Below are 57,268 nucleotides of genomic sequence, written 5' to 3'. Positions count from 1 at the left end.
TGGCATCAACCAGTATCAGGACAGCCATCCAAAACCTGCGGAGTTTGATCTACTGGGCATTCCCAAACGCCCATTCACCGCCCAGGACACCATCAGCATTACCGGCTACATGGCCTACAGTTTTGCCGCAGCGTTTCGCACCGAACCGTTGCTGACCTACGTGCGCGATCAGTTGGGCGCCAACTACCTGAACGTCTTCGATCTCGACTGGCAGCCCAAGGGCGTGCTGGCGAAAAACCGCAGCGGTGCCATGCCGCCCCTCGCCAGTACCGACTGGAAAGACCTCAACGCCCTCGCCCGCCTCAGCGAACAGGTACTGGCCGACAACGGCTTGCCGCAGTTCGAGGGCAGCAACGCCTGGGCCGTCTCCGGCAGTCGAACCAAAAGCGGCAAACCGCTGTTGGCCGGCGACCCGCATATCCGCTTTTCCGCGCCGTCGGTGTGGTACGAAGCGCACCTCTCGGCGCCGGGCTTTGAGCTCTACGGCCACTATCAGGCATTGATGCCGTTCGCCTCTCTCGGGATGAACCGCGACTTCGGCTGGAGCATCACCATGTTCCAGAACGACGACCTGGACCTGATCGCCGAGAAGGTCAACCCGGACAACCCCAATCAGGTCTGGTATCGCGGCAAGTGGGTGGACATGGTGACCAGCGAACAGCAGATCGCGGTCAAGGACCAGGCACCGGTGACACTGGTGTTGCGCCAGTCGCCCCACGGCCCGATCGTCAACGATGCGCTGGGCAGCGGCGTCGGCACAACGCCGATCGCCATGTGGTGGGGTTTTCTCGAAAGCCAGAATCCGATCCTTGAGGGCTTCTATCAGCTCAACCGCGCCGACACCCTGGCCAAGGCGCGCAGTGCCTGCGCAAAGATTCAGGCGCCGGGCCTGAACATCGTCTGGGCCAACGCCACGGGCGACATCGGCTGGTGGGCAGCGGCGCAGTTGCCAAAACGTCCGGCGGGTGTGCGTCCGGGGTTCATCCTCGATGGCAGCACCGCTGACGCGGACAAGGAAGGTTTTTACCCGTTCAGCGCCAACCCACAGGAAGAGAACCCGGCACGCGGTTACATCGTCTCGGCCAACTTCCAGCCGGTGTCGCCGACCGGCATGGAAATTCCCGGTTACTACAACCTGGCCGATCGAGGTCAGCAGCTCAATCGCCAGCTCAGCGACAAAACCATCAAGTGGGATCTGGACGCCAGCCAAAAGGTGCAACTGGGCACCACCACCGCTTACGGCCCGCGCCTGTTGGCGCCGTTGTTGCCGGTATTGCGTGAAGGGGTGAGCGATCCCGCCGAGCTCAAACTGGTTGAGCAACTGGCCCAATGGAAAGGCGACTACCCGCTCGACTCCACCAGCGCCACGCTGTTCAACCAGTTGCTGTTCAACCTGGCTGACGCGACGATGCACGATGAGCTGGGCAATGATTTCTTCGAGACTTTGCTGTCGACCCGGGTGATTGATTCCGCACTGCCTCGCCTGACCGCGACTGCCGATTCACCGTGGTGGGACAACCGCAACACCCTCGGCAAGGAAACCCGCGCCGATACGGTCAAGGTTGCGTGGCAGGCGAGCATTGCTCACCTCAAGACCACCCTCGGCGCCGATTTCGCGCAATGGCAGTGGGGCAAGGCGCACACGCTGACCCATGGCCATCCGCTGGGGCAGCAAAAGCCGCTGGACCGGATCTTCAATGTCGGCCCGTTCGCGGCACCTGGCACTCACGAAGTACCGAACAACCTCTCGGCCAAAATCGGCCCGGCGCCGTGGCCAGTAACTTATGGTCCCTCGACCCGTCGCTTGATCGACTTGGCCGACCCGACCCACAGCCTGACCGTCAACCCGGTTGGCCAGAGTGGCGTACCGTTCGACAGCCACTATGACGACCAGGCTGAGGCGTTTATCGAAGGGATCTACTACCAGGCGCATCTCAATGAAGAAGAAGTCACGGCCAATACGCGGAGCACGTTGAAGCTGTTGCGGGCGCGGGCGGCGCAGTAGATCGAAATCTCATCGGCTGTTCTGCCGCCATCGCGAGCAAGCTCGCTCCCACATTTTGACCGCGTCCGTCTTAACAACTCGGTCAATTGTGGGAGCGAGCTTGCTCGCGATGAGGCCCTGACAAGCGACAAAAAGTTCAGTCAAACCAGCGCCGCAAAGTTCAGCCTGAACTGCTGCGGCGTCACGCCCAGCCTGCGGTTGAACACACTGCGCATGTGCTGGGCATCGCGAAATCCGCACTGATACGCCACGGTCTTCAGCGGCGAGTGGGTGCTTTCAAGCAGCACCCGCGCCGCATCCACCCTGGCCCGTTCGACGAATTCCGCCGGGGTGATTTTCGCCTCTTTGGTAAACACCCGGGAAAAGTTGCGGGCACTCATGTTGGCGGCGTTGGCCAGGTCGGCAATCGTCAGGTCCCCCGTCAGGTTGGCCAACACGTAGAGCTGCACCAACGCCACTGCCGAAGTGGGCTCGGCGTGTGGTGTGAGGAATGGGCTGAACTGTGACTGCCCGCCCGAGCGTTGAGTGAACACCACCAGTCGCTTGGCCACACTCAGCGCTACTTCCGGCCCGTGATCCCTGGCCAGCAAGTACAGCGACAGATCAATCCCGGCCGTGACACCCGCCGAGGTGTAGAGCTCGCCGTCCTCCACGTAAAGGCGATCAGCTTCGACCTGAGTCGACGGGCACACCTGCGCCAGCGCCGCGGCGTCGCCCCAGTGGGTGGTCACCGTTCGCCCGTCCAGCAATCCGGCCCGGGCGAGCATGAACGCGCCGTTGCAGATCGAACCAAAACGTTGCGCCTGCGCGCAGGCATTGCGCAGCCAGGCATCGAATGCCGCACCGAAATCCATGAACGGTAACTGCGGCCCACCGGCCACCAGCAGCAAGTCATAGGCCTCCAGCGCTTCGCTGAAATGCCGATGGGCATTGAGTGCCAAACCGTTGGAACACGGCATCACCCCGCGCTCGACGCCGATCACCTCCAGTCGATAGTGATCTGGCGGCTCAAGGAAACGATTGGCTTCGCAAAACACATCCATGGGACCGGTGACGTCCAGGGACTGAACGCCTGAGAACACCACGATGGCAACGGTTTTCTGCATGACAGGAAATCACCTTGAATGTGGAAAAGATCGCAGCCTTCGGCAGCTCCTACAGGTGTATGCCGATCCCATGTAGTAGCTGCCGAAGGCTGCGATCTTTTCTGGCTGATCACTATTAACCCTAGCCAATCCGCGCCCAACAAGCGAGGTTGGCGCGATATGCATGCTCATTGGCCGGGATCGCAGCCATGGATCGATTGTCCGGTTTCGGGTGCGCGGACAGACTGACCCCATCAGCGCCGCCACGGCGTTCCCCATGAGGACAGCACCATGAGCAGCACCATCGCCGGTATCAAAATCCCCGACAGCGCGTTGGCCAAGGCCACCACGGAATATATTCGCGACGTCGAATCAGACCTGCTGTATCACCACTCGCGTCGTGTGTTTCTGTTCGGTGCCTTGAGCGGTGAACGCAAGCAACTGGCCTACAACCCCGAACTGTTGTACGTCGGCGCGATGTTCCATGACTTGGGTCTGGTGGAAGGCCATCGCACTGACGACGAGCGCTTCGAAGTCGATAGCGCCAACGCTGCCAAAGCATTCCTCAAGCCTTACGGTTTGTCCGACGACGATATCGAGCAGGTCTGGTTGTCGATTGCTCTGCACACCACACCGGGCGTGCCGCAACACCTGCGGCCTAATGTGGCGCTGGTCACCGCTGGCGTCGAAATGGATGTGCTTGGCATCGATTACGCGGCATTCCCCAGCGCGCAACGCGAAGAAGTGGTGCATGCCCACCCGCGTGGCGAAGGGTTCAAGGAGTGCATCCTGTGTGCGTTTGCCAATGGCTTCAAACACAAGCCGGACACCACTTTTGGCACCGTGAACGCGGATGTGCTGGTCGACAGCGAGCCGGGTTTCAAACCGATGAACTTCGTCGAGATCATCCGCAAGTCCCCTTGGGTTTCCTGACCCATAAAGTCAAAAGATCGCAGCCTTCGGCAGCTCCTACAGAGGAATGCGTATCCTTGTAGGAGCTGCCGCAGGCTGCGATCTTTTGCTGTTAAGCCGCTTCCGGCGCCTGCTGGGCGCGACGCACGTCCGGTTGTTTCCAGGAGTCGGCAGCACCTTCTTCGATCGCCTGCTGAATCGCACGTTTGCGACTTTCTTCGGCACGACGGCTGAAGAACCAGACCAGGAACGTCATCAGCGATACCGCCAGCAAAATCAGACTGGCCACGGCATTGATCTCGGGTTTCACGCCCAGACGCACTGCCGAGAACACTTCCATCGGCAGGGTCGTGGAACCCGGGCCCGATACGAAGCTCGCCAACACTAGGTCATCCAGGGACAGGGCGAAGGACATCATGCCGCCAGCCCCCAACGATGGCGCGATCATCGGGATGGTGATCAGGAAGAAAACCTTCCATGGCCGCGCGCCAAGGTCCATGGCCGCTTCTTCGATGGACAGGTCCAGCTCACGCAAGCGCGCCGAGACCACCACCGCCACATACGCCGCACAGAATGTGGTGTGGGCGATCCAGATGGTGATGATGCCGCGCTCCTGTGGCCAACCGATCATTTGCGCCATCGCCACGAACAGCAGCAACAGCGACAGACCGGTGATCACTTCGGGCATCACCAGCGGCGCGGTGACCAGGCCACCGAACAGCGTACGACCCTTGAAGTGGGTGATACGGGTCAGCACGAATGCCGCCAACGTACCCAGCGCCACCGCCGCCACCGCCGTGTAGCAGGCGATTTCCAGCGAGCGCACCACCGACCCCATCAGCTGAGTGTTGTCCATCAAACCGACGTACCACTTGATTGACCAGCCACCCCACACCGTTACCAGTTTTGAGGCGTTGAACGAGTAGATCACCAGGATCAGCATCGGCGCGTAGATGAACAGCAAACCCGCAACCAGCATGAAACTTGAGAAACGGAAGCGCTTCATTCTTTACCCTCCATTTCTTTGGCCTGACTGCGGTTGAACAGGATGATCGGCACAATCAGGATCAACAGCATCACCACTGCCAGGGCAGATGCCACCGGCCAGTCACGGTTGTTGAAGAACTCTTGCCAGAGCACTTTACCGATCATCAGGGTTTCCGGACCGCCGAGCAGTTCCGGGATCACGAACTCGCCCACGACCGGAATGAACACCAGCATGCAGCCCGCGACGATGCCGTTCTTGGACAGCGGAATGGTGATCTTCCAGAAGCTGTTAAAAGTGCTCGAACCCAGGTCCGATGCGGCTTCCAACAGGCTGTTGTCGTGCTTCACCAGGTTGGCGTAGAGCGGCAGGATCATGAACGGCAGGTACGAATAAACGACGCCGATGTACACCGCGAGGTTGGTGTTGAGGATCTGCAGCGGCTCATTGATCCAGCCCATGCTCATCAGGAAACCATTGAGCAGACCGTTGTTGCTGAGGATGCCCATCCACGCATACACGCGGATCAGGATCGCAGTCCAGGTCGGCATCATGATCAGCAGCACCAGCACCGTTTGCATCTCTTTGCGGGCACTGGCGATGGCGTAGGCCATCGGGTAGCCGATCAGCAAACAGAGGACGGTGCTGATCAGCGCCATCTTCAACGAACCGAGGTAAGCGGCGATGTACAACTCGTCGCCGGCCAGCATCGCGTAGTTGCCGAGGTTGAGCAGCACTTGCAGTTTCTGGTCGATGAAGCTGTAGATCTCGGTGTACGGCGGAATGGCCACGTCGGCTTCGGCGAAGCTGATCTTCAGGACGATGAAGAACGGCAGCATGAAGAACAGGAACAGCCAAATGAACGGAACCCCGATGACCAGCTGACGGCCACCGGGAATTATTCGATTGAGGCGGCGTTTGAATTTGCGCATGTTCATGAGCGAAGTACCACGCCGCTGTCGTCTTCCCAATACACGTAAACCTGGTCACCCCAGGTTGGGCGCTGGCCACGGCGTTCGGCGTTGGCGACGAAAGACTGGACGATCTTGCCGCTCGGCAGCTCGACGTAGAACACCGAGTGGCCACCGAGGTAGGCGATGTCGTGCACCTTGCCGCTGGACCAGTTGTATTCACAGGTCGGCATGGTCGGTGTCACCAGCAGTTTTTCCGGACGGATCGCGTAGGTCACGGACTTGTCCTGCACCGACGTGCTGATGCCGTGGCCCACGTAAATCTGGCGGTCCAGGTCCTTGCAGGTGATGGTCGCGTGACCTTCGGCGTCGTCGATCACTTCACCGTCAAAGATGTTGACGTTGCCGATGAACTCGCAGACCAGACGGCTGGTCGGGGTTTCGTAGATGTCGATCGGGCTGCCGATCTGGGCGATCCAGCCCAGGTGCATGATCGCGATGCGCTCGGCCATGGTCATGGCCTCTTCCTGATCGTGGGTCACCATGACGCAGGTTACGCCGACCCGCTCGATGATCTCGACAAGCTCAAGCTGCATTTGCGAACGCAGCTTCTTGTCCAGAGCACCCATCGGTTCGTCGAGCAGCAACAGTTTCGGCCGCTTGGCCAACGAACGCGCCAGGGCCACACGCTGACGCTGACCACCGGACAACTGATGCGGCTTGCGCTTGGCGTATTGCGTCATCTGAACCAGCTTGAGCATGTCCGCGACACGGGCATCGACTTCAGCGGCGGGGATTTTGTCCTGCTTGAGGCCGAAGGCGATGTTCTGCGCCACGGTCATGTGCGGGAACAAGGCGTAGGACTGGAACATCATGTTGATCGGCCGCTCGTACGGCGGCATGTCGGTGATGTCTACGCCATCGAGGAAAATGCGCCCCTCCGTGGGCCGTTCGAATCCTGCGAGCATGCGCAGCAACGTGGATTTGCCCGATCCCGAACCGCCGAGCAGGGCGAAAATCTCGCCTTTCTTGATTTCCAGGGACACATCGTCCACGGCAATCGTCTCGTCGAACTTCTTCGTGACCCGGTCGATTTTGACCAACACCTGTTTAGGTGATTGGTCGCCCTCGAGGGCTTTCTTATAGGCGCCGGAGGCAACTGCCATTTACGAAACTCCCAGAAAAAAAGAGTGCAGTTCGCTCAAGGTGAGCCAACCTTGGATAATTTGAGCCTTTGTAGCTATTTACCCGACTTGACCTTGGTCCAGCTGCGGGTCATCAAACGTTGAATGTTTGGTGGTAACTCGATAGACACGTAAGTCTTGTCGAGGACGGCTTGCGGTGGATAAACCGACTTGTCGGTGCGAATGGACTGTTCCATCAGTGTGTCCGCCCCTGGGTTAGGGTTGGCGTAACCCACGTAATCACTGACCTGGGCGATCACCTCGGGTTTCAGCAAATAGTTGATGAAGGCATGGGCTTCCTTGACGTTGGCCGCATCCTTGGGGATCGCCAGCATGTCGAACCAGAGCGCGCCGCCCTCTTTCGGAATCGAGTAGGCGATGTTCATGCCTTTGCCGGCTTCAGCCGCACGGGCCTTGGCCTGGAACATGTCGCCGGAAAAGCCGATCGCCACGCAGATATCGCCGTTGGCCAGGTCCGCGATGTATTTGGACGAGTGGAAATAGGTCACGTAAGGCCGCACCGCCAGCAACTTGGCTTCGGCCTTTTTGTAGTCTTCAGGGTTGGTGCTGTTGGCGTTCAGGCCCATGTAGTTGAGGACCGTGGGCATCATTTCATCGGCGGAGTCGAGGAACGCCACGCCGCAGCTGTGCAGTTTCTTGATGTTCTCCGGTTCGAACACCACATCCCAGGAATCGATCTTGTCGAGGCCCAGCACAGCCTTGACCTTGTCGACGTTGTAACCGATGCCGTTGGTGCCCCACAGATACGGTACGGCGTACAGGTTACCCGGATCGTTTTGCTCCAGGCGCTTGAGCAGCACCGGGTCGAGGTTGGCATAGTGGGTGAGCTTGGACTTGTCGAGTTTCTGGAAAGCACCGGCCTTGATCTGCTTGCCAAGGAAGTGGTTGGACGGCACGACCACGTCATAACCGGTACGCCCGGCCAGCAACTTGCCTTCCAGGGTTTCGTTAGAATCGAAAACGTCATACACCGGTTTGATGCCGGTCTCTTTCTGGAAGTCGGCCAGAGTCGTCGAACCGATGTAGTCCGACCAGTTATAAATATGCACAGTGCCGGCCGCCTGGACACTAACGGCAAGCGTCAGTCCGGCGCCGACCAGCAGTGCATTGCGCAACAAAGAAAAAATAGGCACGTGGAGGTCCTCTAAAATTAGTTGGGCCCAAGTTGCCCCGCGTTACATGACAGCCATGGCTGCCTGGCAACAAAACCGGCGCGCAACTTACCCTCGAAAAACCGTTCCAGCAAACTTTATGAAGATCCCTGTAGCAGCTGCCGCAGGCTGCGTTCAACTGCGAAGCCGTTGTGCTGTCGAAAAGCGGAGGTCCTTCGGACCTCAACGCAGCCTGCGGCAGCTGCTACAGGGTTTTACTTACTTACCGGATTTGATCTTGGTCCAGCTGCGGGTCATGAGCCGCTGGGTCGCGGCCGGCAAGTCGGCAATCGCGTACAGCTTGGCCAGCACGTCCGCTGGTGGGTAGATGCCTGGGTCGGCGGTGATGTCTTTATCGACCAATGCGGTGGCGGCCGCGTTTCCGTTCGGGAAGCGTACGGCGTTGGTGATTTCAGCCATGATTTCCGGCTTCTGCAGGAAGGTCATGAACTTGTAGGCGCCTTCGACGTTTTCGGCATCTTTAGGGATGGCGACCATGTCGTAGAAGCTGCCGGCACCTTCTTTCGGAATGTTGTAGCTGACTTTTACCTTGTCACCGGCTTCAGCCGCGCGGGACTTGGCCTGGTAGATGTCACCCGAGTAACCCACGGCCACGCAGATGTTGCCGTTGGCCAGGTCGGAAATGTACTTGGACGAGTGGAAGTAGCCCACCGAAGGACGAATCTTCAGGAACAGTGCTTCGGCTTCGGCCAGTTGTTTTTTGTCCTGGCTGTCGGTTGGATAGCCCAGGTAGTGCAACGCCACCGGAATCATCTCGGTTGGCGAATCGAGGAAGCTGATACCGCACGACTTCAACTTGGCGGCGTTTTCAGGTTTGAAGATCAGGTCCCAGGAATTGGTTGGCGCATCGGCACCCAGTGCAGCCTTGACCTTCTCGGCGTTGAAGCCGACACCGATCGAACCCCACATGTACGGGAAAGCGTGTTCGTTGCCCGGGTCGCTTACCGATACTGCTTTAAGCAGGTCAGGGTTCAGGTTCTTCCAGTTAGGCAGCTTGGACTTGTCGAGCTTCTGGTAAACGCCGGCCTTGATCTGCTTGGCCAGGAAGTTGTTCGACGGTACGACGATGTCGTAGCCGGACTTGCCTGCCAGCAACTTGGCTTCCAGGGTTTCGTTACTGTCGAATACGTCGTAAACAACCTTGATCCCCGACTCGGCTTCGAACTTCTTGACGGTATCCGGTGCGATGTAATCGGACCAGTTGTACACGTGAAGAACCTTGTCGTCCGCCTGAACTGCGCCCGCCATCACGCCCATCAGGGACATGGCGAGGAGGGTCTTGCCAGCTATCTTCATACCTAATGCCTTCATGGGTAATGCTCCAATTTTTCTTTTTAACCACGTTCTTGTTAACCAAGAGCCAGCGGCCTATTCCTGGGCAACTAAAACAACCGGTAGTCTGGCAAGATCCCAGGCAGGCTTTCAAGGAAAGACCCATCCTTTGTTTGCGCTGAGCGAAATGCGAACTTCGCACCCCGCTCAGAGCCTAGCACTTAGCCCTGCAACGCACTCAGGGTCAGGTCCAGACACTTGCGTGCCTTGGTCACCAACTCATCGATTTCTGCCGGTGTAATCACCAGTGGTGGAGCAATGATCATGGTGTCGCCGACGGCGCGCATGATCAGGCCGTTTTCGAAGCAGAACGTGCGGCAAATCATGCCGGCGCCCTTGCCTTCGTAACGCTTGCGAGTGGCCTTGTCCTGCACCAGCTCGATCGCCCCCAGCAGCCCCACGCCGCGGACTTCCCCCACCAATGGGTGATCGTTCAGTTCCCGTAGACGCTTTTGCAAATAGGGTGCCGTTTCTGCATGAACGCGCTCGATAATTTTTTCTTCGCGCAGGATGCGGATGTTTTCCAGCGCCACCGCAGCCGCTACCGGGTGCCCGGAATAGGTGAAACCGTGGTTGAAATCGCCACCTTCATTGAGCACCGCAACCACTTCGTCACGCACGATCAGGCCACCCATAGGGATGTAGCCGGACGTCAGGCCTTTGGCGATGGTCATCATGTCGGGTCTGAGGTCGTAGAAATCGGAACCGAACCACTCACCGGTGCGGCCGAAACCACAGATCACTTCGTCCGCCACGAACAGGATGTCGTACTTGGCGAGGATTTCCTTGATGCGCGGCCAGTAGGTGTCTGGCGGAATGATCACGCCGCCGGCGCCCTGGATCGGCTCGGCAATAAAGGCACCGACGTTGGCCACGCCGACTTCCAGAATCTTCTCTTCCAGCTGATTGGCCGCCCAGATACCGAACTCTTCCGGTGTCATCTCGCCGCCTTCAGCGAACCAGTACGGCTGCGCGATGTGGACGATGCCCGGGATCGGCAAGTCGCCTTGTTCGTGCATGTACGTCATGCCACCCAGGCTCGCGCCGGCCACGGTGGAACCGTGATAGCCGTTCTTGCGGCTGATGATGACTTTCTTCTTCGGCTGACCCTTGATCGCCCAGTAGTGACGAACCATACGCAGCATGGTGTCGTTGCCTTCAGAGCCGGAACCGGTGAAGAACACGTGGTTCATGCCTTGTGGCGCGATGTCGGAGATGGCCTTGGCCAGTTCCAGCACCGGCGGGTGAGCCGTCTGGAAGAACAGGTTGTAGTAAGGCAGTTCGCGCATTTGTTTACTGGCGGCATCGGCCAGTTCATCGCGACCGTAGCCGATCGCCACGCACCACAGGCCGGCCATGCCGTCGAGGATCTTGTTGCCTTCGCTGTCCCAGAGGTAAACGCCCTTGGCGTTGGTGATGATCCGTGGGCCTTTCTCTTTCAGCTGCTTGAAATCGCTGAACGGCGCCAGGTGGTGATCGTTGCTCAGGGTTTGCCATTCACGGGTTTGCGGGTTGTTGCTGGTCATGCGAATTCTCCTAAGATTTCAGTGAAGGCGCCGCCAATATCAGCGGCGCCCGGCGCATCAGACGGCGAAGAGCAGGAATTCCCGCTCCCACGAACTGATCACGCGCTTGAAGTTTTCATGCTCGGCCCGCTTGACCGCGACGTAGCCAGTGATGAATTTTTTGCCCAGGTATTTCTCGATAGTCGCGCTGTGTTCCATGCGTTCCAGCGCGTCTTCGATGGTCAGTGGCAGGCGCAGGTTGCGGCGTTCATAGCCACGCCCCACCACCGGCGCACTCGGGTTCAAACCTTCGACCATGCCGATGTAACCGCAGAGCAGGCTCGCGGCAATCGCCAGGTACGGGTTGGCGTCGGCGCCCGGCAGGCGGTTTTCCACCCGACGGTTTTGCGGCCCGGCATCCGGAACCCGCAGGCCCACGGTGCGGTTCTCTTCGCCCCACTCCACGTTCACCGGTGCCGAAGTGTCCGGCAGGAAGCGGCGGAACGAGTTCACGTTCGGCGCGAACAGCGGCAACAACTCGGGGATCAGTTTCTGCAAACCACCGATGTGGTTCAGGAACAACTGGCTCATGGACCCGTCTTCGTTGGAGAAGACGTTCTTGCCGGTCTCGATGTCGATGATGCTCTGGTGCAAGTGCATCGCGCTGCCCGGCTCGCCAGTCATGGGCTTGGCCATGAACGTCGCCGCCACGTTGTGCTTGAGCGCGGCTTCGCGCATGGTGCGCTTGAACACCAGGATCTGGTCGGCCAGGGACAGGGCATCGCCGTGACGGAAGTTGATTTCCATCTGCGCCGTGCCGTCCTCGTGGATCAGCGTGTCGAGGTCCAGCTCCTGCAATTCGCACCAGTCGTAGACGTCTTCGAACAACGGATCGAATTCGTTTGCCGCTTCAATCGAGAAGGACTGACGACCGGTTTCCGGGCGACCTGAGCGGCCAACCGGCGGTTGCAGCGGGAAGTCCGGGTCTTCGCAGCGCTTGGTCAGGTAGAACTCCATTTCTGGCGCCACGATCGGCTGCCAGCCCCTGTCGGAGTAGAGTTTCAGCACCTTTTTGAGCACGTTGCGCGGCGACAGCTCGATCGGGTTACCTTGCTTGTCGTAGGTGTCGTGGATCACCTGAGCGGTGGGCTCGATGGCCCAGGGCACCAGGAATACCGCGTTCTGGTCGGGGCGGCAGATCATGTCGATGTCGGCCGGGTCGAGCAGTTCGTAATAGATGTCGTCTTCGACATAGTCGCCGGTCACGGTCTGCAACAGAACGCTCTCGGGCAGGCGCATGCCTTTTTCGGCAATGAACTTGTTGGTCGGCGAAATCTTGCCCCGGGTGATCCCGGTCAAGTCGGCGATCATGCATTCGACTTCTGTGATCTTGTGGTCTTTCAACCAATCGGTGAGCTGGTCGAGGTTGTTACTCATAAATGCCTCTAGGCTGAGTTTCCTGACTCTTATAAGTCAGGCGTTGTTTGACGCATCGGCGTCGCGTGATACAGATTGCCACTGCAAGGGCCGCGCACAAAGACCCGCAGCGACCAGAGCAGGGGGCAGGGAGAGCGTAGCCGGGCGTGCAGAATCATGAGCAGGGCCCGACGCAATGGCCGGGCCGTTGAAGTAAAACGGTTCTATATTGGAAACAGAGGCAGTAAAGAGAATGTCGTGCAGACCGTCCAGAATATCGGACGGAGGCACAAAAGCAGCCGGGGAAGGAAGAGTCGACGATACACCGCTGGCAAGGCTGGCCTTGGCGTGGACGTACGGATCGCCACTGATGTGATAAGCATGCAGACCGATCTGCTTAGAGCAGGCGGTGACGCCGATTAACGGCAGGCGAGACATGAAGCACCCCGGTATTATTGCTGTTATGGGTTTGAATCGAGCTTAGCCTTGTTCATTTTTTTACACAACACCCCCGTAAAAAATACAACACGGCCCGCTCAAGCCCGCAGACGCTAAAGCGCTCAAAGGCATAAAAACGCCCCAAAGTGCCTCAAAAAAGCCCCACGGGTGCTTTTTTAGGGCAAAAAAGGCCTCGCTTGACTTCGGCATGCCGTTCGGGTTGACTGAAACCCGAAGAGATCAATGATTGATATTTTTAACAACAAAGGTGTTGCATCATGTCGGTACCCCCGCGTGCCGTTCAGCTTAACGAAGCGAACGCGTTCCTTAAGGAACATCCTGAGGTTCTGTACGTTGACCTTCTGATTGCGGATATGAATGGGGTGGTGCGCGGCAAGCGCATTGAACGCACCAGCCTCCACAAGGTTTACGAGAAAGGCATCAACCTGCCGGCCTCTCTATTTGCTCTGGATATCAATGGCTCGACGGTGGAAAGCACCGGCCTGGGTCTGGACATCGGCGATGCTGACCGAATCTGCTATCCAATCCCTGACACCCTGTGCAACGAGCCTTGGCAGAAGCGCCCTACCGCGCAACTGTTGATGACCATGCACGAACTGGAAGGCCAGCCGTTCTTTGCCGACCCGCGAGAAGTGCTGGCCAATGTCGTGCGCAAGTTCGACGAGATGGGCCTGACCATCTGCGCCGCGTTCGAACTGGAGTTCTACCTGATCGACCAGGAGAACGTGAACGGTCGTCCGCAACCGCCACGCTCGCCAGTGTCCGGCAAACGCCCGCACTCGACACAGGTCTACCTGATCGACGACCTCGACGAATACGTCGACTGCCTCCAGGACATTCTGGAAGGTGCGAAAGAGCAAGGCATCCCTGCCGACGCGATCGTCAAGGAAAGTGCCCCGGCGCAGTTCGAAGTGAACCTGCACCACGTGGCCGACCCGATCAAGGCCTGCGACTACGCAGTTCTGCTCAAGCGTCTGATCAAAAACATCGCCTACGACCATGAGATGGACACCACCTTCATGGCCAAGCCTTACCCGGGCCAGGCGGGTAACGGTCTGCACGTCCACGTCTCGATTCTTGATAGAGACGGCAAAAACATTTTTGCCAGTGAGGATCCCGAGCAGAACGCCGCACTGCGTCACGCGATCGGCGGTGTGCTCGAGACCCTACCGGCGCAGATGGCTTTCCTGTGCCCGAACGTCAACTCCTACCGTCGTTTCGGCGCACAGTTCTACGTGCCGAATGCCCCGTGCTGGGGTCTGGACAACCGCACTGTTGCGGTACGTGTGCCAACCGGTTCCGCCGACGCGGTCCGTCTGGAACACCGCGTTGCCGGCGCGGATGCCAACCCGTACCTGCTGATGGCTTCGGTCCTGGCAGGCGTGCATCACGGCCTGACCAACAAGATCGAGCCGGGCGCACCCGTGGAAGGCAACTCCTACGAGCAGAACGAGCAAAGCCTGCCGAACAACCTGCGCGATGCATTGCGTGAGCTGGACGACAGCGAAGTCATGGCCAAGTACATCGATCCGAAATACATCGATATCTTCGTCGCATGTAAAGAGAGCGAGCTGGAAGAGTTCGAACACTCCATCTCCGACCTCGAGTACAACTGGTACCTGCATACTGTGTAAGCGGTTGCAGTAAAAACAACGCCGCAGGCCTCACAGCTTGCGGCGTTTTTTTATGCGTTCCTTCAGTTAAACCGAGTTGCATTCATCGCGAGCAAGCTCGCTCCCACAGGGATCTTCTTTGACCACAAAATCTGCATTCAACATCGATCAAATGTGGGAGCGAGCTTGCTCGCGATGGCGTCCTGGCAGACAACATAGATACCTGCTCGTACAATGCCCGCTGCCCCGCAGGAGACACCAATGACCCGACTCGCCACCCCACGCAAACCCCGCGCTCGCAGCCAGGCCCGGATCGATTCGATACTCGATGCCGCCCGCACGCTGCTGGCTGCCGAGGGCGTGGCCAGCCTGTCGATCTACAGCGTCGCTGAACGCGCAGAGATCCCGCCCTCCTCCGTCTACCACTTCTTCGCCAGCGTCCCGGCGCTGCTCGAAGCCCTGACGGCCGACGTCCACGCTGCGTTCCGTGCCTGCCTGCAAGCCCCCATCGACCATGACGCCCTCAACGGCTGGCGCGATCTGTCGCGACTGGTGGAACAACGCATGCTCGCGATCTACAGCGAAGACGCCGCCGCCCGCCAGCTCATTCTTGCCCAGCACGGTTTGACCGAGGTCACCCAGGCCGACCGTCAGCACGACATCGAACTCGGCGACTTGATGCACAAACTCTTCGATCATCACTTCGAATTGCCGAAGCTTCCGACCGATGTCGATGTGTTTGCCCTGGCCATGGAGCTCGGCGACCGCGTCTATGCGCGCTCGGTGCAACAACACGGACAGATCACCCCACGCATGGCCGAAGAAGGCATGCGGGTATTCGACGCCTATCTGGGCCTGTATTTGCCGCCCTACCTGTCCAAGCGCGACGCATAACGCAACGAGGTGTTCATGGCACACGTTCCAGACAACTACCTTGGCGTGTGGCAACGACGCCTGATCAAATTCCAGTCGGGGCGCGTCGACAGCGAAACGGCCGTGTACTGGTTGCAAACCCCGCGCTTGTTTGCCGACCTGCGCATCCCGCCTGCCCCGCTTCCGGCCTTGCCGCTGGAACAACTGAATCACGCTGATTTGCTGACCCTGAGCGAGCAAAAAGGCTTCGCCGGCGTAACCCAGGTCGACGGCGACATTTGCCAGTGGCATCGCAAACTCGACTACCAGCCCATCAGCGCCGAAGAAGACATCGGGCGCATGCATTTTGAAACCAGCGAACGCCTGATCGAAACCGCCCTGGACGACAGCTACTACGAGATCTGGGAGCGGCTGCCGGACTCTCGCGGCACCTGTCGCGGTCAGTGGTTGCAGGCGGTCGATGATCCAACGCGCGTTGCCTGCCTGGTGCTGGCCGGTGACTACTTTCTGTTCGCCGCCAGCCGGGTTGTCGCGCTGGAACCCGGTGGTCATTTGCGCGAACACATCGACTCGGCCACCGCTCAGCCGCAGCTTGCCTGCGAACTCTCTTTCGGCCGTCACCACGCCGGACAATCGCCGTGGCACATCGACTACTCCACACTGCCCATGCTGACCGGCCAGCCACTGTTGCCGGCAGACATTGATCCCAACGCCAGCGAGCTATTCAGCGACCCACGCCTGCTGTCTTCACTCGGCACCTACGCGCCTGCCGACGGTTGGCGCTGCGCACCCGAGCCCTGAACACCCGCGCATAAAAAACCCCGAAGGGTTCACACCCTTCAGGGTTGAGCGCAATGCACGCGCTTACAACTTGGCGATCGACACCTCGGTGGATTTCACAAACGCGATCACTTCGCTGCCGACCACCAGTTCCAGCTCTTTCACCGAGCGAGTGGTGATCACCGAGGTGACGATGCCGGAAGCGGTCTGTACGTCGATTTCGGACAGTACGTCGCCGAGTACGATTTCCTTGATGGAGCCTTTGAACTGGTTACGAACGTTGATGGCTTTGATCGTCATGATGGTGATTCCTGTCGTTGGATAAGGCTTGAGTTATTGAGCCCAGCGCAATTGCGTGGGCAATGGTGAAACAGGTTCCGGTGCCGGCGGCTCGCCGGGCAACGCCAGCACGCGATTGAGGACTTCGGTTTCCAGCGCCGCCAGCCGATGAGAGCCGCGAACCCGAGGGCGCGGCAACTCAACGTGCAGGTCGAGGCCGACTTCGCCCTCTTCAATCAGGATCACCCGATCGGCAATCGCCACCGCTTCACTGACGTCGTGGGTGACCAGCAACACGGTGAAACCGTGCTTCTGCCAGAGCCGTTCGATCAGCTGCTGCATTTCAATTCGGGTCAGGGCATCCAGTGCGCCCAGCGGTTCGTCCAGCAACAGCAACCGCGGTTGATGGATCAATGCGCGGGCCAGGGCCACTCGTTGCTTCTGGCCGCCGGACAAGGCGGCGGGCCATTCATTGGCGCGGTCGGCCAGACCGACCGACTCCAACGCTTCCAGCGCTTGTGGCCGCCAGTTGCCCTTGAGCCCGAGGCCGACGTTGTCGATGACCTTTTTCCAGGGCAACAAACGCGCTTCCTGGAACATCAATCGGGTGTCTTCCCGCGCCTCACTGAGCGGCGCAGAACCCGCGAGCGATTCACCGCCCGTGGGTTTGTCGAGACCGGCGAGCAAGCGCAGCAAGGTACTTTTGCCGCAACCGCTACGACCGACCACGGCGACAAACTGACCGGCCGGGATGTGCAGATCGATCTCGCGCAGCACTTGCCGCGAGCCAAAGGTTTTTTGCAGTTTGCGCACCGCCAGCGGAATCCCGCGCAGCAGGCGTGGAGGTTGTTGAGCCGTCATGCCGCACCTCCTTTCACAACCTGATAGGCCGGGTGCCAGCGCAACCACACGCGTTCAAGCCCGCGGGCCGCGAGGTCGGCGAGTTTGCCGAGCACGGCGTACAAAAGAATCGCCAGTACCACCACGTCGGTCTGCAAGAACTCCCGGGCATTCATCGCCAGATAGCCAATGCCGGAGCTGGCGGAAATGGTTTCCGCGACGATCAACGTCAGCCACATGAAGCCCAGCGCAAACCGCACGCCGACCAGAATCGAAGGCAGCGCGCCCGGCAGAATCACCTGACGGAACAGGCTGAAACCGGACAAGCCATAACTGCGGGACATTTCCACCAGCGCCGGATCGACGTTGCGGATGCCGTGATACGTGTTGAGGTAGATCGGGAACAATGTGCCCAACGCCACCAGGAAAATCTTCGCCGACTCATCAATGCCAAACCACAGGATCACCAGCGGAATCAGCGCCAGGTGCGGCACGTTGCGGATCATCTGCACCGAACTGTCGAGCAGGCGCTCGCCCCATTTCGACAGGCCAGTGATGAAACCCAGGGTCAGACCGATGCTGCCGCCGATGGCAAAGCCCAGCGCCGCACGCCAGCCGCTGATCGCCAGGTGCGTCCAGATTTCACCGCTGCGCACCAGGCTGACGCCGGCTTCGATGACGGCGATTGGCGCCGGCAGAATCCGTGTCGACAACCAGCCCGCCGACACCGACAACTGCCACACCGCCAGCAGCAACACCGGCAACGCCCAGGGCGCAAGGTTATGGATAAGTTTCTTCATGGCGCGCCTCAGCTCTGCGACGCGGCTTTGGGGCGGATGTCGTTGGCGACCATCTCACCAAACGGGCTGACGTAACCGGCACTTTTCGGCAATTCCGGGCGCTCGATATCGAGGTGCGGGAACAGCAATTCGGCGACGCGGTACGACTCTTCCAGGTGTGGATAACCGGAGAAGATGAACGTATCGATGCCCAGGTCCGCGTATTCCTTCACGCGAGCGGCCACGGTCGGACCGTCGCCCACCAACGCTGTGCCGGCCCCGCCACGCACCAGACCGACACCGGCCCACAGGTTGGGGCTGACTTCCAGGTTGTCACGGCTGCCGCCATGCAGCGCGGCCATGCGTTGCTGACCGACCGAGTCGAAGCGCGCCAGAGAAGCTTGAGCGCGAGCGATGGTGTCGTCGTCCAGGTGAGAGATGAGCCGATCCGCCGCTTGCGCAACTTGTTGCAGATAACCGTGGTCGACGGCGCGAGCGCCTTCGGCGGTGCCGAGGTAATGGCCGTCGCCGTGGGTAGGCAGGAACCAGAAGATATTGAGGCTCATGGAGTGGTCTCCTTAGGGATTCGAATTACTGAGCTTTGGCAACGGCCGCCGGAGGCGTCCAGATCACGTCTTTGATGCTCAGCGGCTTTGGAATCAGCTTGAGCTGGTAGAAGCTGTCGGCGATTTTCTGTTGCGCGGCGACCACTTCAGGCGTGAGGAACAACGCGCCATAGCCTTGGCGTTTTACCGAAGTCAGGGTGATATCTGCCGGCAGGCCGAGCAGTGGCGAGACTTGTTTAGTCACGTCTTCGGGATTGGCCTTGGACCATTCGCCGACCGCACGCACTTCTTCCACGAGGGTCTTGATCACCTCAGGATTTTTCTGCGCATAAGGCTTGGTCGCGAGGTAGAACTGATGGTTGTCGACGATGCCTTGGCCATCACGCAACGTGCGTGCTTGCAGTTGCTGTTCGGCGGCAGCCTGGTACGGGTCCCAGATCACCCAGGCATCGACGCTGCCACGCTCGAACGCGGCGCGGGCATCGGCCGGCGGGAGGAATACGGTCTGGATGTCGGTGTATTTGAGGCCGGCGTCTTCCAGTGCGCGGACCAGCAAGTAGTGAACGTTGGAGCCTTTGTTCAGGACGACTTTCTTGCCCTTGAGGTCCTGCACCGATTTGATCGGCGAGTCCTTCGGCACCAGGATCGCTTCGCTGTGAGGCGCTGGTGGTTCGTAGGCGACGTAGAGCAGATCGGCGCCGGCGGCTTGAGCGAATACGGGTGGCGTTTCACCCGTAACGCCGAAGTCGATGGAGCCGACGTTCAGGCCTTCGAGCAGTTGCGGGCCGCCGGGGAATTCAGTCCATTGCACGTCCACGCCTTGGGCGGCGAGGTGTTTTTCCAAAGTGCCTTTGGCTTTGAGCAGCACCAGGGTGCCGTATTTTTGATAGCCGATTCGCAACGTCTCGGCTTGTGCTTGAGAAATAACGCCGAAGGACACAGCCGCAGCAAACAGAGCGACCAGACCACGACGCAAAATGACAGTGCGCATGGCGCTCTCCTTTTTGCAGTTGGGTTTTGGCTGCACCTGCTTGCCCGTTAGCGGGCCAGTAAGGTGGAGTACATCAAATTCGATTGAGGCTTAAATGCTCCAGCGAGCACTCAGCAAACGTTCATTCAACAGGTTCGGATCGATCGGCTTGGGCCGTCGGGCCATGGCGCTGAAAAACAGCTCCAGTGATTCATTCAGTCTTTCTTCCAGCTCCGGTGCCAACTGCGCCTGGACGCTGCCTTCGCCGTAAGCGATCTGGCTGTCTACGGCGAAAATCCCGTGAAGCATTTCCTGGGCTTTCAACGCCGACAGCACCGGCTTGAGCGCGTAATCCACCGCCAACATGTGAGCGATGCTGCCGCCGGTGGCCATTGGCAACACCACCTTGTGGGCCAGGGCACGCTCGGGTAGCAGGTCCAATACAGTTTTCAATGCGCCGGAGAACGACGCTTTGTAGACCGGCGTGGCGATCAGCAGGCCATCGGCGTTTTCAATCTGTTGCAGCAGGTCGATCACCTTCGGGCTGTCGAAGCGTGCATGCAGCAAGTCTTCGGCCGGGAAGTCCCGCACCTGGTAACTCACCACTTCCACACCTTGCTCCTGCAACCAGCGTTGGGAGCGCTCCAGCAGCACCCCGGAACGGGAGCGTTGGCTGGGACTGCCACCGAGTGAGACGACCAGCATTCAGACGATTCCTTGAGCGGTGTTGGCGATTCGCGGTTTGCGATCTCGCTTTGATGGAAGTGACCTTAACAGGTGATTGTTATATCCATAAATCATATTTATTCATTTGGTTATGCTTTGTAGATCTATGCGAGATGCCTTTTTCCGGGAAAAAAAAATAGGCCGTAAAAACGGCCTGAAATCCCCTGCTTTGTGGATACGGTTCAATCTGGATTCTGCGGCGCCTGGCCGGCCGTCATCGCGAGCAAGCTCGCTCCCACATTAGAGCGCGCTGTACCTGTGGGAGCGAGCTTGCTCGCGATAGCGATTTCAGCCTCACCGCAGGTGCTGGAGGTTTATCTGTTCGGCTGTGGCGTCAGGCGCAGGTACGGCTTCACCGCGCGATAGCCCTTGGGAAAGCGTTTCTTGATTTCGTCTTCGTCCTTGAGCGACGGCACGATCACTACTTCATCACCGTCCTGCCAGTTGGCCGGGGTGGCCACCTTGTAGTTGTCGGTGAGCTGCAGCGAGTCGATCACTCGCAGAATTTCATGGAAGTTACGCCCGGTGCTCGCCGGGTAGGTGATGGTCAGCCGAACCTTTTTGTTCGGGTCGATCACGAACAGCGAACGCACGGTCAGGGTGTCGTTGGCGTTGGGATGGATCAGGTCGTAGAGGTCCGAGACCTTGCGGTCGGCATCGGCAAGGATGGGGAAGTTGACGAGGGTGTTCTGGGTTTCGTTGATGTCTTCGATCCATTTGTGGTGCGAGTCCACCGGGTCCACGGACAGGGCAATGGCTTTCACACCACGCTGCGCAAACTCGTCCTTTAGCTTGGCAGTGAAGCCCAACTCGGTGGTGCACACCGGGGTGAAGTCCGCCGGGTGGGAAAACAGCACGCCCCAGCTATCGCCCAGCCATTCGTGGAAACGGAGGGTACCGGCGCTGGAATCCTGTTCAAAGTCGGGGGCGATATCGCCCAGTCTGAGGCTCATGGTGCTGCTCCTGGTGAGTGCTTGTTGAGGTCAACTGTGCCTGCATTTCTTATTCATTAAAAAGAATAAATATCGATTTGTTTAGATCGTAAATGAATATTAAAAATGTGTTCACTGGACCTCGCCCGCGGTCGGGACGACTATCACCCACAAGGTTCGAGAAGGCCTTGAGTTGCTGCACAAAGAGGGAAATTTCGAGGAAGGTTTACGGGGGTGAGCCTGACTTGAAAACGCAAAAGCCCCGCCCGGCGAGATGCCGGGCGGGGCTTTTTTTTACTTCAGTTGCGCGAGTGCTATTACAACAGCGGGAGCGAGTAGCTGACGATCAGGCGGTTTTCGTCCTGGTCGCGCACGCCCACCATGTCGGTGCGCCACATAGCGTTTCTCCAAGCAATGCCAAGGTTTTTCAGCGGGCCTTCCTGAATGACGTAAGCAACAGAGATGTCACGTTCCCACTCGGATTGACCGGTAGTCTTGGCGCGAGCAGCAGTGTTGGCCACGGTATCGATGTCGCTACCCTTCAGGTAGACAACTCCGGCGGTCAAACCAGGAACGCCCACCTTGGCGAAGTCGTAAGCGTAACGAGCTTGCCAGGTACGCTCGCCGGCACGGGCGAATTTCTGGATCTGCATGTCGGTAGTCAGATAAGCCGACGAACCGTCACCCTGATTCAGCCAAGGGAAGTCGCTGCTGCCGTTGCTGACCTGATAGCCGCCTCCGAAGGTGTGACCGGCAACCGAGTACAGGAACAAGCCGCTATACAGGTTGTTGTCGACCTTGCCACGACCGGCGCGGAAACCGTCGTAATTACCCGATGTGTAGTAAGCGGTATCGTGACCGTTGGCACCGTCATCGGAGCTGTTGAAGTAACGCAGGTCAGACTTCAAAACGCCCGGACCGATCGACCAGTTATGGGTCAGACCGAGGAAGTGTTGTTTGTAGAAATCTTCCAGGTTGCCGTAGTAGTACTGGGCAGTCAGGTCCTTGGTGATCTTGTAGTCACCACCGGCGTAGTAGAATTTGTTGCTGTCGCGAAAGTTCACACCGCGGGTGTTCGCACCAGCCAGCGACAGGCTTTCGTTATCGGTGGAGTTACGGCCCTTGGCCTTCTCAATCTGACCGGCAACCAACGTCAGGTCTTTGATGTCGTTGGTAGTGATTTGACCGCCCTGGAAAGTTTGCGGCAGCAAACGACCGTCGTTAGTCACGATAACCGGCAATTTTGGTTGCAGAGTACCCAACTTCAACTCTGTCTGAGAGACCTTAACCTTACCGGTCACGCCCAAACTGGCGTAATCATGGACAGCCTTGTTGCCGTCACTTGGGAACACAGTACCGCCTGAAGCCGTACCGGTATAGTTGCCATGGTCTTCGCGGCTGGAATCCAGTCGCACGCCATACAGGCCAATGGCGTCAACACCGAATTGGACAGTACCTTGGGTGTAACCCGAGATAAAGCGCAGATCGAAGCCTTGACCCCATTCCGCGTTCTTGCTCCTGGTGTTAGACGTTGCCGATGGATGGCCATTACGGTTATCGGTGTTGATGTAGAAGTTACGCAGCCCCAAAGTAGCCTTGCTGTCTTCGATGAAACCGGCGGCGCCTGCCTGCTGCGCCATAACCCCTACGGCCACAGCCAGGGCCAAGGTGGACTTGTTCATTTGTTTCGCTCCTATCGTTTCTAATTCTTGAGGTCCTGGGTCGAATGCCCTGGATCCTGAAATGCTCGGTTAGTGCCAGACCGTGTGACTACGGCGATGGCCTGACCCCTGTGATTTTGGCCCGCATAATAAACACAAAAAGAATTATTTCATCATTTTTCATGCCATTCAGGAATATAGCTTCGCGCTATTCCCCTGAGTCGGGACACAAGGTATCGGCTCATAAGCCACCCACTTTAGGCGTTTGGCCTAAAAGCTAAAAAGAATAAAAAATTACTAAGTAAGCTCTACTTGGAATAATGAAACACACAAAAAAAGCCTCGCTAGCAGGCGAGGCTTTTTCTAATGGTTTTTACAGGAAGCTGTAGGTGTAGTTGAAGATCAGACGGGTCTGGTCCTTGTCGGCAAGGCCGGCTGCGTCGCCACGGTAGACGCCATGACGCACCGTTGCGCCTAAGCCTTTGAGCGCGCCCTGCTGAATGGTGTAGTCCACCCGCATGTCGCGCTCCCACTCGGACGCATCGCTGCCACCTGTTGCGGATTTGATGTTTTCGCCCTTCAAGTAAGCCACGGACGCTTTCAGACCCGGCACACCCGCAGCGGCGAAATCGTAGGTGTATTGACCGAACGTGGTGTTTTCACCTGCACGGACAAAACCGTTGATCATGGCATCGGTGAACAGGTAGAAGCTGGTACCACCGTTACCTTCCGGACGACCATTGCCGTCAACCACGCTGCCCTGGTTCAGATAGACGAAACCGCCGTCATCATTGACGCGTTGGTGACCAAGCAGGAAGGCGTTACCCCCCAGGGTGTAGGTGAACATGGCGCTCCAGGTCTTGTTATCGACCTCGCCCGGGGTCTTGGCGAAACCACCGTTGTTGTTGAAGCGGTAACCGGCGTCGCCGTTCTTGCCATCGGAGCTGCTGTCAAAATAGCGCAGGTCTGTCTTGAAGGACTGTTTGGCGTCGATCGGGAAAACGTGAATCAAGCCAAGGAAGTCCTGCTTGTAGTAATCCTTCAGATTCGAGTGGTAGTACTGCAGGGTGAGATCCTTGGTGACCTTCCAGTCAGCACCGGCGTAACGGAACTGATTGCTGTCCTGAGTACCGCCAGCCACGGCCAGGCCGGTGGAGTTTGAAGAGGCGCGACCCGCCGAGTGCTCCAACTGACCCGCGTTGAGGGTCACGTTGTCGATTTCCTTCGAGGTGATGGTGCCACCGTCAAAGGTCTGTGGCAGCAGGCGGCTGTGATCGGCATGTTCGGTTGCAGAGCGCCACCCAGGTGGGCTTCGGTCTTCGAGAAGCGGGCCTTGACGTTGGCTGCCGCGCGGCTCCACTCGTGCACGGCCGAACCATCGGTGTCGCTTGGGAAAAACGTGTTGTTGTTGGCTGGATGGTGACCTTTGTCGCCGTCCAGATGGATACCCACGAGAGCCTGGGCGTCGATACCGAAGCCGACCGTACCTTGGGTGAAACCGGACAGATAATCGAACTTGAGGCCTTCAGCGGTCTCTCTCTGATCCGAGCCACCGGCATCGCGGTTATCGTCGTTGTAATACATGGTGCGAGAACTGACGGAAGCTTTGCTGTCTTCGATGAAACCCGCGGCGCCTGCCTGCTGCGCCAGAACCCCAACGGCCACGGCAACACCCAGAGCCAAGGTGGACTTGTTCATTGTTTCGCTCCTCTCGTTTCTAATTCTTGTGTTCCTGGTCCTGGGTCGTATGCCCGGGCTCCTAAGATCCGCGATTAGCGCCAGACCGTGACTCACAAGTCAATCGTAACCATGTGTGTCTACGACCATGGTCTAATCCCCAATAAATTCCTTCCTTGCCGGGCCATAAACCCAAAAAGAATCAACCAATTCTTTTTCATACCGTTTAGGAATTTAGCTCCGCACTACCCCTTAAGCCGGGACACGGGCGCCGGCTCATAAGCTAATTCCTAAATGGTATTTGTGAGACTTTTTTTAGATCGATTAGCTTTGATGCATTCACGATCAATCCCTATCGAAAGGCAGCGCCATGACGACCAAACGCGCACTATCCGGCCCAATTGTTACAGTTTGTGTATCGCTAATAATTTCTTTTAGCGCCCAGGCGGCGAACCTCACGGTCGGTTATCAAACCGGTATCGACCCCAGCAAAGTCCCCCAGGCAGACGGACTGTACGAGAAAACCATCGGCCAAAAAATTGACTGGCGTCGTTTCAATAGCGGCCCGGAAGTGGTTACTGCCATTGCTTCCGGCGACGTGCAGATTGGCAACCTCGGCTCAAGTCCGCTGGCAGCCGCTGCTTCTCGCAATCTGCCGATCGTTGCGTTCATTGTTTCCGCTCAAATCAACGCCGCTGAAGCACTGGTGGTGCGTAACGGCAGCGGCATCGATAAACCGGAAGATCTGATCGGCAAGACCATCGCCACACCCTTCGTTTCAACCTCCCACTACAGTTTGCTGGGTGCGTTGAAGCACTGGGGCCTGGATGCCTCGAAAGTCAAAGTGGTGAATTTGCAACCGGCGGAAATCGCGGCGGCGTGGAAGCGTGGTGACATCGATGGTGCGTTTGTCTGGTCACCCGCCCTGGGGGAAATTCGCAAGACTGGCAAGACTTTGACCGACGCTGCACAGGTCGGCCAATGGGGTGCTCCGACCTTCGAGGTCTGGGTCGCGCGCAAGGATTACGCCGAGAAGCACCCAGAGGTTGTGGCCAAATTCGCCAAGGTCACGCTGGACTCGTTCGCCGACTATGCCGCGCATAAGGACAGCTGGACTGCTGACTCGGTGCCGGTGCAAAAAATCGCCAAACTGACCGGTGCCAATGCCGTCGATGTGCCGGAGTTGCTGGCCGGTTCTATGTTCCCGGATGCTAAAGCCCAACAGACCACCGCGCTGCTGGACGGCGGCACGGCCAAAGCGATTGGCGAGACGGCGAAGTTCTTGAAGGAACAAGGGAAGGTTGAGACGGTGCTGCCGGATTATTCGCCGTATGTCAGTGCGAAGTTTGTCACCCAATGATTGCTGACGGCTGCTGCGCAGCCGATCGCGAGCAAGCTCGCTCCCACAGGGATCTTTGGCGTTTACAAAACCACTGTGGGAGCGAGCTTGCTCGCGATGGGGGCCCTGCGGTTACAAGGTTTTTTCGAAGATCTTCGAATTACGCTGATAGTTGTACAGCGACGCCCGCGCTGATGGCAGACGCTCTACGCTGCTCGGCACAAACCCGCGCTCGCGAAACCAGTGAGCGGTCCGGGTCGTCAGTACGAACAAGGTTTTCAGCCCCTGCGCCCGGGCGCGGGTTTCGATGCGCTCCAGCAGCTCATCACCACGACCGCCATGGCGGTATTCCGGGTTCACCGCCAGACACGCCAACTCCCCCGCATCCGAATCAGCAATCTGATACAGCGCCGCACACGCGATGATCATGCCTTCGCGCTCGACCACACTGAACTGCTCGATCTCACGCTCCAGCACCTCGCGGGAACGCCGCACCAGAATGCCCTGCTCTTCCAGCGGGCTGATCAAATCCAGCAAACCACCGACGTCTTCGATCGCCGCTTCGCGCACAATCTCGAATTGCTCCTGGGCCACCAGCGTACCGCCACCGTCGCGGGTGAACAGCTCGGTCAGCAGCGCACCGTCTTCGGCGTAGCTGACGATATGACTGCGCGCCACGCCGCCGCGGCAGGCCTCAGCGGCCGCATCCAACAGCTCAGCTTGATAGTTGCTGCCCAGGCGCTGCAGATGCGCCGGCACCTGTTGCGGACGCAACTCACGAACCAGGTGACCGTTTTCATCGATCAGACCCAGGTCGGCGCCGAACAACAGCAGCTTGTCCGCCCCCAGATCGATGGCCGCGCGAGTGGCAACGTCTTCACAGGCGAGGTTGAAAATCTCACCGGTCGGCGAGTAACCCAGTGGCGACAACAGCACGATGGAACGCTCATCCAGCAGGCGATTGATGCCCTTGCGGTCGACCCGACGCACTTCGCCGGTGTGGTGATAGTCGACGCCTTCGAGCACGCCGATTGGCCGCGCCGTCACCAGGTTGCCGCTGGCCACCCGCAGACGCGAGCCCTGCATCGGCGATGAAGCCATGTCCATGGACAGCCGCGCTTCGATGGCGATACGCAGCTGGCCGACCGCATCGATCACACACTCCAGCGTTGCGGCATCGGTGATGCGCATCCCGTGGTGGTAATGCGGGGTCAGGCCGCGCGCAGCCAGGCGGGTTTCAATTTGCGGACGGGAACCGTGAACCAGCACCAGTCGCACGCCGAGGCTGTGCAACAGCACCAGGTCGTGGACGATATTGCCGAAGTTCGGGTGCTCCACGCCGTCGCCGGGCAGCATGACGACGAAGGTGCAATCGCGGTGGGCGTTGATGTAAGGCGAAGCGTGACGAAGCCAATTAACGTATTCGGGCATGAACCTGGGCCTGTAATAAATAGCAGCCAAAAAATGGGCGAAACAGAAAACGCACAGCGGGCTGATGGTTATCGTCGGAACAGGCTTGGCGACACGCGCGCTCTCCTCATGAATACGGGTTAAAACACCGGCAATTTAACCGCGAGCCCTGTAGGAGCTGCCGAAGGCTGCGATCTTTTGATCTTAAAAATCACAATCAAAAGATCGCAGCCTTCGGCAGCTCCTACACTGGCATCGCCGTTTTGGCCGGCGTCAGGCAGTAATGTTCAATCAGTTGACGTAATAGATGCACCGTAGGCTGCAAACGTGACATTTCGAGGTATTCCCCCGGTTGGTGCGCACAGGCGATGTCGCCAGGGCCGAGCACCAGGGTTTCGCAGCCAAGACGCTGAAGATAAGGCGCTTCGGTGCCAAACGCCACTGCTTCGGCACGATGGCCGGTGAGCTTTTCCGCGACCCGGACCAATTCTGCATCCTCGGCCTGCTCGAACGGCGGCACTTCGGGGAACAGCGGCGCGTAATCGATCTTCACCTGATGCCATTTGGCAATAGGCTTGAGCTTCTGCAGAATCTCCGCGCGCAGGGCATTGGGGTCCATGCCCGGCAACGGACGTAGATCGAATTCCAGCGAACACTGGCCGCAAATGCGGTTGGGGTTATCGCCACCATGGATGCAACCGAAATTCAGGGTCGGCGTCGGCACGCTGAACTGTGGATTACGGAACTCACGCTGCCACAACAGGCGCAAGCCGCGCAGTTCACCAATGGCATCGTGCATGGCTTCGAGGGCGCTGTGACCAAGGCGTGGGTCCGAGGAGTGGCCGCTCTGGCCGAGGATGTCGATTCGCTCCATCATGATGCCTTTGTGCATGCGGATCGGCTTCAGCCCGGTCGGCTCGCCGATCACCGCCGCACGACCGAGCGGACGCCCGGCTTCGGCCAGGGCACGAGCGCCGGACATCGAGCTTTCTTCATCGCAGGTGGCGAGGATCAGCAGCGGTTGCTTGAACGGCTGATCGAGCAGAGGTATGACGGCTTCGATGGCCAGCGCGAAAAAGCCCTTCATGTCGCAACTGCCCAGACCCACCCAGCGACCATCAACTTCGGTCAGCTTCAGCGGATCGGTTTGCCACAGCGCGCCATCGAACGGCACGGTGTCACTGTGACCGGCCAGCACCAGGCCGCCGGGGCCGGAACCGAAACTGGCCAGCAGATTGAATTTGCCGGGGCTGACCTGCTGGATGTCGCAGGTAAAACCCAGGTCGCCGAGCCACGTCGCCAACAGGTCAATCACTGGACGGTTCGATTGATCGAGGCTGGGTTGGGTGCAACTGACGGACGGCGCAGCGATCAGCGCAGCGAATTGATCTTTCATGGACGGCAAAAGCATCGCTGACTCCAACTCCCGATTTGAACTCCATCATAGAACCATCCGGCGACAGGAATAAACCGCCGCGGCGCGTAGGGCTGATGAGTCCTGTACACTGCACGACCTTGGCAGCCACACATTCCCCCCGGCTGCGCTCCCGATCCTGGATTTTCCGGCCATGCAGAAAGAAACCGAAATCAAACTCCGCGTCAGCCGAGAAACTCTCGCTGCCCTGCGCGAGCACCCGCTCCTGAAAAAACGCAACAAAAGTGGCTGGGAACGCCGTGAGTTGATGAACCAGTACTTCGACACGCCTGAGCGCGACCTGGCCCGCGCCAAGGTTGCCCTGCGCCTGCGCCGCGATGGCGAAGAAGTGATTCAGACCCTCAAGACCCGCGGCCAGAGCGTTGCCGGTCTGTCCGTGCGTAACGAATACGACTGGAACCTGCCCAAAGCCAAGCTCGACGTGAAGAAACTCGACGGCGAATGCTGGCCTGAAGAGTTGGCCGAGCTGGACAAGAAAACCCTGAAGGCAATCTTCACCACCGATTTCGTCCGCGAACGCGCTGAAATCGCCTGGGGCCGTGGCAAGACCAAAGTGGTGATCGAAGCCGCACTGGATCTGGGTCACGTGATCGTAGGCAAGCAGAAAGAAGAAATCTGCGAACTGGAACTGGAACTGCGCGAAGGTGAGCCGGCCGCTCTGCTGGAACTGGCCGCCGAACTAGCCGCGACCCTGGCCCTGATGCCGTGTGACATCAGCAAGGCCGAGCGCGGTTATCGCCTATACGACGCCAACAGCTACTCGTTGAGCCTGCCGGCGCCACAGATCACCGCCGAAACCCCGCTGGACGACGCTTTTGCCGCGCTGAGCTGGCACTTGCTGAGCAGCAGCCAACGCCTGGCCGAGCAGTATCGCTTCAATGGCCACTGGCGCCTGTTGCAGGACTGGGTCGAAAACCTGGCTGAATTGCGCGCGTTGCTGAGCAGCCTGGGTCAAGCCGCACCGCGTCAGTCGACGCACGATCTGCGCGTCGCGCTGGATGCCTTGCTCGAAGACTGGCGTCCGCTGGTGCAAGCCGGTGTCGACGACGAAGACGTGCGCAAAGCCGCGCCGGAGCAATTCCTCGAAGAACTCGAAGACCCGCGCTGGGGCCTGTTCTCGCTGAACACTTCGCGCTGGTTGCTGGCCCGCACGTGGGCTGCCGATCGCAACGTCCGCGGCAATCGCCAGGGCGCTGCGCAATTGGGCAGTTGGTTGCCGCGTCTGCTGGGTGAAGAAGCGACTTCCCTGCAACTGCAGCGTTATCAGCAACAGCCGGAAGACCTGGCCGAGCAACTGCCGCGCATCGAGCGCATCCAGGCTTGGCTGCACCATGCCCGCAGCGTGCTGGACATCCCGGAAATGGATCGCTTGTACGGTGAGCTGAAACAGCTTGCTCAATTGGCGAACGAGCCGATCACCGATGAATCGCTGGATGCGCGCAAGCAGCAGGCGATTGCGGTGTATCAGAATCGTGCGTGGAAGATGCTGCTGCGTATGTAAGACCGCCAAAAGATCGCAGCCTTCGGCAGCTCCTACAGGTGTACGCATTCCCTTGTAGGAGCTGCCGCAGGCTGCGATCTTTTGCTTTACCGCAACACCGGCAAACTCGTCGTGGATTTGATCTCCGACAACGCCACGATCGAGTTCACCTCCTGAATCCCCGGCACCATCGACAGCTTCTCGAAGAAAAACCGCTCATACGCCTCGATGTCCGCCGTGACGATCCGCAGCAAGAAATCCACCGACCCCATCAGCACATAACACTCCAGCACTTCAGGAAAGCCGCGAATCGCCTCGGTGAATTCGGTGAAGTTCGAACGCCCGTGAGCGTTGAGTTTGATTTCGGCGAAGATCTGCGTGTTCAGACCGATTTTCTTCCGGTCGAGCAAGGTCACCTGCCCCCGAATAATCCCCTCCTCCTTCATCCGCTGTATCCGTCGCCAGCACGGCGACTGCGACAGCCCGACCTGCTCGGCGATTTGCGCGCTGGAGAGCGAAGCGTCCTCTTGCAGCAACGCCAGAATCTTGCGGTCGTAGCCATCCAGCTCGCTATGCATAAAAAAACCTTTGATTGATAACTTAACGAATCAAGCAATTCAAATAATCGCCAATGAGCCCAATCATAGATAAGAAATGCCCGGCACCGAATGTAAAAATTCCTCCAGTGATTTTGGAGACCGACCATGCCGCATCTAGAAGCCGTCAACACCCCGCACACCCGCGCCGATGTCTGGAACGTCAGCAACGCCCACTGCCGCGTTCACTATCAACTGCTGGCCGAGGCCGAACCGGATCTGCTGTGCCGGGCGCTCAACCTGTTCGCCTTGCAGTTTCTGACGCCGCAACAGGTCAACGTGCAGCGGATGGACGATCTGCTGGCGATCGACATCGTGATGGACGACCTGAGCTGGCACCGCGCCCAGGTGATCGCGGAAAAATTACGTAACCTGATCAGCGTCTGTTCGGTTGAGCTGCAAGCAGCTGATTGCGCGTGGGATGAACCGGCTCAGGCGGCGGGCTGAAAAAACTCGACACGGCTTCGTCGGATAGTGGCCCAACGGTCTGCGGGTCCGCGACTATCCTTTGCGAACTGTTGTTCATGAGGAGCCCGCATGTCCGTTCAACCTGCCATTCAGGACCGCTGGCTGGATCTCAATGATTTGCTGCGTGAACTGGTCGCCCAAGGCTTTATCAGCCAGGACTCGGCTGAACACGCGCTCAATGCTCGACGCCGTCACGCTGCCAATGGCCAGATGCACCCGCTGGAATTCATCGCCAGCCAACACCTGGACGACCTCAGCCGTCCCGGTAAACACCTCGACCTGGAAAGCCTGACGCTTTGGCTGTCGCAGCAGGCCGGTCAGCCTTATCTGCGTATCGATCCGCTGAAAATCAATGTGGCAGCGATTACGCCGCTGATGTCCTACGCGTTCGCTCAGCGCCACAAGATTCTTGCGGTGTCTATCGACCGCGACGCGGTGACCGTGGCCAGCGCCCAACCCTACGTCACCGGCTGGGAAGCCGACCTGACCCATGTGCTGAAGCTGCCGATCAAGCGTGTGGTCGCCAACCCGGTCGACATCCAGCGCTTCAGCGTGGAGTTTTTCCGCCTGGCCAAATCGGTCAGCGGCGCGACCAACGCCGATCAGCAGATGAACACCCTGGGCAATTTCGAACAGCTGCTCAACCTCGGCGCCAGCGACCAAGAACCGGACGCCAACGACGCGCACATCGTCAACATCGTCGACTGGTTGTTCCAGTACGCGTTCCAGCAACGCGCCAGCGACATCCACATCGAACCCCGGCGCGAACAAGGCACGGTGCGTTTTCGCATCGATGGCGTGCTGCACAACGTCTATCAATTCCCGCCGCAAGTGACCATGGCCATCGTCAGCCGCCTGAAAAGCCTCGGGCGAATGAACGTCGCGGAAAAACGCAAACCCCAGGACGGCCGGGTGAAAACCAAGACCCCGGACGGTGGTGAAGTCGAGCTGCGGCTGTCTACGTTGCCAACGGCGTTCGGCGAAAAAATGGTCATGCGGATCTTCGACCCGGAGGTACTGCTCAAGAACTTTGATCAGTTGGGCTTCTCCGCCGAAGACTTGCGCCGCTGGCAGGACATGACGAGCCAGCCCAACGGCATCATTCTGGTCACTGGCCCTACCGGTTCCGGCAAGACCACCACGCTGTACACCACCCTGAAGAAACTGGCGACGCCGGAGGTCAACCTCTGCACCATCGAAGACCCGATCGAAATGGTCGAGCCGGCGTTCAACCAGATGCAGGTCCAGCACAACATCGACCTGACCTTCGCCGCCGGTGTGCGCGCGCTGATGCGACAGGATCCGGACATCATCATGATCGGTGAGATCCGAGATCTGGAAACCGCTGAAATGGCGATCCAGGCTGCGCTCACCGGCCACTTGGTGCTGTCGACGCTGCACACTAACGATGCGCCGAGCGCGATCAGCCGCTTGCTGGAACTGGGTGTGCCGCATTACCTGATCAAAGCCACGGTGCTTGGCGTCATGGCCCAGCGCCTGGTCCGCACCTTGTGCCCGCATTGCAAGGCACTGCTGACCCTGGGTGAAGAAGACTGGCAAACCTTGACCCGGCCCTGGCAGGCACCGTTGCCGAACAACGCACATCGCGCCATCGGTTGCCTGGAATGCCGCGATACCGGTTACCGCGGCCGCGCCGGAGTCTATGAAATCATGCAGCTGACGGACGGCGTCAAGGCGCTGATCAACCCCGACACCGATTTGCTGGCCGTGCGGCGTCAGGCGTTCAAGGAAGGCATGCGCAGTTTGCGGTTGTCAGGGGCGCAAAAAGTGGCGGCGGGTTTGACGACGATTGAGGAGGTATTGCGGGTGACGCCGCAGAGCGAACAAAAGTAGGCGCGGCCGTCATGGAACTCGATTGGGGGATTGGCAATCCAACGCCGTAGTTAACCCAGTGGAGTCACCCAATATGCGTCTCAAACTTGCTGTCGCTACCATCGCCTTGTTGTCCCTTCCTGTCGGTTCGGCGATGGCCGATAGCTTTTGGCGTAACGTCATCTCGTCCGGTGCGACTACCGGTTCGACCTACCTGACTTTCAAGGATCACAAGCTGATCGTTGCTGCCCAGGACGATGCCGGCAGCTTTGTCGCCAGTGACGGCGGCATTCGCGGTCCATACCTGGAGGCCGCGATGCAGAAAGTCCGCGCCGACAACCCTGGCCTGCAGGCCACGGACATGGAACTGGCGAACGCGATCCTGGCGAAGAATGCCGTGGCTTCGGAATAAGCGTTGTTGCTGAATAAAAAATGCCGCTCTCAATGAGCGGTATTTTTTTGAACCAGAGAAATTGCATAGCTATTTCCTACGTAGGCTAACGCCAAAACACTGACATGCAGACGAGTTTTCACCGACCTACTGATGAAAGCTCTGATATGAGCGCCAGACGTGCGAACTCAAACTTTGTCGATTCGGATTACCCCCACAAGCGAATCGACTCACATGAAAAAACCAGTCTTATCTTTACTTCTGCTGGCCGCCTACAGTCACGTTTCCCAAGCCGAAGGCCTGTACGGCTCGATAAAAATCCAGAACGTCCAGCAAGAACTTGCCGACGCCCTGCTCACAAGTCCCAGAGTGAACAACCGTATCGTCAGTCCGGAGCGCAACAAAGATGTCGGCGGCTCCGTTGCGCTCGGCTATGAGTTCATAGGTGGCTGGCGCCTGGAAAGCGAGTACACCATCAAGCAGGACTCGGAGTTCAAGAGTTACTGGGCGCCATTCAACGCCAACGTTAACAACATGCAGGTCTCATCCAAGCGCCTGATGTTCAATGCCTACAAGGACTTCCCCTTGACCCAAAGCCTATCGCTGTACGCCATGACCGGCGCAGGTGTGGCCCATATCAATTCCGAAGGCTACCAGTCCAACCCTTCACGTCGATTTGCCAACAATACCCAAAACAATTTCGCCTACACCCTGGGCGTCGGTGCAGACCTAAAACTGACCCGGCAAATTACCGTCGGCACCGGCTACCGCTATGTCGACATGGGTAAGGTTGAAACCGGCTATAACACCTTCGCCAACCGCATCAATGCACGGGACGAACAGCTAAAGGGCAAGCTTCGAGAGCAGAATCTTTACGTTGAAGCGCGGATGTCGTTCTGATTCATGACTCAAAAAAATGCCGCTCTCCATGAGCGGCATTTTTTTGCTGGAATACAAAACGGTGTGTCAGCGGTAATCATCCACCGGAACACACGCACAAAACAGATTGCGGTCACCGTAGACATTGTCCACCCGGTTCACCACCGGCCAGTACTTATGCGCCTTGGTGTGAGCATCCGGCGTCACCGCCTGCTCGATGGTGTAGGGCCGCTCCCACACCCCGGTGATATCCGCCAGGGTATGCGGCGAACGTTTCAGCGGGTTGTCATCGGCCGGCCAGTTGCCATTCTGCACCTCGGTGATTTCCGCGCGGATACTCAGCATCGCCCCGATAAACCGGTCCAGCTCTGCCTTCGACTCACTTTCGGTGGGTTCTACCATCAACGTCCCCGGCACTGGAAACGACATGGTCGGCGCATGGAAGCCATAGTCCATCAGCCGCTTGGCGACGTCCTCCTCGCTGATCCCGGTCAGCGCCTTGAGTGGCCGCAGGTCGAGAATGCATTCGTGAGCCACCCGTTCGTTACGCCCGGTGTAAAGCACCGGAAACGCCCCGGACAAGTGTTGCGCCAGGTAATTCGCGGCGAGAATCGCCACCTCACTGGCATCCGCCAATTGCGGCCCCATCATCGCAATGTACATCCAGCTGATCGGCAGGATGCTCGCACTGCCCCAGGGCGCCGCGCTGACTGCGCCGTTCTGCGCCAGCGGTCCGTCGATCGGTACCACCGGGTGATTGGCCACGAACGGCGCCAGATGCGCGCGCACACCAATCGGCCCCATGCCCGGCCCGCCGCCACCATGTGGAATGCAGAAGGTCTTGTGTAAATTCATGTGGGACACGTCGGCGCCTATGTCCGCCGGGCGCGCCAGTCCGACCTGGGCGTTGAGGTTGGCGCCATCCATGTACACCTGGCCGCCGTGGCTGTGGATAACTTCGCAGATTTCGCTGATGCCTTCCTCGTATACGCCGTGGGTCGAAGGATACGTCGCCATCAGGCAGGCGAGTTTGTCTCCTGCTTCTGCGGCCTTGCCTTTGAGGTCATCCAGATCAACGTTGCCCGCCTCGTCGCATTCGACGATCACCACCCGCATCCCGGCCATCTGCGCCGAAGCCGGATTGGTGCCGTGGGCCGAGGACGGGATCAGGCAAATATCCCGCGCGCCCTCATGACGACTCTCGTGATATTTGCGGATCGCCAGCAACCCGGCGTACTCGCCTTGGGCGCCAGAGTTGGGTTGCATACAGATCGCGTCGAAACCGGTAATCGCGCAGAGCCAACGCTCCAGTTCTTCGATCATCAGCGAATAACCGACCGCCTGCTCTTTCGGCACAAACGGGTGCAGGTTGGCGAACTGCGGCCACGTGATCGGGATCATCTCGCTGGTGGCATTGAGCTTCATGGTGCAGGAGCCCAGCGGGATCATCGATTGGTTGAGCGCCAGGTCCTTGTTCTCCAGTTGCTTGAGGTAGCGCAACATCTCGGTTTCGCTGTGATGGGCGCTGAACACCGGGTGGCGTAAATAAGGCGAGGTGCGCAGCAGACCTGCGGGAATGCCGGAATCGAGGGCTTCAGCGTCCAGTTCCTCGACGTTAAGCCCATGATCGGCACCGAGGAACACATCAAACAACTTCGCGACGGTGGATTCGTCAGAGGTTTCGTCGAGGCTCAGTCCCAACTGCCCGCGCCCGAGAATGCGCAAATTGATCTGTTTAGCCTGGGCACTTTCGATGATTGCCGTCTGAGTACCACCGACCTCCAGCGTCAGCGTGTCGAAAAAGTGTTTATTAAGGCGGGTGATACCGTGGCGCTCCAGGCCAGCGGCAAGGATGCTGGTCAGCCGATGGACGCGCTGGGCAATGCGTTTAAGCCCTTCCGGACCGTGATAGACCGCATAGAAACTGGCAATGTTGGCCAGCAGCACTTGAGCCGTGCAAATGTTTGAGTTGGCCTTCTCCCGGCGGATATGTTGCTCGCGGGTTTGCAGGGCCATGCGCAGGGCGACATTGCCGCGAGCATCTTTCGACACGCCGATGATCCGCCCGGGAATCGCCCGTTTGTACTCATCGCGACTGGCAAAAAACGCCGCGTGCGGCCCGCCGTAACCCATGGGCACGCCGAAACGCTGGGATGAACCGAACACCACGTCGGCGCCCAACTCCCCCGGCGGCGTCAGTAACAGCAAACTCAGCAGGTCGGTTGCGACACACGCCAAGGCTTGCTGCGCATGCAGATGATCGATCAAGGGACGAAGATCGCGGATCTCGCCGTGGGTATCGGGATACTGCAGGAGCGCGCCGAACACCTGGTGCTGTTTCAAGTTATCCACAGTGTCGATGATGAGTTCGAAGCCGAACCCTTCTGCCCGGGTCTGCACCACGGAAATGGTCTGCGGATGACAGTTTTCGTCGACGAAGAACAGATTGCTTCTGGACTTGGCGACACGCTTGGCCAGTGCCATGGCTTCCGCCGCCGCCGTGGCTTCGTCCAGCAACGAGGCGTTGGCCAGTTCCAGGCCCGTGAGGTCGATGGTCAATTGCTGAAAGTTCAGCAGCGCTTCGAGCCGCCCTTGGGCGATCTCTGGTTGATACGGCGTGTACGCGGTGTACCAACCGGGATTTTCCAGCACGTTGCGCACAATGACGGTCGGCGTGAGGGTGCCGTGGTAGCCCATGCCGATCAGGCTGGTCCAGACCTGGTTTTGCTCAGCGTAACCGCGCAGTTTGGCCAGCGCGGCTTCTTCGTCGAGCGCGGGCGGCAGGTCGAGCGGCCTGTTCAGGCGGATTCCCGGCGGCACCGTCTGCTCGATCAACTCGACCCGGCTGCCGAGGCCGAGGCTGTCGAGCATCGCCTGTTGCTCGGCGGCATCGGGCCCGAGGTGGCGGCGAAGGAAGGCATTGGGGTCGCGTAACTGGCTCAAGGACGGCAACTGGGACATGACGGGCTCTCTCTTGACTGGCGCTCAACGTCGATGCAACACGGTCAAACCAGCATAGCAGTCGATGTCGCAGTGCCCTTGAACATCAAAAGATCGCAGCCTCGTTTCACTCGACAGCTCCTACATTGGAATGCGATCTTTTGATCCATGATCTGCAAGGCATAAAAAAGCCCCGACAAGTCGGGGCTTTGGGGATGACGCTAAACGCTTACTCGCCGATGGCGGCCTTGTAGCCAGCTGCATCGAGCAGCTTGTCCAGATCGCCAGCGTTGCTTGGCTTGAGCTTGAAGATCCAGGCACCGTACGGGTCGGAGTTGAGCAACTCAGGGTTAGCGCTCAGTTCTTCGTTGATGGCAATCACTTCACCGGCAACCGGGGAGTAGATGTCCGAAGCGGCTTTAACCGACTCCACCACACCGGATTGATCACCGGCAGCAAAGACTGTTCCGACTTCGGTCAGCTCAACGAACACCACGTCGCCCAAGGCTTCCTGAGCGTGATCGCTGATGCCCACGGTGACGCTGCCATCGGCTTCGAGACGGGCCCACTCGTGACTTTCGGCAAAACGCAGGCCGGCAGGAATATCGCTCATGTTCTGTGTCCTCAAGAGAATTGTCAGCGGTCGTTGCCCGCCAGAAAAGGTTAGATCAAGGTTTTGCCATGGCGTACGAAGGTCGGTTTGACCACGCGGACCGGGTACCACTTGCCACGGATTTCCACTTCTGCGCGGTCGGCTGTCGCCATCGGCACGCGCGCCAGTGCTATCGACTTGCTAAGCGTAGGAGAGAAACTACCACTGGTGATCTCCCCTTCGCCAACATTGGCGATGCGGACTACTTGATGAGCGCGCAAAACCCCACGCTCCTCAAGGACCAGACCGACCAGTTTGTGCTGCACGCCAACCGCCCGCTCGGCTTCTAGAGCGCTGCGACCGATGAACTGGCGAGTGGCCGGTTCCCAGGCAATGCTCCAGGCCATGTTGGAGGCTAGCGGTGAAACGTCTTGGTGAATGTCCTGACCGTAGAGGTTCATGCCGGCTTCGACCCGCAGAGTATCGCGCGCGCCTAGGCCAATCGGCGAGATGCCCGCGCCCACCAGATCGTTAAAGAATCCTGGCGCTTGACTGGCCGGCAGAACGATTTCCAGGCCATCTTCGCCGGTGTAACCCGTGCGTGCGATGAACCAGTCACCATCGGCCTGGCCTTCGAAGGGCTTGAGCATCTGAATCAGGTTGCCGCGGGACTGGGTCACCAGTTCGGAAATTTTGTGCCGGGCCTGGGGACCTTGAATGGCCAGCATCGCCAGCTCGGAGCGCTCGTTGAGCCGCACCTTGAAACCATCGAGGTGAGCCTGCATCCAGGCGAGGTCCTGATTGCGGGTGGAGGCGTTGACCACCAGCCGATAACCATCCTCGAGACGGTAGACGATCATGTCGTCGACGATGCCGCCGCGCTCGTTGAGCATGGTGCTGTACAAGGCACGGCCAGGGCTGTGCAGACGTTCGACGTCATTGGCCAGCAAATGCTGGAGCCAGGCCTTGGCCTGAGGGCCGCTGACATCGATCACGGTCATGTGGGACACATCGAAAACCCCGCAATCGCGACGCACCTGATGGTGTTCCTCGACCTGCGAGCCGTAATGCAAAGGCATATCCCAACCGCCAAAATCGACCATCTTCGCGCCGAGGGCGAGATGAAGGTCATACAGAGGCGTGCGCTGTCCCATGGGTTTCTCCTTCCGGGCGTGGCGAAGGTGCGGGCCGGTGCTGCACGGGGTGAAAGCCTTGAAATACAAGGCTTCCAGCCGATTTCAGCTACCTGGTCTGTAGGACGGACCGCACCGAATGCCGCGCATTGTAGCCTCAAGGTGTAGGACTGGCACCTAGGCGTTTCGATGCGCCGAACGTCGAATCAATCCGATGACCGGTAACAGCCCGACCAAAACCAGCGTCAAGGCCGGCAACGAGGCCCTCGCCCACTCGCCTTCGCTGGTCATTTCGAAGATCCGTACTGCCAGCGTGTCCCAGCCAAACGGGCGCATCAGAAGGGTCGCGGGCATTTCCTTGAGCACATCGACGAACACCAGCAACGCAGCGCTCAACGTGCCGGGCAGCAATAACGGCAGATACACTTTGAAAAACAGTCGTGGCCCACTGACGCCAAGGCTACGTGCCGCTTCGGGCAAAGATGGCCGTATTCGCGCCAGACTGCTTTCCAGCGGCCCATACGCCACCGCGATGAAACGCACCAGATAGGCCAGCAACAACGCCGACAGGCTGCCCAGCAACAATGGCTTGCCAGCGCCGCCCAACCAACCCGATAACGGGATCACCAGTTCGCGATCCAGGTAACTGAACGCCAGCATGATCGACACCGCCAGCACCGAACCCGGCAAGGCGTAGCCGAGGTTGGCCAGGCTGATGCCGGTGCGGATCGCTCGGGTCGGCGCAAGTCGGCGGGCAAACGCCAGCACTAAAGCAACACTGACGGTGATCAGCGCCGCCATGCCGCCCAGGTACAACGTATGGACGATCAACCCTGCGTAACGCTCATCCAGGTCGAAGCGCCCGCGCTGCCAGAACCACACCATCAGTTGCAGCATCGGAATGACGAAGGCACACGCGAACACCAGAGCGCACCAACTCATGGCCGCCAGCGCTTTGAAACCGCGCAGGTGATACAGCGCCTTGACCCGAGGTCGTTCGTTGCTCGCCCGGTTGGCCCCGCGAGCACGGCGCTCGCCGTACAGCACGACCATCACCACCAGCAGCAACAGGCTGGCCAGTTGCGCGGCGGTGGAGAGGCTGAAAAATCCGTACCAGGTCTTGTAGATGGCGGTCGTGAACGTGTCGAAGTTGAACACCGACACCGCACCGAAATCCGCCAGTGTTTCCATCAACGCCAGCGCCACGCCAGCGCCGATGGCCGGGCGCGCCATGGGCAACGCGACTCGCCAGAACGCTTGCCACGGGGATTGCCCCAGGACTCGCGCCGCTTCCATCAAGCCTTTGCCCTGAGCCAGGAACGCGGTTCGCGCCAACAGGTAAACGTAGGGGTAGAAGACCAGCACCAGGACCAGAATCACGCCGCCAGTGGAGCGCACGCGCGGCAACCTCAAGCCCGAGCCGAACCATTCGCGCAACAGGGTTTGCACGGGGCCGGCAAAATCCAACAGGCCGACGAAGACGAATGCCAGCACGTAAGCGGGAATGGCGAATGGCAGCATCAGCGCCCAGTCCAGCCAACGCCGACCGGGGAATTCGCAGAGGCTGGTGAGCCAGGCGAGGCTCACACCCAAGAGCGTTACGCCGATACCGACGCCGAGTACGAGGGTCAGGGTATTGCCCAGCAGGCGCGGCATCTGGGTATCCCAGAGGTGGGACCAGATTTGATGATCGATGGTTTGCCATGACAACAGCAAAACGCTAAGTGGCAGCAGGACCAGCGCAGCGATGGCGAAGACCAGGGGGTACCAGCGGCGTTGGGCGGGGTGGGCCAATGAAAAGCTCTCTGCGGTGAAACAATGAAATGTACGTTAAACGCAAAAAGATCGCAGCCTGCGGCAGCTCCTACAGGGTAAACACTATCCCCATGTAGGAGCTGCCGCAGGCTGCGATCTTTTGCTCTTTAAAACAGCAGAGTCAGTTCCAACCCGCCCGATCCATCATCCGAATCGCTTCAGCCTGACGCTTGCCGGCAATTTCCACAGGCAAGGTATCGGCGACAAACTTGCCCCAGCTCGCCACCTCAGCAGACGGCTGAACCGCAGGGTTGGCCGGGAATTCCTGGTTCACGTCAGCAAAGATCTTCTGCGCTTCAGGCGTGGTCATCCATTCAACCAAGGCCTTGGCCGCTTCCGGGTGCGGGGCGTGTTTGGTCAAGCCGATGCCCGACAGGTTGACGTGTACGCCACGATCACCCTGGTTCGGCCAGAACAGCTTCACCGCCAGATCAGGCTTCTGCTTGTGCAGGCGACCGTAGTAGTACGTGTTGACGATACCGACGTCGCATTGACCCGCGTTGATGGCCTCCAGCACCGCGATGTCATCCGAGAACACATCGGTGGACAGGTTATTCACCCAGCCCTTGAGAATCTTCTCGGTTTTGTCGGCGCCATGGACTTCGATCATGGTGGCGGTCAGGGACTGGTTGTAGACCTTCTTCGCCGTGCGCAGGCACAGGCGGCCTTCCCAGTTCTTGTCGGCCAGACCTTCGTAGGTGGTCAACTCACCGGGTTTCACCCGATCGGTGGAGTAAGCGATGGTCCTCGCCCGCAGGCTCAGGCCAGTCCAGGCATGGGCGGATGAGCGGTATTGCAGCGGGATGTTGGCGTCGATCACCTTGGAAGTGAACGGTTGCAGGATGCCCATTTGCTCGGCCTGCCAGAGGTTGCCGGCATCGACGGTCAGCAGCAGATCCGCGGTGGCGTTCTCGCCCTCGGCCTTGATCCGCTGCATCAGCGGCGCTTCCTTGTCGGTGATGAACTTCACCTGCACGCCGGTTTTCGCGGTGTAGGCATCGAAGACCGGTTTGATCAGCTCGTCGATACGCGAGGAGTAAACCACCACCTCGTCAGCGGCCTGGGCAGCAGCGCTGCCAATCAGGGTCAGGGCGAATGCGGTCAGTAGACGCTTCGGTATCAACATGGGAGCGATCTCTCGGTTGAAAAAGTAAGGGCAAATGATATGGACTCACATTTACCTTCTCAATCGAACAGTTCGCGGAGGCGTTACCAGATGTTGCACCGCTGGAAATTTGCGGTGAATGTACCGGCCTCATCGCGAGCAAGCTCGCTCCCACAGGGGATCTTCAGTGTTCACAAACCCAATGTGGGAGCGAGCTTGCTCGCGATGGGGCCACTAGCCACACAGAAAACCTCAGGCCTTGGCGAGTGCCGGCAGATCCCCGGTCAACCCCAGCGCCTCACGCACGAACAGAGCCTTGGCTTCGGGCATTTGGTCGACCATCTTTAACCCGGCATTGCGCAACCAGCGAATCGGCAACGGATCAGCCTGAAACAGGCGCTCGAAGCCTTCCATCGCCGCCATCAACGCCAGGTTGTGGGGCATGCGTCGACGTTCGTAACGGCTGAGCACTTTCACATCCGCCAGACGCTCGCCACGCGTGGCCGCTTGCAACAGCACTTCCGCCAGCACGGCGGCATCGAGGAAACCAAGGTTCACGCCCTGCCCGGCCAGCGGGTGAATGGTGTGCGCCGCATCACCGATCAACGCCAAACCTTCAGCCACATAACGCTTGGCATGACGCTGCCGCAGCGGTACGCACAGACGCGGATCGGCGCTGAGCACCTTACCGAGTCGGCCTTCGAAGGCCCGCTCCAGCTCTTTGCAGAAACCGTCGTCATCCAGCGCCATCAGGCGTTCGGCTTCGCTCGGGGTGGTCGACCAGACGATCGAACACCAATCCTGCTGACCGTCACGCTCCAGCGGCAAAAACGCCAGCGGCCCGTTGTCGGTGAAGCGCTGCCAGGCAGTCATTTGATGAGGCTTGGCGCTGCGCACGCTGGTGACAATCGCGTGGTGCATGTAGTCCCACTCGCGAGTCGCCATGCCGGTCAGACGCCGAACGGCGGAATTAGCGCCATCCGCTGCGATCACCAAAGGTGCGCGCAAGGTGCGGCCATCGGCCAGGGTCAGCAGCCACTCGTCGCCGGAGCGACGCATTTGCTCCAGGCGCGCGTTGGCCAACATTCCAAGATCGCAGTCGTGCAAGCGGTCGAGCAAGGCGTCCTGAACCACGCGGTTCTCGACGATATGCCCCAGCACGTCGGCATGCACACTGGTCGCCGAAAAGTGGATTTGCCCGGTGCCGCTGCCGTCCCAAACGTGCATGTCGGTGTAGGGGCTGCTGCGCCGATTGGCGATGCCGCCCCAAACGCCCAGACGCTCAAGAATCCGCTGGCTGGCCGTTGACAAGGCACTGACTCGCGGTTCGAACGGCGCCTGCCCATCGAAGGGTTTGACGCTCAGGGGGCTGCCGTCCAGCAGCAGGACTTCCAGCCCGCTGTCCTGCAACGCCAGCGCCAGGGTGCTACCGACCATTCCGGCCCCGACAATCAGCAGATCTGCGCGCATTTCCATGCTTTAAGCCTGTCTCGCTTGCGGCTTGAGCCGCACGTAAAGGGTTTTTCCGACAATGTACCGGTGACCGAGGTTCTCCAGCAGCATCAGCATGAAAAACGGATCGACCATCGAGTCGAGTCTTGCAGTCAGCCACTTAAGCATCGGGACGCGCACCCAAACCCATGGCCTGTCGCGCGAACCAGCGTTTGGCCGGCGGCAACAGATCGAGACCGAGCAGACCGATGTTACGGCCCAGGGACACCAACGGTTGAGTGCTGCCAAACAAACGGGTGACCTGATCGGAGAAACCCACCGTCAGGTTCTGATCCAGACGCTGACGCTCGCGGTAAGCCTGCAAGGTCGCAAAGTCGCCGGGAGATGTTTCGCTGGCCAGCAGCGCATCCGCCAGCGCTTGAGCATCACGCAGGGACAGGTTGAAACCTTGCCCTGCAATCGGGTGCAGGCTGTGAGCGGCGTTGCCGAGAATTGCCAGATGCGGACGCACCTGCTCTTCGGCTTCGATCAATGTCAGCGGGTACAAGTGCCGCGCGCCAACCTGCTTCAAAGTGCCGAGGCGATAACCGAACACGCCTTGCAACTCGCTGAGGAAGCTCTTTTCATCGAGGGCCGCCAGCCGTTGCGCGTCCATGCCCAATCGAGTCCAGACCAGTGCGCAGCGGTTTTCCGGCAACGGCAACAAGGCCATCGGCCCGTCATCGGTGAAACGCTCGAAGGCCATGCCGTTGTGCGCTTCACTCGGCGTGATGTTGGCAATCAACGCGCTCTGGTTGTACGGGCGCTTTTTGATGCCGATCCCCAGTTGCTCGCGCAGGCCGGAACGGCCGCCATCAGCCAGCACCGCAAGATCGCATTCCAGAGTGATTTCGTCGTTGAGGGTCAGGCGATAGCCATCGATCAGCGGCTCCATGCGCGTGACTTCCGCCGGGCAACGCCAGCTGATCACGTCCTTGTCCAGACCTTGCCAGAGGCATTGGCCAAGCCAGGCGTTTTCCACCACGTAACCCAGCGCTGGCACGCCCTCTTCCATCGCCGACAGTCGCGCGGTGGAGAAGCGTCCGCGGTCGGAGACATGAATCTGCTTGATCGGCTCGGCGCGGCGGGAGATTTCCTGCCACACGCCCAACCGTTGATAAATCTGCTTGGCGCCGTAGGACAACGCCGAAGAACGGGCGTCATAGCTCGGTTGATAAGTATCGCCGGGGGCAAACGGCTCGATCAGCACGATCTTCCAGCCACGAGCCTTGGCTCCGGCCTGCAGTGCCAACGCCAGGCTGGCGCCGACCAGACCACCACCGATGATTGCCAGATTGACTCGACTCATGCCGCTTGTGTCCGCGCGGCGGCCATCAAGGCCTCAATCTCGGCGACCGTTTTCGGTACGCCTTTGGTCAGGATTTCACAGCCGCTTTTGGTGACCACTACGTCGTCCTCGATGCGCACGCCAATGCCGCGCCATTTCTTCGCTACGTTCTGGTTGTCCGGGGCAATGTAGATGCCCGGTTCCACAGTGAGCGCCATGCCGACTTCCAGCACACGCCATTCGCCGCCGACCTTGTATTCGCCAACGTCATGTACATCCATGCCCAGCCAGTGGCCGGCGCGGTGCATGTAAAACGCTTTATAGGCTTCGCTGGCGATCAACTCGTCGACGTCGCCCTGCAACAGGCCCAAACTCACCAGACCGGCAGTAATCACCCGGACTGTGGCTTCGTGGGCCTGATTCCAGTGTTTATTCGGGGCGATTTCGGCAAACGCGGCTTCTTGCGACGCCAGCACCAGCTCGTAGATCGCCTTCTGTTCCGCTGAATACTTGCCGTTGACCGGCCAGGTACGGGTGATGTCGCTGGCGTAGCAGTCGATCTCGCAACCGGCATCGATCAGCACCAGATCGCCGTCCTTGAGCACCGCGTCATTCTGCTGGTAATGCAGGATGCAGCTGTTGCGCCCAGCGGCGACGATCGAACCGTAGGCCGGCATTTTCGCCCCGCCCTTGCGAAATTCGTAGTCGAGCTCGGCTTCGAGGCTGAACTCATGCAGCCCCACACGACTGGCCTGCATCGCGCGGATGTGTGCCTGTGCGGAAATCCGTGCGGCTTCGCGCATCACCTTCACTTCTGCCGCCGATTTATACAGGCGCATATCGTGAAGCAGATGATCCAGGGCAACGAATTCGTTCGGCGGCTGGGCGCCGAGGTGCGCTTTAGAGCGGATCACGTTGATCCAGTCCATCAGGTGCCGGTCGAATTCCGGGTTGCTGCCCATGGCCGAATACACCCGGTCGCGACCTTCGATCAGGCCCGGCAGGATGTCGTCGATGTCGGTGATGGGGAAGGCGTCGTCGGCGCCAAAGTCGCGAATCGCGCCTTCCTGCCCGGCGCGCAGGCCGTCCCACAACTCTCGCTCGGCGTTGCGTTCACGGCAGAACAGTATGTATTCGCCATGTAAACGCCCAGGCATCAAAACGATGACCGCCTGAGGCTCGGGAAAACCGCTGAGGTACTGGAAGTCGCTGTCCTGACGGTAGACGTGCTCGACGTCGCGGTTGCGGATCGCAACGGCGGCGGCGGGCAGGATGGCGATGCTGTTGGGTTCCATCTGCGCCATCAGGGCCTTGCGGCGACGGCTGTATTCCGATTTCGGGATATGAATCATGGGCAGATGGCTTTCCCTGGCACGCGATTAATGCAACGACGGTTTGGCGGCAGCCGGCGCGTCCGGCTTTTTGTTTTCGGTGAACAGCAGCAGCGGCGCGACGCGCAGGTACTCCATCACTTCCATGTAATCGCTTTCGCCGTCGTCGGACTCCTCCAGGGCGTCTTGCACCTGTGAAATAGCCGCCAAGTCCTGAAGTACTTCGGTGGCCTCGGTGCTCAGCATGCTGCTGTCACGGCAGTTCAGGCCAAAACCGCTGAGGAAACCCTGGCACCATTGGCCCAGTGCGGCGGCGCGGTCGGCCAGTGGCTCGTCATCGGTCGGCAGCAGCAGAACGACGGTCACGTCGTCGCCGGTGAGCTCGCCCTTGACCATCTCCTGCAAGCCGATCAAGGCGTTGCGAACATTATCCTGCGGCTCGCTTTCGAGCAGCTCGGCGGCATCAATCAGCCAGCCTTCGGCATCGAAGCCGGCACCGGCGCAACTGCGACCGAGCAGCAGGCCATGCAGTTCGGCAGGCGAGACGTTATGACCGCTGGAAGTCAGCAGGGTGGCGAAGGCTTGGTACGGGGAATTCTGAATGGGCATGGGCAGCTAGGCGCCAGACGGCGCTATGTCTAGAATGAAGGCCTTGTATCCTACATCGACAGACTCGCCAAGACTATTAAAGGCTGTCCGCCAGCTACCACTCATCAAGCACAATTTAAGTGGACACAATGGAAGACACCGACCTGCAAGCGCTGATGGCCAGACTCGAACTGCTAATTAGCCGCGTCGAGCAACTAAAGAGTCAAAACGGACTCCTATTAGCTCAGGAAAAGACCTGGCGCGAGGAACGCGCTCACCTCATTGAAAAGAACGAAATCGCCCGGCGTAAGGTCGAATCAATGATTTCGCGCCTCAAGGCCCTGGAGCAAGACTCATGAGTTCAAGCAATAGCGTTACCGTGCAGATCCTCGATAAAGAATATTCGATCATCTGCCCGCAGGAAGAGCGCAGCAACCTGGTGAGCGCCGCCCGTTACCTGGACGGCAAGATGCGCGAAATCCGCAGCAGCGGCAAAGTCATCGGCGCCGATCGCATCGCCGTGATGGCCGCCCTGAACATCACCCACGATCTTCTGCACAAGGAAGAACGCCGGGATGTGCAGGCCAGCGGCTCGACCCGTGAGCAGGTTCGCGACCTGCTGGATCGCGTCGATCTGGTGCTCGCCACCGATCCGGACGTCACCAAGGGCTGAAACGCGAAACCGCTTGGGGTATACTCGCATCACTCCCTGGGGTGCTTGCCAGTTGGCGATGTCCCTGAGCCGATTTGCTATACCCTGGAGGTTGCACGTTGGGCTGGTGTGCATGTCCGCTAGACGGAAAGCCTTAAAGCCTACTGCATCTTCCACCTTGAACTTTCGGGTTCAAGGGCTAAGTCGACAGCGGTACATCCGGGGAGCCTGATTCCAGTCCGATGCCGGTTTAAGTACCGGCATCGGCTTTTTTACGGGTACGCTTTATGTACCCGTACTGCCGAAGCCCGAATTCATGACCGAACCTGCGCTGCTGCCCCGCCCGCAACTTCGACGCATGCTGCGCAAGGCCCGCCGCGCCCTGACTCCCAGTCAGCAACGCCAGGCCGCTCGCGGGCTGTACAAGCAATTGGCCCAGCAGCCGCTGTTTCGCCGCGCAAAACATATCTCTCTCTATTTGCCCACTGACGGTGAAATCGACCCGCGTGTTTTGCTGCGTGCGGCTCAACGTCGGGGCAAGGCGACGTATCTGCCGGTGCTCAGCGCCTGGCCTCGAACCAAAATGGTGTTCCAGCGAATTCGCCCCGGCGAAAAACTGAAACCCAACCGCTTCCGTATTCTCGAACCCAGGCACAACCTCGCCCGGCAACGCAAAGTCTGGGCGCTCGATCTGGTGCTGTTGCCATTGGTGGGGTTTGATGATGTCGGCGGACGCCTGGGCATGGGCGGCGGTTTCTATGATCGAAGCCTGGCGTACCTGGCACGACGTAAAAACTGGCGCAAGCCGACGCTATTGGGGCTGGCCCATGAATGTCAGAAGGTCGAACGATTGGCTCAAGCGAGCTGGGATGTGCCGTTACAGGGAACGGTGACAGACAAGGCGCGGTATTTCGCCGGCTAGACGCCACTGGAATCAGCGGCGTCCGAAGAGATTCAGCGCTTGAAGGCCGAAGGCTGCTGTTGCTGTTGCTGTTGCTGTTGCTGTTGCTGTTGCTGCGCGATTTCGATCGGAGCGTCAGTCTTGTTGCTCCACAGGCTTTGGGCATAGCCAGTGGTCACGACGCCGAGGCCGAACAAAATAACCAAAATCCATAGTAAATCCGGTTTGCGTTTCATCGATTGCCCCCCAAAGGCACATCAACACGATGACAGCAGCGGTTTCCGTTGTAGGTGTAGGCCGTGCAGCAGCGTCAAGCTTAGAAGGCCGGCATTTTGCGACAACGTGAACCGACACGCAAACGCTGGCGTCAACCGACCGTCGGTTTGTCATAAAATTCCCCGACAACTTGCCCACCCACTTCGCAAGGAGCAAAAACCATGGCTTATTGGCTGATGAAATCCGAGCCCGACGAGCTCTCGATCAAGGGCCTGGAGACGCTTGGCAAGGCGCGCTGGGACGGGGTTCGCAACTACCAGGCGCGTAATTTTCTGCGGGCCATGGCCGTGGGCGACGAGTTTTTCTTCTATCACTCCAGCTGCCCCGAACCGGGGATCGCCGGGATCGGAAAGATTGTCGAAGCCGCCTATCCGGACCCGACGGCGCTGGAGCCGGAGAGTCATTACTACGATCCGAAGGCCACGGCAGAGAAAAACGCCTGGAGCGCGATCGATGTCGCGTATGTCGAGACGTTTCCCAAGGTGCTTAAGCTGGATTACCTGAAACAGCAGGCAGCGCTGGCCGAGATGCCGCTGGTGCAGAAAGGTTCGCGACTGTCGGTGATGCCGGTGACAGCCGAGCAGTGGGCGGCGGTGATTGCATTGCGCTGACGGACGCCAAAAGATCGCAGCCTCCGGCAGCTCCTACAGGAAACCGCGCTCGGCGTAGGAGCTGCCGAAGGCTGCGATCTTGGCAATCAATCAGACAAACCAAGACTCACTGGATAATGAGGTTGTTGAACAACAGATCCTCAACCACCGGTTTGCCGGTTTCGTCGTTCATGATTTGCTGGGTCTGCTTCAGGGCTTCCTGACGCAGCTTTTCCTTGGCCTCGACGTTGTTCATCGCTTCAGTGGTCTGCTGGGCAAACAGCGCCACCAGTTGATTACGAATCAACGGTTCGTTGGCTTTCACCAGTTTGGTCGCCTCATCACCGGTCACTCGCAACGCCACATCGGCCTTGTAGACCTTGAGCTTCGGCGTCCCGTCCAGCCCGTAGTTGCCCACGAACGGCGGGCTCAGGGTGATGTAATTGACCTTCGGAGCTGCACCTTCTTTGGCTTCTTCGGCCATCGCTGCCACAGGCAGAGACAGGGCCAGCAACAACATGATCCACGCTTTCACAATTCGCTCCTTATCCGGTTTGCGGCCTAGCATAACGACCCGCCGCTCAAGCACAAGCTTATGGCTGACTATCAGGGCCGGGCATGCTCGTTGACCCATCGACTCACACACCTACACTTATCGGCCATCACTCCCAAAGGAATAGCCCTGATGAAAGCCGTGCTGTGCAAAGCCTTCGGCCCTGCCGAATCGCTGGTGCTGGAAGACGTCGCCAGTCCTGTCGCGAAGAAGAATGAAATCCTGCTGGACGTGCACGCCGCCGGGGTGAATTTCCCGGACACGCTGATCATCGAGGGCAAATATCAGTTCAAGCCGCCCTTCCCGTTTTCCCCGGGCGGCGAAGCGGCTGGCGTGGTCAGCGAAGTAGGCGAAAAGGTCAGCCACCTCAAGGTTGGTGATCGTGTCATGGCGCTGACCGGCTGGGGCAGTTTTGCCGAACAGGTCGCGGTGCCGGGCTACAACGTGCTACCCATCCCGCCATCGATGGACTTCAACACCGCCGCCGCGTTCAGCATGACTTACGGCACGTCGATGCACGCGCTCAAGCAACGGGGCAACCTGCAACCGGGTGAAACCTTGCTGGTACTCGGCGCTTCCGGCGGTGTCGGTCTGGCCGCCGTGGAAATCGGCAAAGCCATGGGCGCCCGCGTGATCGCCGCCGCCAGCAGCGCCGAAAAACTCGCGGTGGCCAAGGCTGCCGGTGCCGATGAGCTGATTAACTACAGCGAAACCAGTCTCAAGGACGAAATCAAACGCCTGACCGATGGCCAGGGCGCCGATGTGATCTACGACCCGGTGGGCGGCGACCTGTTCGACCAGGCCATCCGTGCCATCGCGTGGAACGGCCGCCTGCTGGTAGTCGGCTTCGCCAGCGGACGCATTCCCGAACTCCCCGTGAACCTCGCGTTGCTCAAAGGTGCAGCGGTGGTCGGCGTGTTCTGGGGCTCGTTCGCCCAGCGCCAGCCTCAAGACAACGCGGCGAACTTCCAGCAATTGTTTGGCTGGTTTGCCGAAGGCAAGTTGAAGCCGCTGGTGTCGCAGGTGTATCCACTGAGCAATGCGGCGCAGGCGATCAATGATCTTGGCCAGCGCAAAGCGGTTGGGAAAGTGGTGGTTCAAGTTCGCTGAGCCCAGTGCAGCGGTCTGGACTTCAAATGAAGTTGTCCAGACCGCTTTTTATTGTCCGGCACTAAAGCAACTTCCGAATATCCTCCGGCAGCAAACTCATGTACTTGCGGACAGGGCTCGCCCGGCAATCCCTGACGATTTTCGGTACCCGCTTATTCAGTTTGTGACTGAGAACAGGACGCCACGACTTCCCATTCATACGAAGGACATTTCCCAAAGCCTCGTCCTACCCTGGACCGAAATGCGGCATGTAGACCTGTAAGTAACGCTTCCCACAACGCCCTACATTTATACCTGAGCGACATGTTCATAAAAGAACATGCAATCTTCAGCATTTCCGCTATTTGGCCGATGCGAACCGGTGCTATTTTCGGTAACGAAACTGTAACATTCGCATCCGCAGTCAAAACAAGAAATCTGGAGCTCTTGAATGTTTGCTTTCTTTCGTCCTGCCGCACATCAGGCTCCATTGCCTGAAGAAAAAATAGACAACACCTACCGACGCCTTCGCTGGCAGATCTTCGCCGGCATTTTTATCGGCTACGCCGGCTATTACCTGCTGCGCAAAAACTTCTCCCTGGCCATGCCCTATCTGATCGAAGAGGGCTATACCCGCGGTGAGCTGGGCCTGGCGCTGTCGGCCATCGCCATTGCCTACGGCCTGTCCAAGTTCCTGATGGGCATCGTGTCCGACCGTTCCAATCCGCGTTTCTTCCTGCCCTTCGGCCTGTTGGTATCGGCCGGTGTGATGTTCATTTTCGGCTTCGCGCCCTGGGCGACATCCAGCGTGACCATCATGTTCATCCTGCTCTTTATCAATGGCTGGGCTCAGGGCATGGGCTGGCCACCGAGTGGGCGGACGATGGTGCATTGGTGGTCGCAGAAGGAACGCGGCGGCGTAGTGTCCTTGTGGAACGTGGCGCATAACGTCGGTGGCGGCCTGATCGGCCCGCTGTTCCTGCTCGGCATGGGCCTGTTCAATGACTGGCACGCAGCGTTTTACGTGCCGGCGGCGGTCGCCATGGCGGTGGCGGTGTTTGCCTTTGTCACCATGCGCGACACCCCGCAATCGGTGGGCCTGCCGCCCATCGAGAAGTACAAGAACGACTACCCGGAAGGCTACGACGCCAGCCACGAAGAAGAATTCAGCGCCAAGGAAATCTTCGTCAAATACGTGCTACGCAACAAAATGCTCTGGTACATCGCCCTGGCCAACGTCTTCGTCTACCTGTTGCGCTACGGCGTGCTGGACTGGGCACCGACCTACCTCAAGGAAGCCAAAGGATTCAGCGTGGACAAAACCTCGTGGGCGTATTTCCTCTACGAGTGGGCAGGTATTCCGGGCACGCTGCTATGCGGCTGGATGTCGGACAAGATCTTCCGAGGCAACCGTGGCCTGACCGGCATGGTGTTCATGGCTTTGGTGACCGTGGCGACCCTGGTGTACTGGCTCAACCCGGCCGGCAACCCGACAGTCGACATGATCGCGCTCATCTCGATCGGCTTCCTGATTTACGGCCCGGTGATGCTGATCGGCCTGCAAGCGCTGGAATTGGCACCCAAGAAAGCCGCCGGTACGGCAGCGGGCTTCACGGGCCTGTTCGGTTATCTGGGGGGTTCGGTCGCGGCCAGTGCAGCGATGGGCTACACCGTGGACCACTTCGGCTGGGATGGCGGTTTCGTGCTGCTGATCGGCGCATGCTTACTGGCGATGGCCTTCCTGGCCCCGACGCTGTGGCACAAACAAGTCGCCAGTCAAAGCCGCGAAGCAATCGCCTGATCGGCCTTTGATTTGCAGCGCTTGAGCCGCGCCTCCAGATTCCGGTCTGGCATGGCGTGGCTACGCAGGGCGTGGGCGGTCTGCTCGACATAATCGCGAGTAGTGCCGTAACGCCCGCAAGCGTTTTCGAACACGTGGCTCAGCACGTGATCCGGTAAGTTGCCCGCATAGCTGGGCAGATGCCGCTCCAATACAAACCCCAACGCCTGAACCTGACTTCCGTCTTCAAGACGGCAGTTGAGCCAGTGTGGGCGATAGGACGGGAATGGCATTTCGCGCTGCCAAAGTGCGTAAAGAGAGGCTTCAAGTTGTTCTTCAGGCAAGCGATAGGCGAAGCCGCTGCAAGAACCACCGCGATCCAGGCCGAATACCAGCCCAGGCACTTCGGGCGTGCCGCGATGTTCGTGGGACCACAAATACAAACCGCGATGGTAGCCATGTACACGACCGCGCACTCGCTCCACCGCTGCGCATTCGGGACGCCAGATCAGCGAACCGTAAGCGAACAGCCACACCGGCCCGCCCTTGTGGCTCGCCATTGTCGACTGCATTGAGCTGAGCAATTGTTCGTGCGTGAGCTGCGGCCCCAGATCGAGCCGCGGAGGGTAAGCCAGATTCAAAAAAGCAGATTCAATGGCGCTCATGGCGATTAGCGTTCAGCTCCCCGCGGGTGAAGAATTACTTAATAGAACGCACCGCTGTAACAATAAGGCACATATGTTTTAAGGCAATTTAAGTGCCATGGCACAGTTCTTAAATAATTGCCTGGATGACATATAACCTACCGGCATTTATATCATTTTATAAATACCGATCGGCTATATAGGGAGTTATAACGATTAAGATCGAGGATCAAGATCGTGGAGCGTACGCAAACACGTCGGCACGCATCTGATGCGCATCCATCCCGGCTTCGACCAAAGCATCCAGTGTGCCGTAGACCATGGCCGGAGAGCCGCTGGCGTAGACATGCAAGGGTTTCAGATCCGGGAAGTCCTCACACACCGCCTCATGCAGCATCCCGCAGCGCCCCTGCCAGCCGCATTGATCGCTGACGACTTTATGCAGGAATAGATTGGGCAGTTTCAGCCATTCATCCCAATGTTCGATTGCATAAAAATCTTCAGGACGACGCACGCCCCAATACAGATGCACCGGATGTTTGAAGCCCGTAGCTCGGCAATGTTCGATCAGGCTATGGATCTGGCCCATGCCGGTGCCCGCAGCGATCAGCACCAGCGGACCCTCCGGCAGTTCCGCCAGATGGGTGTCGCCGAACGGCATTTCGATCCGCACCATCGGGTTGCGTTGCAACTGCTGGATCAGGCTCAGCGCACTGCTTTCGCGCGCCAGTACATGGATTTCCAGATCGCGCCCGCCATGCGGCGCCGAGGCCAGGGAGAACGCGGATTTCTCACCGTTCTCGCGCTCGATCATCAAGTACTGACCGGCGTGATAACGCAGCGGCTTGCCGGCCGGCGCTCGCAGACGCACACGCCAGGTATCGCCGCCGACGTCCCTGCATTCAATGACCTGACACGACAAGCTGCGCACCGGCAATTCTCCCAGCGCGAGCACGCCATCCCACAGCACGATGCAGTCTTCCAGCGGCTCTGCAATGCAAGTGTAGAACTCGCCATGGTCGCGCACACCGCCTTCCTGTTCGACCCGCCCTTCCACCAGCAGTGCGGCGCACACGTGGCAATTGCCGTTTCGACAGCTTTGCGGGCATTCATAGCCCAGACGCCGCGCGCCATCGAGAATCCGCTCGCCGGGCAGAATCTGTAGCACTGCTCCGGAGGGCTGCAAGGTTACACGCATCAATCTATTCCTAAATGATTCCAGATGGCATCGATCCGCTGGGTAACGGCTTCGTCCTTGACGATCACCCGGCCCCACTCGCGAGTGGTTTCGCCCGGCCATTTATGCGTGGCATCGAGCCCCATCTTCGAACCCAGGCCGGAAACCGGCGAGGCGAAGTCCAGGTAATCGATCGGCGTGTTGTCGATCATCACCGTATCGCGCTTGGGGTCCATGCGCGTGGTGATGGCCCAGATCACGTCGTTCCAGTCGCGTGCGTTGATATCGTCGTCACAGACGATAACGAACTTGGTGTACATGAACTGTCGCAAAAACGACCAGACACCGAGCATTACCCGCTTGGCATGGCCGGGATACGACTTCTTCATGGTCACGATGGCCATGCGGTACGAGCAGCCTTCGGGCGGCAGGTAGAAGTCGGTGATCTCGGGGAACTGCTTCTGCAGGATCGGCACGAACACTTCGTTCAGCGCCACGCCGAGAATCGCCGGCTCATCCGGCGGACGGCCAGTGTAGGTGCTGTGATAAATCGGTTTGATGCGATGGGTGATGCGCTCGACGGTGAACACCGGAAAGCTGTCGACTTCGTTGTAGTAGCCAGTGTGGTCGCCGTACGGGCCTTCATCAGCCATTTCGCCCGGATGGATCACGCCTTCAAGGATGATCTCGGCGGTCGCCGGGACCTGCAAGTCGTTGCCACGGCACTTCACCAACTCGGTGCGGTTGCCGCGCAACAAGCCGGCGAAAGCGTATTCGGAAAGGCTGTCCGGCACAGGAGTCACCGCGCCGAGAATGGTCGCTGGGTCAGCACCCAGCGCCACGGACACCGGGAACGGCTGGCCAGGATGCTTCTCGCACCACTCGCGGTAATCCAGCGCGCCGCCACGGTGACTGAGCCAGCGCATGATGACCTTGTTGCGGCCGATCACTTGTTGACGGTAGATGCCGAGGTTCTGGCGATCCTTGTTCGGGCCTTTGGTGACGGTCAGGCCCCAGGTGATCAGCGGGCCGACGTCGCCCGGCCAGCAGGTCTGCACCGGCAGCATCGCGAGGTCGACGTCGTCGCCTTCGATGACCACTTCCTGGCAGACCGCGTCTTTGACCACCTTCGGTGCCATGGCGATGATCTTGCGGAAGATCGGCAGCTTGGACCAGGCATCCTTCAGGCCTTTCGGCGGCTCGGGCTCCTTGAGGAACGCCAGCAGCTTGCCGATCTCGCGCAATTCGCTGACCGCTTCTGCGCCCATGCCCAGCGCCACGCGCTCGGGGGTGCCGAAAAGGTTGCCGAGCACCGGGATGTCATAACCCGTGGGCTTTTCGAAAAGCAGGGCCGGACCTTTGGCCCGCAAGGTGCGGTCGCAGACCTCGGTCATTTCGAGCACTGGGGACACCGGAACCTGGATGCGCTTGAGTTCGCCGCGCTTTTCCAGGCCGCTGATAAAGTCGCGCAAGTCGCGATACTGCATGCGTGAGCCTCGTGTTGGCCGTGCCGTTCGGGGGTGGCAGTTTAGCGCCGAACCCCTCTATTCAGAACCACGAACTGCTGGTTCATCAAAAATCAGATAGCAAAAAGCCGGGTTTCCCCGGCTCTAGTGCCCTTATCGACTTACTTGCGTTTCATCGACAGGAAGAACTCATCGTTGGTCTTGGTCGTTTTCAGCTTGTCGACCAGGAACTCGATGGCAGCGATTTCGTCCATCGGGTGCAGCAGCTTGCGAAGGATCCACATGCGTTGCAACTCGTCGTCGGCTGTCAGCAACTCTTCGCGGCGGGTGCCGGAACGGTTGATGTTGATGGCCGGGAAGACGCGTTTTTCAGCGATGCGGCGATCCAGAGGCAGTTCCATGTTGCCCGTGCCTTTGAATTCTTCGTAGATCACTTCGTCCATCTTCGAGCCGGTTTCAACCAGCGCGGTGGCGATGATGGTCAGCGAACCGCCTTCTTCGATGTTCCGCGCGGCGCCGAAGAAACGTTTCGGTTTCTCCAGGGCGTGGGCATCGACACCACCGGTGAGTACTTTGCCGGAGCTCGGGATCACGGTGTTGTAAGCGCGAGCAAGACGGGTGATGGAGTCGAGCAGGATCACCACGTCTTTCTTGTGTTCGACCAGGCGCTTGGCCTTCTCGATCACCATTTCGGCAACCTGCACGTGGCGGGTTGGCGGCTCGTCGAACGTCGAGGCAACCACTTCGCCGCGCACGGTGCGCTGCATTTCGGTCACTTCTTCCGGACGTTCGTCGATCAGCAATACGATCAAATGAACTTCAGGATTGTTACGCGCGATGTTGGCTGCGATGTTCTGCAGCATGATGGTTTTACCGGCTTTCGGCGGTGCAACGATCAGACCGCGCTGGCCTTTGCCGATCGGGGCGCACAGGTCGATGACACGACCGGTCAAGTCTTCGGTGGAACCGTTGCCGGCTTCCATCTTCATGCGCACGGTCGGGAACAGCGGGGTCAGGTTCTCGAAGAGAATCTTGTTTTTCGCGTTCTCTGGACGATCGTAGTTGATCGTGTCGACCTTGAGCAGCGCGAAATAACGCTCGCCTTCCTTTGGAGGACGGATCTTGCCAACGATGGTGTCACCGGTGCGCAAGTTGAAGCGACGGATCTGACTCGGCGAGACGTAGATATCGTCTGGGCCGGCGAGATAGGAAGCGTCAGCAGAGCGAAGGAAGCCGAAGCCGTCCTGGAGAATCTCCAGCACGCCATCACCGGAGAGTTCCTCGCCGCTTTTAGCGTGCTTTTTGAGCAGGGATAAAATCACGTCCTGCTTGCGCGAACGGGC

General features: G+C 59.1%; 51 protein-coding genes, 1 other RNA gene and 3 pseudogenes (1 of these 55 only partly in view). 18 read left to right on the top strand and 37 right to left on the bottom strand.

What is annotated here, in order from left to right; genetic code table 11:
• Positions 1-2,005, top strand: partial view of a penicillin acylase family protein gene (locus ACIQU2_RS21965; protein WP_403143944.1) — the 3' portion only. 407 nt of this gene lie to the left of the window's left edge; the window shows 2,005 of its 2,412 coding nt (coding positions 408-2,412); its start codon lies beyond the left edge, outside the window; it ends in the stop codon at positions 2,003-2,005.
• A gap of 140 nt (positions 2,006-2,145) precedes the next feature.
• On the opposite strand, the gene ACIQU2_RS21960 is transcribed toward ACIQU2_RS21965, so the two are convergent.
• Complete coding sequence (locus tag ACIQU2_RS21960; protein WP_403143943.1) at positions 2,146-3,111, bottom strand: GlxA family transcriptional regulator; 966 nt, start codon at positions 3,109-3,111, stop codon at positions 2,146-2,148.
• Between the two features lie 270 nt (positions 3,112-3,381).
• Between ACIQU2_RS21960 and ACIQU2_RS21955 the strand changes: the two genes are divergently transcribed.
• Positions 3,382-4,023 (top strand): HD domain-containing protein, encoded by a 642-nt coding sequence (locus tag ACIQU2_RS21955; RefSeq protein WP_140675225.1) that lies wholly within the window; start codon positions 3,382-3,384, stop codon positions 4,021-4,023.
• A gap of 91 nt (positions 4,024-4,114) precedes the next feature.
• On the opposite strand, the gene ACIQU2_RS21950 is transcribed toward ACIQU2_RS21955, so the two are convergent.
• The 8 genes and pseudogenes from ACIQU2_RS21950 to ACIQU2_RS21915 all read right to left on the bottom strand — a co-directional run.
• Positions 4,115-5,008: an ABC transporter permease subunit gene (locus ACIQU2_RS21950; protein ID WP_347802446.1), complete on the bottom strand. Its 894-nt coding sequence runs from the start codon at positions 5,006-5,008 to the stop codon at positions 4,115-4,117.
• Entirely contained in the window at positions 5,005-5,886 is an 882-nt protein-coding gene (locus tag ACIQU2_RS21945) for an ABC transporter permease subunit (RefSeq protein WP_403143966.1), read from the bottom strand. The genes ACIQU2_RS21950 and ACIQU2_RS21945 overlap by 4 nt, the downstream gene beginning before the upstream one ends.
• Before the next feature lie 35 nt (positions 5,887-5,921).
• Positions 5,922-7,064, bottom strand: coding sequence for an ABC transporter ATP-binding protein (locus ACIQU2_RS21940; RefSeq protein WP_008150457.1), 1,143 nt, complete (start codon positions 7,062-7,064; stop codon positions 5,922-5,924).
• 74 nt (positions 7,065-7,138) lie between these two features.
• Positions 7,139-8,236, bottom strand: coding sequence for a polyamine ABC transporter substrate-binding protein (locus tag ACIQU2_RS21935; RefSeq protein ID WP_403143939.1), 1,098 nt, complete (start codon positions 8,234-8,236; stop codon positions 7,139-7,141).
• 237 nt (positions 8,237-8,473) lie between these two features.
• Positions 8,474-9,571: a polyamine ABC transporter substrate-binding protein gene (locus ACIQU2_RS21930; protein WP_403143965.1), complete on the bottom strand. Its 1,098-nt coding sequence runs from the start codon at positions 9,569-9,571 to the stop codon at positions 8,474-8,476.
• Between the two features lie 197 nt (positions 9,572-9,768).
• On the bottom strand, positions 9,769-11,133 hold the full coding sequence (locus tag ACIQU2_RS21925) for an aspartate aminotransferase family protein (protein ID WP_403143937.1): 1,365 nt from the start codon (positions 11,131-11,133) through the stop codon (positions 9,769-9,771).
• A gap of 57 nt (positions 11,134-11,190) precedes the next feature.
• Entirely contained in the window at positions 11,191-12,549 is a 1,359-nt protein-coding gene (locus ACIQU2_RS21920; protein ID WP_347802449.1) for a glutamine synthetase family protein, read from the bottom strand.
• Positions 12,550-12,648: 99 nt separating this feature from the next.
• Positions 12,649-12,966 (bottom strand): annotated as a pseudogene (locus ACIQU2_RS21915) (gamma-glutamyl-gamma-aminobutyrate hydrolase family protein); the annotation flags it as partial.
• Positions 12,967-13,244: 278 nt separating this feature from the next.
• On the opposite strand from ACIQU2_RS21915, the gene ACIQU2_RS21910 reads away from it, so the two are divergent.
• From ACIQU2_RS21910 to ACIQU2_RS21900, 3 genes are all read left to right on the top strand, one after another.
• On the top strand, positions 13,245-14,621 hold the full coding sequence (locus ACIQU2_RS21910; RefSeq protein WP_134420785.1) for a glutamine synthetase family protein: 1,377 nt from the start codon (positions 13,245-13,247) through the stop codon (positions 14,619-14,621).
• Between the two features lie 240 nt (positions 14,622-14,861).
• Complete coding sequence (locus tag ACIQU2_RS21905) at positions 14,862-15,494, top strand: TetR/AcrR family transcriptional regulator (RefSeq protein ID WP_347802450.1); 633 nt, start codon at positions 14,862-14,864, stop codon at positions 15,492-15,494.
• Positions 15,495-15,509: 15 nt separating this feature from the next.
• Positions 15,510-16,274, top strand: coding sequence for a hypothetical protein (locus ACIQU2_RS21900; RefSeq protein WP_403143934.1), 765 nt, complete (start codon positions 15,510-15,512; stop codon positions 16,272-16,274).
• Positions 16,275-16,337: 63 nt separating this feature from the next.
• Here the strand turns inward: ACIQU2_RS21900 and ACIQU2_RS21895 are convergent, their stop codons facing one another.
• The 9 genes and pseudogenes from ACIQU2_RS21895 to ACIQU2_RS21855 all read right to left on the bottom strand — a co-directional run bounded on the left by ACIQU2_RS21895 (position 16,338) and on the right by ACIQU2_RS21855 (position 24,704).
• The gene (locus ACIQU2_RS21895; RefSeq protein WP_003229256.1) at positions 16,338-16,553 is read right to left on the bottom strand and encodes a molybdopterin-binding protein; all 216 of its coding nucleotides are present in this window, start codon (positions 16,551-16,553) and stop codon (positions 16,338-16,340) included.
• Between the two features lie 33 nt (positions 16,554-16,586).
• On the bottom strand, positions 16,587-17,393 hold the full coding sequence (ssuB, locus tag ACIQU2_RS21890; protein WP_403143933.1) for an aliphatic sulfonates ABC transporter ATP-binding protein: 807 nt from the start codon (positions 17,391-17,393) through the stop codon (positions 16,587-16,589).
• On the bottom strand, positions 17,390-18,172 hold the full coding sequence (gene ssuC, locus ACIQU2_RS21885; RefSeq protein WP_008150441.1) for an aliphatic sulfonate ABC transporter permease SsuC: 783 nt from the start codon (positions 18,170-18,172) through the stop codon (positions 17,390-17,392). Before ssuC ends, ssuB begins: the two co-directional genes overlap by 4 nt.
• Positions 18,173-18,180: 8 nt before the next feature.
• A pseudogene (locus ACIQU2_RS21880) lies at positions 18,181-18,621 on the bottom strand (alkanesulfonate monooxygenase); the annotation flags it as partial.
• A 121-nt stretch (positions 18,622-18,742) separates the two neighbouring features.
• Complete coding sequence (locus tag ACIQU2_RS21875) at positions 18,743-19,708, bottom strand: sulfonate ABC transporter substrate-binding protein (RefSeq protein ID WP_403143931.1); 966 nt, start codon at positions 19,706-19,708, stop codon at positions 18,743-18,745.
• Positions 19,709-19,798: 90 nt separating this feature from the next.
• On the bottom strand, positions 19,799-20,392 hold the full coding sequence (gene ssuE, locus ACIQU2_RS21870; protein ID WP_008150435.1) for an NADPH-dependent FMN reductase: 594 nt from the start codon (positions 20,390-20,392) through the stop codon (positions 19,799-19,801).
• Positions 20,393-20,727: 335 nt separating this feature from the next.
• Positions 20,728-21,366, bottom strand: a complete 639-nt coding sequence (locus ACIQU2_RS21865; protein ID WP_129440176.1) for a peroxiredoxin — start codon at positions 21,364-21,366, stop codon at positions 20,728-20,730.
• 296 nt (positions 21,367-21,662) lie between these two features.
• On the bottom strand, positions 21,663-23,027 hold the full coding sequence (locus ACIQU2_RS21860; protein ID WP_403143929.1) for an OprD family porin: 1,365 nt from the start codon (positions 23,025-23,027) through the stop codon (positions 21,663-21,665).
• Positions 23,028-23,379: 352 nt separating this feature from the next.
• Positions 23,380-24,704 (bottom strand): annotated as a pseudogene (locus tag ACIQU2_RS21855) (OprD family outer membrane porin).
• 349 nt (positions 24,705-25,053) lie between these two features.
• On the opposite strand from ACIQU2_RS21855, the gene tauA reads away from it, so the two are divergent.
• Positions 25,054-26,043, top strand: coding sequence for a taurine ABC transporter substrate-binding protein (gene tauA, locus ACIQU2_RS21850; RefSeq protein ID WP_403143928.1), 990 nt, complete (start codon positions 25,054-25,056; stop codon positions 26,041-26,043).
• A 111-nt stretch (positions 26,044-26,154) separates the two neighbouring features.
• On the opposite strand, the gene argA is transcribed toward tauA, so the two are convergent.
• Together argA and argE are read right to left on the bottom strand one after the other, a co-directional pair.
• A complete protein-coding gene (gene argA, locus ACIQU2_RS21845) occupies positions 26,155-27,453 on the bottom strand; it encodes an amino-acid N-acetyltransferase (RefSeq protein WP_403143926.1) in 1,299 nt (432 codons plus the stop codon).
• Between the two features lie 223 nt (positions 27,454-27,676).
• Positions 27,677-28,843, bottom strand: a complete 1,167-nt coding sequence (gene argE / locus ACIQU2_RS21840; RefSeq protein WP_403143924.1) for an acetylornithine deacetylase — start codon at positions 28,841-28,843, stop codon at positions 27,677-27,679.
• Positions 28,844-29,000: 157 nt separating this feature from the next.
• On the opposite strand from argE, the gene ACIQU2_RS21835 reads away from it, so the two are divergent.
• On the top strand, positions 29,001-30,368 hold the full coding sequence (locus ACIQU2_RS21835) for an inorganic triphosphatase (protein ID WP_403143922.1): 1,368 nt from the start codon (positions 29,001-29,003) through the stop codon (positions 30,366-30,368).
• Positions 30,369-30,454: 86 nt separating this feature from the next.
• On the opposite strand, the gene ACIQU2_RS21830 is transcribed toward ACIQU2_RS21835, so the two are convergent.
• On the bottom strand, positions 30,455-30,925 hold the full coding sequence (locus tag ACIQU2_RS21830) for an Lrp/AsnC family transcriptional regulator (RefSeq protein WP_018927598.1): 471 nt from the start codon (positions 30,923-30,925) through the stop codon (positions 30,455-30,457).
• Positions 30,926-31,051: 126 nt separating this feature from the next.
• On the opposite strand from ACIQU2_RS21830, the gene ACIQU2_RS21825 reads away from it, so the two are divergent.
• From ACIQU2_RS21825 to ACIQU2_RS21810, 4 genes are all read left to right on the top strand, one after another.
• Positions 31,052-31,390 (top strand): hypothetical protein, encoded by a 339-nt coding sequence (locus ACIQU2_RS21825; RefSeq protein ID WP_403143919.1) that lies wholly within the window; start codon positions 31,052-31,054, stop codon positions 31,388-31,390.
• A gap of 90 nt (positions 31,391-31,480) precedes the next feature.
• Positions 31,481-33,265 carry an ATPase, T2SS/T4P/T4SS family gene (locus ACIQU2_RS21820; protein WP_347802461.1) on the top strand — a complete coding sequence of 595 codons (1,785 nt, stop codon included), beginning with the start codon at positions 31,481-31,483 and terminating at the stop codon, positions 33,263-33,265.
• A 73-nt stretch (positions 33,266-33,338) separates the two neighbouring features.
• Positions 33,339-33,656, top strand: coding sequence for a DUF2388 domain-containing protein (locus ACIQU2_RS21815; protein ID WP_010466645.1), 318 nt, complete (start codon positions 33,339-33,341; stop codon positions 33,654-33,656).
• Positions 33,657-33,869: 213 nt separating this feature from the next.
• Positions 33,870-34,535 carry an outer membrane protein gene (locus ACIQU2_RS21810; protein WP_403143916.1) on the top strand — a complete coding sequence of 222 codons (666 nt, stop codon included), beginning with the start codon at positions 33,870-33,872 and terminating at the stop codon, positions 34,533-34,535.
• A 66-nt stretch (positions 34,536-34,601) separates the two neighbouring features.
• Here the strand turns inward: ACIQU2_RS21810 and gcvP are convergent, their stop codons facing one another.
• The 10 genes from gcvP to ACIQU2_RS21760 form a co-directional block, all read right to left on the bottom strand.
• Complete coding sequence (gcvP, locus tag ACIQU2_RS21805; RefSeq protein WP_403143914.1) at positions 34,602-37,475, bottom strand: aminomethyl-transferring glycine dehydrogenase; 2,874 nt, start codon at positions 37,473-37,475, stop codon at positions 34,602-34,604.
• 208 nt (positions 37,476-37,683) lie between these two features.
• Positions 37,684-38,067 carry a glycine cleavage system protein GcvH gene (gene gcvH / locus ACIQU2_RS21800; protein WP_403143913.1) on the bottom strand — a complete coding sequence of 128 codons (384 nt, stop codon included), beginning with the start codon at positions 38,065-38,067 and terminating at the stop codon, positions 37,684-37,686.
• Positions 38,068-38,117: 50 nt separating this feature from the next.
• Positions 38,118-39,200: a glycine cleavage system aminomethyltransferase GcvT gene (gene gcvT / locus ACIQU2_RS21795; protein ID WP_403143911.1), complete on the bottom strand. Its 1,083-nt coding sequence runs from the start codon at positions 39,198-39,200 to the stop codon at positions 38,118-38,120.
• Positions 39,201-39,356: 156 nt separating this feature from the next.
• Positions 39,357-40,973 (bottom strand): ABC transporter permease, encoded by a 1,617-nt coding sequence (locus ACIQU2_RS21790; protein ID WP_403143910.1) that lies wholly within the window; start codon positions 40,971-40,973, stop codon positions 39,357-39,359.
• 142 nt (positions 40,974-41,115) lie between these two features.
• Positions 41,116-42,120, bottom strand: a complete 1,005-nt coding sequence (locus tag ACIQU2_RS21785) for an extracellular solute-binding protein (RefSeq protein WP_403143909.1) — start codon at positions 42,118-42,120, stop codon at positions 41,116-41,118.
• A 231-nt stretch (positions 42,121-42,351) separates the two neighbouring features.
• A complete protein-coding gene (locus ACIQU2_RS21780; RefSeq protein ID WP_403143964.1) occupies positions 42,352-43,569 on the bottom strand; it encodes a 2-octaprenyl-3-methyl-6-methoxy-1,4-benzoquinol hydroxylase in 1,218 nt (405 codons plus the stop codon).
• Between the two features lie 9 nt (positions 43,570-43,578).
• Complete coding sequence (locus tag ACIQU2_RS21775; protein ID WP_347802495.1) at positions 43,579-43,719, bottom strand: hypothetical protein; 141 nt, start codon at positions 43,717-43,719, stop codon at positions 43,579-43,581.
• Positions 43,712-44,899, bottom strand: coding sequence for a 2-octaprenyl-6-methoxyphenyl hydroxylase (gene ubiH / locus ACIQU2_RS21770; protein WP_347802467.1), 1,188 nt, complete (start codon positions 44,897-44,899; stop codon positions 43,712-43,714). Before ubiH ends, ACIQU2_RS21775 begins: the two co-directional genes overlap by 8 nt.
• Entirely contained in the window at positions 44,896-46,230 is a 1,335-nt protein-coding gene (pepP, locus tag ACIQU2_RS21765; protein ID WP_403143907.1) for a Xaa-Pro aminopeptidase, read from the bottom strand. Before pepP ends, ubiH begins: the two co-directional genes overlap by 4 nt.
• A gap of 27 nt (positions 46,231-46,257) precedes the next feature.
• Positions 46,258-46,818: a YecA family protein gene (locus tag ACIQU2_RS21760; protein WP_347802469.1), complete on the bottom strand. Its 561-nt coding sequence runs from the start codon at positions 46,816-46,818 to the stop codon at positions 46,258-46,260.
• A 128-nt stretch (positions 46,819-46,946) separates the two neighbouring features.
• Between ACIQU2_RS21760 and ACIQU2_RS21755 the strand changes: the two genes are divergently transcribed.
• The 4 genes from ACIQU2_RS21755 to ACIQU2_RS21740 all read left to right on the top strand — a co-directional run bounded on the left by ACIQU2_RS21755 (position 46,947) and on the right by ACIQU2_RS21740 (position 48,371).
• Positions 46,947-47,156 (top strand): TIGR02449 family protein, encoded by a 210-nt coding sequence (locus ACIQU2_RS21755; RefSeq protein ID WP_007942437.1) that lies wholly within the window; start codon positions 46,947-46,949, stop codon positions 47,154-47,156.
• Positions 47,153-47,470, top strand: coding sequence for a cell division protein ZapA (locus tag ACIQU2_RS21750; protein ID WP_403143905.1), 318 nt, complete (start codon positions 47,153-47,155; stop codon positions 47,468-47,470). Before ACIQU2_RS21755 ends, ACIQU2_RS21750 begins: the two co-directional genes overlap by 4 nt.
• A gap of 30 nt (positions 47,471-47,500) precedes the next feature.
• Positions 47,501-47,679: non-coding RNA, 6S RNA (gene ssrS, locus ACIQU2_RS21745), on the top strand.
• Positions 47,680-47,765: 86 nt separating this feature from the next.
• Positions 47,766-48,371, top strand: a complete 606-nt coding sequence (locus ACIQU2_RS21740; RefSeq protein WP_140675317.1) for a 5-formyltetrahydrofolate cyclo-ligase — start codon at positions 47,766-47,768, stop codon at positions 48,369-48,371.
• Between the two features lie 32 nt (positions 48,372-48,403).
• On the opposite strand, the gene ACIQU2_RS21735 is transcribed toward ACIQU2_RS21740, so the two are convergent.
• Positions 48,404-48,586 carry a hypothetical protein gene (locus ACIQU2_RS21735; protein WP_403143903.1) on the bottom strand — a complete coding sequence of 61 codons (183 nt, stop codon included), beginning with the start codon at positions 48,584-48,586 and terminating at the stop codon, positions 48,404-48,406.
• Positions 48,587-48,787: 201 nt separating this feature from the next.
• Here ACIQU2_RS21735 and ACIQU2_RS21730 point away from each other — a divergent pair, with 201 nt between their 5' ends.
• Complete coding sequence (locus ACIQU2_RS21730) at positions 48,788-49,237, top strand: EVE domain-containing protein (protein ID WP_347802471.1); 450 nt, start codon at positions 48,788-48,790, stop codon at positions 49,235-49,237.
• A gap of 106 nt (positions 49,238-49,343) precedes the next feature.
• Here the strand turns inward: ACIQU2_RS21730 and ACIQU2_RS21725 are convergent, their stop codons facing one another.
• Positions 49,344-49,751 carry a flagellar basal body-associated protein FliL gene (locus tag ACIQU2_RS21725; protein WP_033060630.1) on the bottom strand — a complete coding sequence of 136 codons (408 nt, stop codon included), beginning with the start codon at positions 49,749-49,751 and terminating at the stop codon, positions 49,344-49,346.
• A 150-nt stretch (positions 49,752-49,901) separates the two neighbouring features.
• On the opposite strand from ACIQU2_RS21725, the gene ACIQU2_RS21720 reads away from it, so the two are divergent.
• Together ACIQU2_RS21720 and glpT are read left to right on the top strand one after the other, a co-directional pair.
• Entirely contained in the window at positions 49,902-50,879 is a 978-nt protein-coding gene (locus ACIQU2_RS21720; RefSeq protein ID WP_008150352.1) for an NADPH:quinone oxidoreductase family protein, read from the top strand.
• 430 nt (positions 50,880-51,309) lie between these two features.
• Positions 51,310-52,659 (top strand): glycerol-3-phosphate transporter, encoded by a 1,350-nt coding sequence (glpT, locus tag ACIQU2_RS21715; RefSeq protein WP_347802472.1) that lies wholly within the window; start codon positions 51,310-51,312, stop codon positions 52,657-52,659.
• On the opposite strand, the gene ACIQU2_RS21710 is transcribed toward glpT, so the two are convergent.
• From ACIQU2_RS21710 to rho, 4 genes are all read right to left on the bottom strand, one after another.
• The gene (locus tag ACIQU2_RS21710; protein WP_347802473.1) at positions 52,635-53,303 is read right to left on the bottom strand and encodes a gamma-glutamylcyclotransferase; all 669 of its coding nucleotides are present in this window, start codon (positions 53,301-53,303) and stop codon (positions 52,635-52,637) included. The two genes, glpT and ACIQU2_RS21710, sit on opposite strands and share 25 nt — an antisense overlap.
• Before the next feature lie 208 nt (positions 53,304-53,511).
• Entirely contained in the window at positions 53,512-54,480 is a 969-nt protein-coding gene (locus ACIQU2_RS21705; RefSeq protein WP_403143899.1) for a CDP-6-deoxy-delta-3,4-glucoseen reductase, read from the bottom strand.
• Positions 54,480-55,946, bottom strand: coding sequence for a 4-hydroxy-3-polyprenylbenzoate decarboxylase (gene ubiD / locus ACIQU2_RS21700; RefSeq protein WP_403143897.1), 1,467 nt, complete (start codon positions 55,944-55,946; stop codon positions 54,480-54,482). The genes ACIQU2_RS21705 and ubiD overlap by 1 nt, the downstream gene beginning before the upstream one ends.
• Before the next feature lie 140 nt (positions 55,947-56,086).
• A partial coding sequence (rho, locus tag ACIQU2_RS21695) for a transcription termination factor Rho (RefSeq protein ID WP_403143895.1) occupies positions 56,087-57,268 on the bottom strand: 1,182 nt, incomplete at its 5' end.

The sequence above is a fragment of the Pseudomonas sp. NPDC098740 genome, from assembly GCF_044760065.1.
Classification (GTDB): Bacteria; Pseudomonadota; Gammaproteobacteria; order Pseudomonadales; family Pseudomonadaceae; genus Aquipseudomonas; species Aquipseudomonas rossensis.
Note: the sequence above shows the minus strand (reverse complement) of the source record. Positions and strands in the feature narration are given on the sequence as shown.

Bases quoted from the DNA above. Each gene is read 5' to 3' on its own strand.
- ACIQU2_RS21835 (WP_403143922.1), top strand. From the start codon at position 29,001: ATGCAGAAAGAAACCGAAATCAAACTCCGCGTCAGCCGAGAAACTCTC.
- ACIQU2_RS21810 (WP_403143916.1), top strand. From the start codon at position 33,870: ATGAAAAAACCAGTCTTATCTTTACTTCTGCTGGCCGCCTACAGTCAC.
- ACIQU2_RS21865 (WP_129440176.1), bottom strand. From the start codon at position 21,366: ATGAGCCTCAGACTGGGCGATATCGCCCCCGACTTTGAACAGGATTCC.
- ACIQU2_RS21750 (WP_403143905.1), top strand. From the start codon at position 47,153: ATGAGTTCAAGCAATAGCGTTACCGTGCAGATCCTCGATAAAGAATAT.
- ACIQU2_RS21730 (WP_347802471.1), top strand. From the start codon at position 48,788: ATGGCTTATTGGCTGATGAAATCCGAGCCCGACGAGCTCTCGATCAAG.
- ssuB (WP_403143933.1), bottom strand. From the start codon at position 17,393: ATGACGGCTCAACAACCTCCACGCCTGCTGCGCGGGATTCCGCTGGCG.
- gcvT (WP_403143911.1), bottom strand. From the start codon at position 39,200: ATGGGACAGCGCACGCCTCTGTATGACCTTCATCTCGCCCTCGGCGCG.
- ACIQU2_RS21960 (WP_403143943.1), bottom strand. From the start codon at position 3,111: ATGCAGAAAACCGTTGCCATCGTGGTGTTCTCAGGCGTTCAGTCCCTG.
- argA (WP_403143926.1), bottom strand. From the start codon at position 27,453: ATGCCCGAATACGTTAATTGGCTTCGTCACGCTTCGCCTTACATCAAC.
- ACIQU2_RS21860 (WP_403143929.1), bottom strand. From the start codon at position 23,027: ATGAACAAGTCCACCTTGGCCCTGGCTGTGGCCGTAGGGGTTATGGCG.
- ACIQU2_RS21820 (WP_347802461.1), top strand. From the start codon at position 31,481: ATGTCCGTTCAACCTGCCATTCAGGACCGCTGGCTGGATCTCAATGAT.
- ACIQU2_RS21780 (WP_403143964.1), bottom strand. From the start codon at position 43,569: ATGCGCGCAGATCTGCTGATTGTCGGGGCCGGAATGGTCGGTAGCACC.
- ACIQU2_RS21815 (WP_010466645.1), top strand. From the start codon at position 33,339: ATGCGTCTCAAACTTGCTGTCGCTACCATCGCCTTGTTGTCCCTTCCT.
- ACIQU2_RS21705 (WP_403143899.1), bottom strand. From the start codon at position 54,480: ATGCGTGTAACCTTGCAGCCCTCCGGAGCAGTGCTACAGATTCTGCCC.
- ACIQU2_RS21740 (WP_140675317.1), top strand. From the start codon at position 47,766: ATGACCGAACCTGCGCTGCTGCCCCGCCCGCAACTTCGACGCATGCTG.
- ACIQU2_RS21900 (WP_403143934.1), top strand. From the start codon at position 15,510: ATGGCACACGTTCCAGACAACTACCTTGGCGTGTGGCAACGACGCCTG.
- ACIQU2_RS21710 (WP_347802473.1), bottom strand. From the start codon at position 53,303: ATGAGCGCCATTGAATCTGCTTTTTTGAATCTGGCTTACCCTCCGCGG.
- ACIQU2_RS21895 (WP_003229256.1), bottom strand. From the start codon at position 16,553: ATGACGATCAAAGCCATCAACGTTCGTAACCAGTTCAAAGGCTCCATC.
- ssuE (WP_008150435.1), bottom strand. From the start codon at position 20,392: ATGCTGGTCGTCTCACTCGGTGGCAGTCCCAGCCAACGCTCCCGTTCC.
- ACIQU2_RS21940 (WP_008150457.1), bottom strand. From the start codon at position 7,064: ATGGCAGTTGCCTCCGGCGCCTATAAGAAAGCCCTCGAGGGCGACCAA.
- ACIQU2_RS21955 (WP_140675225.1), top strand. From the start codon at position 3,382: ATGAGCAGCACCATCGCCGGTATCAAAATCCCCGACAGCGCGTTGGCC.
- ACIQU2_RS21825 (WP_403143919.1), top strand. From the start codon at position 31,052: ATGCCGCATCTAGAAGCCGTCAACACCCCGCACACCCGCGCCGATGTC.
- gcvH (WP_403143913.1), bottom strand. From the start codon at position 38,067: ATGAGCGATATTCCTGCCGGCCTGCGTTTTGCCGAAAGTCACGAGTGG.
- ubiH (WP_347802467.1), bottom strand. From the start codon at position 44,899: ATGAGTCGAGTCAATCTGGCAATCATCGGTGGTGGTCTGGTCGGCGCC.
- ACIQU2_RS21905 (WP_347802450.1), top strand. From the start codon at position 14,862: ATGACCCGACTCGCCACCCCACGCAAACCCCGCGCTCGCAGCCAGGCC.
- ubiD (WP_403143897.1), bottom strand. From the start codon at position 55,946: ATGCAGTATCGCGACTTGCGCGACTTTATCAGCGGCCTGGAAAAGCGC.
- glpT (WP_347802472.1), top strand. From the start codon at position 51,310: ATGTTTGCTTTCTTTCGTCCTGCCGCACATCAGGCTCCATTGCCTGAA.
- ACIQU2_RS21910 (WP_134420785.1), top strand. From the start codon at position 13,245: ATGTCGGTACCCCCGCGTGCCGTTCAGCTTAACGAAGCGAACGCGTTC.
- ACIQU2_RS21925 (WP_403143937.1), bottom strand. From the start codon at position 11,133: ATGACCAGCAACAACCCGCAAACCCGTGAATGGCAAACCCTGAGCAAC.
- ACIQU2_RS21775 (WP_347802495.1), bottom strand. From the start codon at position 43,719: ATGCTTAAGTGGCTGACTGCAAGACTCGACTCGATGGTCGATCCGTTT.
- ACIQU2_RS21920 (WP_347802449.1), bottom strand. From the start codon at position 12,549: ATGAGTAACAACCTCGACCAGCTCACCGATTGGTTGAAAGACCACAAG.
- ACIQU2_RS21760 (WP_347802469.1), bottom strand. From the start codon at position 46,818: ATGCCCATTCAGAATTCCCCGTACCAAGCCTTCGCCACCCTGCTGACT.
- ACIQU2_RS21930 (WP_403143965.1), bottom strand. From the start codon at position 9,571: ATGAAGATAGCTGGCAAGACCCTCCTCGCCATGTCCCTGATGGGCGTG.
- ACIQU2_RS21875 (WP_403143931.1), bottom strand. From the start codon at position 19,708: ATGCGCACTGTCATTTTGCGTCGTGGTCTGGTCGCTCTGTTTGCTGCG.
- tauA (WP_403143928.1), top strand. From the start codon at position 25,054: ATGACGACCAAACGCGCACTATCCGGCCCAATTGTTACAGTTTGTGTA.
- ssuC (WP_008150441.1), bottom strand. From the start codon at position 18,172: ATGAAGAAACTTATCCATAACCTTGCGCCCTGGGCGTTGCCGGTGTTG.
- ACIQU2_RS21830 (WP_018927598.1), bottom strand. From the start codon at position 30,925: ATGCATAGCGAGCTGGATGGCTACGACCGCAAGATTCTGGCGTTGCTG.
- argE (WP_403143924.1), bottom strand. From the start codon at position 28,843: ATGCTTTTGCCGTCCATGAAAGATCAATTCGCTGCGCTGATCGCTGCG.
- ACIQU2_RS21720 (WP_008150352.1), top strand. From the start codon at position 49,902: ATGAAAGCCGTGCTGTGCAAAGCCTTCGGCCCTGCCGAATCGCTGGTG.
- gcvP (WP_403143914.1), bottom strand. From the start codon at position 37,475: ATGTCCCAGTTGCCGTCCTTGAGCCAGTTACGCGACCCCAATGCCTTC.
- ACIQU2_RS21950 (WP_347802446.1), bottom strand. From the start codon at position 5,008: ATGAAGCGCTTCCGTTTCTCAAGTTTCATGCTGGTTGCGGGTTTGCTG.
- ACIQU2_RS21735 (WP_403143903.1), bottom strand. From the start codon at position 48,586: ATGAAACGCAAACCGGATTTACTATGGATTTTGGTTATTTTGTTCGGC.
- ACIQU2_RS21755 (WP_007942437.1), top strand. From the start codon at position 46,947: ATGGAAGACACCGACCTGCAAGCGCTGATGGCCAGACTCGAACTGCTA.
- ACIQU2_RS21785 (WP_403143909.1), bottom strand. From the start codon at position 42,120: ATGTTGATACCGAAGCGTCTACTGACCGCATTCGCCCTGACCCTGATT.
- pepP (WP_403143907.1), bottom strand. From the start codon at position 46,230: ATGATTCATATCCCGAAATCGGAATACAGCCGTCGCCGCAAGGCCCTG.